General features: G+C 45.9%; 48 protein-coding genes (2 of these 48 cut by a window edge). 28 read left to right on the top strand and 20 right to left on the bottom strand.

The annotated features are described in order from the left end of the window. Positions 1-461: the 3' portion of a LysR family transcriptional regulator gene (locus tag BM099_RS10510; protein ID WP_090727750.1), read on the top strand. 448 nt of this gene lie to the left of the window's left edge; only the last 461 of its 909 coding nucleotides appear in the window; its start codon lies off the left edge, out of view; its stop codon occupies positions 459-461. Positions 462-564: 103 nt separating this feature from the next. Next, entirely contained in the window at positions 565-690 is a 126-nt protein-coding gene (locus BM099_RS20675; RefSeq protein ID WP_415860147.1) for a hypothetical protein, read from the top strand. A gap of 167 nt (positions 691-857) precedes the next feature. Here BM099_RS20675 and BM099_RS10505 read toward each other — a convergent pair whose 3' ends face one another. The 9 genes from BM099_RS10505 to BM099_RS10465 form a co-directional block, all read right to left on the bottom strand. Continuing rightward, on the bottom strand, positions 858-2,804 hold the full coding sequence (locus BM099_RS10505) for a putative bifunctional diguanylate cyclase/phosphodiesterase (RefSeq protein ID WP_090727747.1): 1,947 nt from the start codon (positions 2,802-2,804) through the stop codon (positions 858-860). Between the two features lie 397 nt (positions 2,805-3,201). Further along, on the bottom strand, positions 3,202-4,221 hold the full coding sequence (locus BM099_RS10500) for a formate dehydrogenase subunit gamma (protein WP_090727745.1): 1,020 nt from the start codon (positions 4,219-4,221) through the stop codon (positions 3,202-3,204). A 68-nt stretch (positions 4,222-4,289) separates the two neighbouring features. Next, positions 4,290-4,916, bottom strand: a complete 627-nt coding sequence (fdh3B, locus tag BM099_RS10495; RefSeq protein WP_090727742.1) for a formate dehydrogenase FDH3 subunit beta — start codon at positions 4,914-4,916, stop codon at positions 4,290-4,292. Between the two features lie 13 nt (positions 4,917-4,929). After that, positions 4,930-7,794, bottom strand: coding sequence for a formate dehydrogenase subunit alpha (locus BM099_RS10490; protein ID WP_090727740.1), 2,865 nt, complete (start codon positions 7,792-7,794; stop codon positions 4,930-4,932). Positions 7,795-7,821: 27 nt separating this feature from the next. After that, positions 7,822-8,025 (bottom strand): twin-arginine translocation signal domain-containing protein, encoded by a 204-nt coding sequence (locus BM099_RS10485; RefSeq protein WP_090727738.1) that lies wholly within the window; start codon positions 8,023-8,025, stop codon positions 7,822-7,824. A 71-nt stretch (positions 8,026-8,096) separates the two neighbouring features. Beyond that, on the bottom strand, positions 8,097-8,726 hold the full coding sequence (locus BM099_RS10480; RefSeq protein WP_090727737.1) for a TorD/DmsD family molecular chaperone: 630 nt from the start codon (positions 8,724-8,726) through the stop codon (positions 8,097-8,099). A gap of 19 nt (positions 8,727-8,745) precedes the next feature. Further along, the gene (locus BM099_RS10475; protein WP_090727734.1) at positions 8,746-10,425 is read right to left on the bottom strand and encodes a 4Fe-4S binding protein; all 1,680 of its coding nucleotides are present in this window, start codon (positions 10,423-10,425) and stop codon (positions 8,746-8,748) included. A gap of 281 nt (positions 10,426-10,706) precedes the next feature. Continuing rightward, positions 10,707-11,549 carry a DUF3306 domain-containing protein gene (locus BM099_RS10470; RefSeq protein ID WP_090727732.1) on the bottom strand — a complete coding sequence of 281 codons (843 nt, stop codon included), beginning with the start codon at positions 11,547-11,549 and terminating at the stop codon, positions 10,707-10,709. After that, positions 11,539-11,985, bottom strand: a complete 447-nt coding sequence (locus BM099_RS10465) for a DUF3305 domain-containing protein (RefSeq protein ID WP_177201147.1) — start codon at positions 11,983-11,985, stop codon at positions 11,539-11,541. The genes BM099_RS10470 and BM099_RS10465 overlap by 11 nt, the downstream gene beginning before the upstream one ends. Positions 11,986-12,368: 383 nt before the next feature. Here BM099_RS10465 and BM099_RS10460 point away from each other — a divergent pair, with 383 nt between their 5' ends. Continuing rightward, complete coding sequence (locus BM099_RS10460) at positions 12,369-13,262, top strand: formate dehydrogenase accessory sulfurtransferase FdhD (RefSeq protein WP_090728113.1); 894 nt, start codon at positions 12,369-12,371, stop codon at positions 13,260-13,262. Beyond that, a complete protein-coding gene (locus tag BM099_RS10455; protein WP_090727728.1) occupies positions 13,259-14,167 on the top strand; it encodes a helix-turn-helix transcriptional regulator in 909 nt (302 codons plus the stop codon). The genes BM099_RS10460 and BM099_RS10455 overlap by 4 nt, the downstream gene beginning before the upstream one ends. 31 nt (positions 14,168-14,198) lie before the next feature. Here BM099_RS10455 and BM099_RS10450 read toward each other — a convergent pair whose 3' ends face one another. Then, entirely contained in the window at positions 14,199-16,412 is a 2,214-nt protein-coding gene (locus tag BM099_RS10450) for a sensor histidine kinase (RefSeq protein ID WP_090727725.1), read from the bottom strand. Beyond that, the gene (locus BM099_RS10445; RefSeq protein ID WP_090727723.1) at positions 16,409-17,848 is read right to left on the bottom strand and encodes a sigma-54-dependent transcriptional regulator; all 1,440 of its coding nucleotides are present in this window, start codon (positions 17,846-17,848) and stop codon (positions 16,409-16,411) included. The genes BM099_RS10450 and BM099_RS10445 overlap by 4 nt, the downstream gene beginning before the upstream one ends. Positions 17,849-18,172: 324 nt before the next feature. Here BM099_RS10445 and BM099_RS10440 point away from each other — a divergent pair, with 324 nt between their 5' ends. The 6 genes from BM099_RS10440 (at position 18,173) to moaA (ending at position 23,898) form a co-directional block, all read left to right on the top strand. Further along, complete coding sequence (locus BM099_RS10440) at positions 18,173-18,979, top strand: ABC transporter substrate-binding protein (protein ID WP_232349088.1); 807 nt, start codon at positions 18,173-18,175, stop codon at positions 18,977-18,979. A gap of 49 nt (positions 18,980-19,028) precedes the next feature. Beyond that, complete coding sequence (locus tag BM099_RS10435) at positions 19,029-19,724, top strand: ABC transporter permease (protein WP_090728111.1); 696 nt, start codon at positions 19,029-19,031, stop codon at positions 19,722-19,724. A gap of 65 nt (positions 19,725-19,789) precedes the next feature. Then, positions 19,790-20,518, top strand: coding sequence for an energy-coupling factor ABC transporter ATP-binding protein (locus tag BM099_RS10430; RefSeq protein ID WP_090727718.1), 729 nt, complete (start codon positions 19,790-19,792; stop codon positions 20,516-20,518). Continuing rightward, positions 20,505-21,602, top strand: coding sequence for a molybdenum cofactor guanylyltransferase MobA (gene mobA / locus BM099_RS20920; RefSeq protein WP_198064202.1), 1,098 nt, complete (start codon positions 20,505-20,507; stop codon positions 21,600-21,602). The genes BM099_RS10430 and mobA overlap by 14 nt, the downstream gene beginning before the upstream one ends. Continuing rightward, positions 21,599-22,873, top strand: a complete 1,275-nt coding sequence (locus BM099_RS20560) for a bifunctional molybdopterin-guanine dinucleotide biosynthesis adaptor protein MobB/molybdopterin molybdotransferase MoeA (RefSeq protein ID WP_232349089.1) — start codon at positions 21,599-21,601, stop codon at positions 22,871-22,873. Before mobA ends, BM099_RS20560 begins: the two co-directional genes overlap by 4 nt. A gap of 29 nt (positions 22,874-22,902) precedes the next feature. Then, on the top strand, positions 22,903-23,898 hold the full coding sequence (gene moaA / locus BM099_RS10420; RefSeq protein WP_090727716.1) for a GTP 3',8-cyclase MoaA: 996 nt from the start codon (positions 22,903-22,905) through the stop codon (positions 23,896-23,898). 26 nt (positions 23,899-23,924) lie between these two features. On the opposite strand, the gene BM099_RS10415 is transcribed toward moaA, so the two are convergent. Further along, positions 23,925-24,815, bottom strand: coding sequence for a patatin-like phospholipase family protein (locus BM099_RS10415; RefSeq protein ID WP_198064203.1), 891 nt, complete (start codon positions 24,813-24,815; stop codon positions 23,925-23,927). Positions 24,816-25,026: 211 nt separating this feature from the next. Here BM099_RS10415 and BM099_RS10410 point away from each other — a divergent pair, with 211 nt between their 5' ends. From BM099_RS10410 to BM099_RS10400, 3 genes are all read left to right on the top strand, one after another. Next, positions 25,027-25,341 carry a hypothetical protein gene (locus BM099_RS10410; protein ID WP_143083760.1) on the top strand — a complete coding sequence of 105 codons (315 nt, stop codon included), beginning with the start codon at positions 25,027-25,029 and terminating at the stop codon, positions 25,339-25,341. A gap of 288 nt (positions 25,342-25,629) precedes the next feature. Continuing rightward, positions 25,630-26,925, top strand: coding sequence for an NAD(P)/FAD-dependent oxidoreductase (locus BM099_RS10405; protein WP_090727707.1), 1,296 nt, complete (start codon positions 25,630-25,632; stop codon positions 26,923-26,925). A 56-nt stretch (positions 26,926-26,981) separates the two neighbouring features. Further along, positions 26,982-28,838: an ABC transporter ATP-binding protein gene (locus tag BM099_RS10400; RefSeq protein ID WP_090727704.1), complete on the top strand. Its 1,857-nt coding sequence runs from the start codon at positions 26,982-26,984 to the stop codon at positions 28,836-28,838. A 9-nt stretch (positions 28,839-28,847) separates the two neighbouring features. Here BM099_RS10400 and BM099_RS10395 read toward each other — a convergent pair whose 3' ends face one another. From BM099_RS10395 to nosR, 4 genes are all read right to left on the bottom strand, one after another. Further along, a complete protein-coding gene (locus BM099_RS10395) occupies positions 28,848-29,405 on the bottom strand; it encodes a response regulator (RefSeq protein ID WP_090727702.1) in 558 nt (185 codons plus the stop codon). A 128-nt stretch (positions 29,406-29,533) separates the two neighbouring features. Continuing rightward, on the bottom strand, positions 29,534-30,508 hold the full coding sequence (locus BM099_RS10390; protein WP_090727700.1) for a sensor histidine kinase: 975 nt from the start codon (positions 30,506-30,508) through the stop codon (positions 29,534-29,536). Further along, positions 30,498-31,043 (bottom strand): heme NO-binding domain-containing protein, encoded by a 546-nt coding sequence (locus BM099_RS10385; protein ID WP_090727697.1) that lies wholly within the window; start codon positions 31,041-31,043, stop codon positions 30,498-30,500. The genes BM099_RS10390 and BM099_RS10385 overlap by 11 nt, the downstream gene beginning before the upstream one ends. 80 nt (positions 31,044-31,123) lie before the next feature. Then, entirely contained in the window at positions 31,124-32,482 is a 1,359-nt protein-coding gene (gene nosR, locus BM099_RS10380; RefSeq protein ID WP_090727694.1) for a response regulator c-di-GMP phosphodiesterase, NosR family, read from the bottom strand. Between the two features lie 235 nt (positions 32,483-32,717). Between nosR and BM099_RS10375 the strand changes: the two genes are divergently transcribed. From BM099_RS10375 to BM099_RS10355, 5 genes are all read left to right on the top strand, one after another. After that, positions 32,718-34,418, top strand: a complete 1,701-nt coding sequence (locus tag BM099_RS10375; RefSeq protein WP_090727691.1) for an EAL domain-containing response regulator — start codon at positions 32,718-32,720, stop codon at positions 34,416-34,418. Between the two features lie 120 nt (positions 34,419-34,538). Beyond that, positions 34,539-35,360, top strand: a complete 822-nt coding sequence (locus BM099_RS10370; RefSeq protein ID WP_090727688.1) for a phosphate/phosphite/phosphonate ABC transporter substrate-binding protein — start codon at positions 34,539-34,541, stop codon at positions 35,358-35,360. Between the two features lie 20 nt (positions 35,361-35,380). Beyond that, positions 35,381-37,012 (top strand): sensor histidine kinase, encoded by a 1,632-nt coding sequence (locus BM099_RS10365; RefSeq protein WP_090727686.1) that lies wholly within the window; start codon positions 35,381-35,383, stop codon positions 37,010-37,012. 316 nt (positions 37,013-37,328) lie between these two features. Next, positions 37,329-37,745: a hypothetical protein gene (locus tag BM099_RS10360; RefSeq protein ID WP_090727683.1), complete on the top strand. Its 417-nt coding sequence runs from the start codon at positions 37,329-37,331 to the stop codon at positions 37,743-37,745. A gap of 274 nt (positions 37,746-38,019) precedes the next feature. Then, positions 38,020-38,457 carry a c-type cytochrome gene (locus BM099_RS10355; RefSeq protein ID WP_177201146.1) on the top strand — a complete coding sequence of 146 codons (438 nt, stop codon included), beginning with the start codon at positions 38,020-38,022 and terminating at the stop codon, positions 38,455-38,457. Positions 38,458-38,607: 150 nt separating this feature from the next. Here BM099_RS10355 and BM099_RS10350 read toward each other — a convergent pair whose 3' ends face one another. After that, the gene (locus BM099_RS10350; protein WP_090727677.1) at positions 38,608-39,138 is read right to left on the bottom strand and encodes a hypothetical protein; all 531 of its coding nucleotides are present in this window, start codon (positions 39,136-39,138) and stop codon (positions 38,608-38,610) included. 275 nt (positions 39,139-39,413) lie between these two features. On the opposite strand from BM099_RS10350, the gene BM099_RS10345 reads away from it, so the two are divergent. Both BM099_RS10345 and BM099_RS10340 read left to right on the top strand, forming a co-directional pair. Further along, complete coding sequence (locus BM099_RS10345) at positions 39,414-40,811, top strand: SLC5/6 family protein (RefSeq protein ID WP_090727674.1); 1,398 nt, start codon at positions 39,414-39,416, stop codon at positions 40,809-40,811. After that, a complete protein-coding gene (locus BM099_RS10340; RefSeq protein WP_090727671.1) occupies positions 40,808-41,683 on the top strand; it encodes a metallophosphoesterase family protein in 876 nt (291 codons plus the stop codon). Before BM099_RS10345 ends, BM099_RS10340 begins: the two co-directional genes overlap by 4 nt. 65 nt (positions 41,684-41,748) lie before the next feature. On the opposite strand, the gene BM099_RS10335 is transcribed toward BM099_RS10340, so the two are convergent. Next, positions 41,749-42,825, bottom strand: coding sequence for a substrate-binding domain-containing protein (locus BM099_RS10335; RefSeq protein WP_090727669.1), 1,077 nt, complete (start codon positions 42,823-42,825; stop codon positions 41,749-41,751). Between the two features lie 333 nt (positions 42,826-43,158). On the opposite strand from BM099_RS10335, the gene BM099_RS10330 reads away from it, so the two are divergent. From BM099_RS10330 to BM099_RS10310, 5 genes are all read left to right on the top strand, one after another. Then, entirely contained in the window at positions 43,159-43,653 is a 495-nt protein-coding gene (locus BM099_RS10330) for a formate dehydrogenase subunit gamma (RefSeq protein ID WP_090727666.1), read from the top strand. Continuing rightward, on the top strand, positions 43,650-45,221 hold the full coding sequence (locus BM099_RS10325; protein ID WP_090727664.1) for a formate dehydrogenase beta subunit: 1,572 nt from the start codon (positions 43,650-43,652) through the stop codon (positions 45,219-45,221). Before BM099_RS10330 ends, BM099_RS10325 begins: the two co-directional genes overlap by 4 nt. Before the next feature lies 1 nt (position 45,222). Beyond that, positions 45,223-48,138 carry a formate dehydrogenase subunit alpha gene (fdhF, locus tag BM099_RS10320; protein ID WP_090727662.1) on the top strand — a complete coding sequence of 972 codons (2,916 nt, stop codon included), beginning with the start codon at positions 45,223-45,225 and terminating at the stop codon, positions 48,136-48,138. Beyond that, complete coding sequence (gene fdhD, locus BM099_RS10315; RefSeq protein ID WP_232349090.1) at positions 48,138-49,013, top strand: formate dehydrogenase accessory sulfurtransferase FdhD; 876 nt, start codon at positions 48,138-48,140, stop codon at positions 49,011-49,013. Before fdhF ends, fdhD begins: the two co-directional genes overlap by 1 nt. Positions 49,014-49,091: 78 nt before the next feature. Beyond that, positions 49,092-49,331 (top strand): formate dehydrogenase subunit delta, encoded by a 240-nt coding sequence (locus BM099_RS10310; protein WP_090727659.1) that lies wholly within the window; start codon positions 49,092-49,094, stop codon positions 49,329-49,331. Between the two features lie 131 nt (positions 49,332-49,462). Here the strand turns inward: BM099_RS10310 and metH are convergent, their stop codons facing one another. Next, positions 49,463-53,167, bottom strand: a complete 3,705-nt coding sequence (gene metH / locus BM099_RS10305) for a methionine synthase (protein ID WP_090727657.1) — start codon at positions 53,165-53,167, stop codon at positions 49,463-49,465. Positions 53,168-53,374: 207 nt separating this feature from the next. Further along, a complete protein-coding gene (locus tag BM099_RS10300) occupies positions 53,375-53,845 on the bottom strand; it encodes a YHS domain-containing (seleno)protein (RefSeq protein ID WP_090727654.1) in 471 nt (156 codons plus the stop codon). 219 nt (positions 53,846-54,064) lie between these two features. On the opposite strand from BM099_RS10300, the gene BM099_RS10295 reads away from it, so the two are divergent. The 3 genes in view from BM099_RS10295 to BM099_RS10285 are tightly spaced (each overlapping or abutting the next) and all read left to right on the top strand, a layout consistent with a single transcriptional unit that may run on beyond the window. Continuing rightward, positions 54,065-55,528: a circularly permuted type 2 ATP-grasp protein gene (locus tag BM099_RS10295; RefSeq protein WP_090727652.1), complete on the top strand. Its 1,464-nt coding sequence runs from the start codon at positions 54,065-54,067 to the stop codon at positions 55,526-55,528. Further along, entirely contained in the window at positions 55,518-56,462 is a 945-nt protein-coding gene (locus BM099_RS10290; RefSeq protein ID WP_090727650.1) for an alpha-E domain-containing protein, read from the top strand. Before BM099_RS10295 ends, BM099_RS10290 begins: the two co-directional genes overlap by 11 nt. Then, positions 56,459-57,671 carry the start of a transglutaminase family protein gene (locus BM099_RS10285; RefSeq protein WP_090727648.1) on the top strand. Its footprint extends 2,120 nt past the window's final position, so only the first 1,213 of its 3,333 coding nucleotides appear in the window; it begins with the start codon at positions 56,459-56,461; its stop codon lies off the right edge, out of view. The genes BM099_RS10290 and BM099_RS10285 overlap by 4 nt, the downstream gene beginning before the upstream one ends.

The raw sequence follows: 57,671 nt of genomic DNA, 5'->3' as shown, positions 1-57,671 counted from the left end.
GAGAAGCAGAAAGTACAGATGAGATGTTGCTTTGGAGCGAACGCTTGATATGGTCAGCTCCGGCATTTGTTCGGCTGGAAGAACATGCGGAAATACCGGTCGCTATACATCAGGACAATTGTATCGTTCGTGATCTATGTCTTGAAGGGCTGAAAAAGGCCAATATTTCTTATAGGCAAGTATTTGCTAGCCCCGTCCTTGAAAATGTAGCGACAGCCGTTCATGCTGGTTTTGCTATATCGCTATTGCCTGAATCATTACTGATCCCTCATAAAACCAGAATGTTACCTGCAAATATTATTAACAGTAATTTAGTACTCAAGATGAATATGATCTACTCAGCATCTATTGACGAGCAGGTATTAAAACGAATTTCAGAATGTCTACTGATCGCCTCTGACACACAGAAAAAAGCGCATTTAATGGTTTCTCCAGTATCCCAGCCGGGGTATCCAGGGTAATCCCCCGGAAATTAATAATGCGCAAAAGTAGAATTTTCTTGTAATCTATACGCAGGAGGTTCTGCATGACATTAATCGATATACCTGTCTGACGGATGTATTATTGAAAATCAGTGAGCATCCGGCCAGTCGAGTGGAAGAGCTGACGCCCCGGGTATGGATAGAGAAATTTGCAAATCAACCATTACCTTCAGACCTGTATCGGGATATCAACCAGGCCGCAGAATGAACGGTTACGGTCATCATAGGTATCTCACCATACTTTGGAAGTGATGACCGCCAAGCGTTTCACAGAAAAGCAGGAGTCCATCATCAATACTACGCGTATAGGTATAAATTTAGGGTAAATGTCTTTGAAGTCCATAAGCTAAGCATTCTATCGATAACTTTATTCCTCTATTTCAGGTTCGTTTTTTCCGAATGAAACCTAAATTGTTTGAAAATATCGAATTCACTGGGTGGGACTGGCTTTTGGAATAAGGAGCCTTGGCCATATTGGCAATTCAGGTTCTTTAAAAATTCATAACACGACTGTGTTTCGATACCTTCTGCAATGATTTCCATATTCAGTTCGTGACCCATTGCAATAATTGTTGAGGCAATGGTGTTGTTTGCGGGCATAAAGCTTCTATCGATTTTTAATACATTAAAGGGTAAGTCTTTCAGGTAGCTCAAACAGGAGTAGCCCGTACCAAAATCATCCAGTAGCAGTCGGGTGCCAAGTTCAGCCAGTTCGTGCAAGGTAGCAACGCAGACCTGATCTTCGGTAATGGCAATGTTTTCTGTGATTTCGATATGAATGCATTCAGCTGGTAGTGACAAGGCGGTTAAAATATCTGATAGCCGTTTAGAAAATTTTGGGTCTTTCAATTGATAGGAGGAAACGTTAATGGCCATTGCATGATTAACTGCACCAGCTTCCCGCCATATTTTACACTGCTGGCAAGCCTGTTGTATGACCCAATTTCCAATATTAATAATCTGCCCAGAATGCTCCGCAATGGGAATAAACTCATCGGGACCAATGATTTCATTATTTTCGTTGGTCCAGCGTAAAAGTGCTTCGCTGCCTACGATTCTTCCGTCTGAAAGTTTGACGACAGGTTGGTAAACCAGGCTGATCTCATTATTATTAATGGCGTGATGAAGTTGTTTAACTAAGTCTAGCTTACGATTTTGTTTACTAGCAGATAGTTTATCGTAGGCTTGAAACTGATTTCTTCCAGCATTTTTGGCTTGATACATGGCCGTATCGGCGTGCTTTAGTAGTGAGGTACTATTCCCTCCATTTTTTGGGTAACAGGCAATGCCAATACTCGCCGTAATATATGTTTCGGAATCATCTAGTCTGATCGGTTTGCTGATGGCATCGATAATTCTGTGAGCAATTGAGTCGATAGTTTCAATGTATTCAAAACAATCAGTGACAGCAACAAACTCATCGCCACCAAAACGCACAACTAAATCGGGCTCTCGCACGGTATGCGCAATACGATTGGCCATCTCAACAAGCAGTTCATCACCGACAGTATGGCCCAGGGTATCGTTGACATCTTTAAATTGATCAAGGTCTATAAACATTACTGCAAACTGTGAATTGTTGCGAACTGATTTGGCTATCGCTGTATTAATGGTGTTCTCTAGTACATTTCTGTTGGGTAAGCCCGTTAAGGTGTCTTTGTAGGCCAGTTGTTTATTAAGCTCCTCGCTTTGTGCGAGGGCTTCCATTGCTGCTTCCCTGTTTGTTAGTACTGCTGATACAGCGCGGGATATAAACATTGTGATGAATAAAACGAGGGCCGAAGACAAAATGATCAACCAGATAGTCGTGGTTTCTATAAAATTGGTAATTTTTTCCACCGGCTCTTCAAATTCAGCTGAGTTGTTACTAAACTCAGACAGCGCTTTAACTAGCTGATTTTGAAGTACTTGTATACTGATTGTGTCATTTTCATAGCGGGTTAGTGCATCCAGGGTTTCGTCAGCGCTTTTGATGTCATTTTCGCACAGTGTAATTACTGCCTCGGTACCCATTAAGTTCATCAGTAGTTGATTAGAGTGACTGATAATGGATAGACACTCAATAGGTTGCTCTCGAATCTTGATAATAGCTTCACGGATTTGATTGATGTTGAGCGGATCTTCTGCTGAAACTACTTTTCTGGGTACAGAAATCAGTTCATTTAATTCATTAGTGTATTTGTAGTGACGTATATTTAGTTGGTGAAAATAATTACCGTTATTGAGCAGGTAAAAACTCCACAACATCATCATAGAAAACAATAAGAAAATAACTGTTAAGAAGGGAATTGCTTTTTTGATCCAGTTATTTTTCAAAGTCATTTATTATTAGGCTCGATGATATGTGCGTACTAAAGGAGAAAATGCTTGGAAACTTTGAAACGCTTAGAACGATATTTCTTATTATTTATATCATAGTGTTCGTTTTAAGCAAGGAGAGGGGCCCGTTACGCACTTACTCGTTAGCTTATGAGTCCTAAGAAAACGTCCGCCGCGGGTCGGCACTGTCTTGCGAGGTATATGCAGATGTATAAAAGTATTTGATTACGCAAAAGAGAATAGAAATGTACGGACAGTAGAGCGCCAGTTTATGCGCCCGGTCTTACGTTAATTAGCGAAACCAGACCTGTAACTGCTTATGTAAAGTCGATACAGGTCTGGTTTTTTCAGTGGAACATATAGCCAAGAGAGCCTTATAACTGCTGCTTGGCTGTTTCGTTTACTTTTTGTTCTTCACCTCGTTATACCAGAGGTCATGATGTTGTTTCGCCCATGCTTCATCGACGTGGCCGTTTGTCATGCCTTCGAGTGCGCCTTCTGTACCGGCGGTGCCGATATAGATATGACCAAACGATGCGGCTATCAGCAGTAGTGAAGCTGCGCCGTGAATCAGGTTAGCCTGCTGCATGGTTTCACGGTATTGGTCAAAGTTTGGAAAGTCCATCACTAAGCCGCTTATACAAACAACCAATCCGACGGTAGTCAGAACCCAAAACCAGGCTTTTTCGCCGCCGTTCATATAGCCAGCGCTAGGGTGAGCTTTACCCACCATGCCGCCGCCTTGCATAAACCATTTAACGTCTGTGCTGTTGAAGAAGTTATTTTTCATCCATTTGATGATCATGACTAGCAGACCCAGTACAAACAGAGGTCCTAAATAGTTATGCGCTAATTTGCAGGCTATTGCGTAGTTACCCCAGAGTGAATCACCGAGTGCTGCGCGCAGGAAAAACTTTCCGTAGAGCAGGGTTAAGCCTGAAATCGCTAAGATGATAAACAGGGTAGCGACGGTCCAGTGCAGGGCGCGATCAAAACGCTTCCAGCGCTCTACTGTATTGCCTGTGCGTGGGGAGTCGAGCTTATTTTGGCCCACTAAGATGTAAAAAATAAGCAGTACAGCAAGTGTGCCACCCATGGCATAAGCCCCTGCGGGCGTTACCCATTGGTTACGCCATATGCGCCACTCTTCACCTTGTACGTTGATGAGTTGGTTGGCTTCTCTGGCCTGTGATTGTGTACGTCCGGTTTCGCCCTGTTGTATGGCCTTCCAGTATTCTGGACCAGCAAAGCTAGCAACTTTTCTTTCAGCGGGTCTGGCTTGTGATGTTTTTTCTTCAGCAGAGTCCGCCGCCTGTGTAAGCCCAGAGAACGACAAGGAGAATGCTAACGTTAGTGCCAGCAAGGGCAGCAGTAAGGTATGAAATGGCAGTTTAAAACTGAGCCATTTAAGTGGAATCATAGATCCCCCTAAGAATAAGGCGCCGGAAGTTTCCGGCGCGTTAAGGATTAAGCCTTAAGCGTTAAGGCTTAGGCTTTAGACTGGGTTGCATCGTAAGCCAGGTCGGCTCCTGTCTTTTGCATCGTCGGTGCTTGTGCCCAGGCACCATCATTGTGACCACGGTAGATGACGCGCTCACGGAAGATGTCAGACACTTCCGCTGCATCACCCGCTAACAGCGCTTTGGTGGAGCACATTTCAGCACACATGGGCAGCTTACCTTCGGCAATACGGTTGGATCCGTATTTTGCTTTCTCTTCCGGGCTGTTGTCTTCTTCAGGACCACCTGCACAGAAGGTACACTTGTCCATTTTTCCACGCTCACCAAAAGCAGCATCGCTGGGGAACTGCGGTGCGCCAAATGGGCAGGCATACAAGCAATAACCACAGCCGATACAGCCGTCTTTGTTGTGTAGCACGATGCCATCTTCGGTTTGATAGAAAACATCAGTAGGGCAGACGGCCATACAAGGCGCATCTGAGCAATGCATACAGGCTACCGAGATGGAAGTTTCACCTGGCTCGCCATCATTGATGGTAACAACGCGGCGACGCTGAATACCCCATTCGACTTCGTTTTCGTTTTTACATGCGGTGACACAGCCATTGCACTCGATACAGCGCTTGGAGTCACAGAGGAATTTCATTCTAGCCATAATCTGTTACCCCTTATGCGGTAGCTTTGTTGATACGACACAAGGTAACTTTCGTTTCCTGCATCTGAGTGACTGGGTCATAACCATATGTGGTGGCTGTATTTGCTGCTTCGCCAGTGACATAAGGTGCGGCGCCTTGAGGGTATTTATCGGTGAGATCTTTACCCTGGAAGCGGCCTCCGAAATGGAACGGCATAAATACAACGCCTGTATCAACACGCCGGGTAACCAATGCTTTAACGCGCACCTTACCGCCTTCGGCACCTTCCACCCACACATCGTCGCCATCCTTGAAGCCGATGTTGTTGGCATCAACTGGGTTTACTTCTACAAACATTTCTTGTTGAAGCTCTGCCAGCCAAGGATTTGAGCGGGTCTCTTCTCCGCCTCCTTCATACTCAACTAAGCGGCCAGAAGTCAGGACAATCGGGTACTCTTTAGAGACATCTTTATCCTGAATTGACTTGTACAGGGTTGGTAAACGATAGATGGATTCAGCGTCATCCCATGTAGGATACTTGCTGACCAAGTCTCGGCGAGCGGTGTACAAGGGCTCACGATGCAGCGGTACTTTATCAGGGAAGGTCCAGACGACAGCACGGGCTTTGGCATTACCAAAAGGTGAGCAGCCATGTTTGATGGCGACACGCTGGATACCGCCTGACAGGTCAGTTTTCCAGTTTTTACCTTCGGCTTGAGCTTTTTCATCAGCGGTTAGATCGTCCCACCAGCCGAGTTTTTTCAGTAACTTACCGCTGAATTCAGGGTAGCCATCTTTGATATCTGAATTTTTCGAGAAAGAATTCTCAGCCAGTAGGTTGACGCCTTCACGTTCTACACCAAAGCGGGCGCGGAAGGTTAAACCACCGTCAGCAACGGACTTGCTGGTATCGTATAAGATTGGCGTGCCAGGGTGGCCTTGTTCCGCTGTTCCCCAACATGGCCACGGCATGCCGTAGTATTCGCCTGATATCGGACCGCCTTCACCTATCAGCGTATCGTAGTTGAAGGTGTGCCAGTTTTTCTGGTGCAACTTCATACGCTCAGGACTTTGGCCCGTGTAACCAATCGTCCACATTCCTTTATTGAACTCGCGGGTAATATCTTCAATGACCGGCTGGTCGTTTTTGATTTCGATATTTTTGAAAAGCTGTTCAGCAAAACCGAGTTTTTTCGCAAACAGGTTCATGATCTCGTGATCAGGCTTTGATTCAAAAAGCGGCTCAATGACTTGGTCACGCCATTGTAGCGAGCGGTTTGAAGCCGTGACAGACCCGTAAGTCTCAAACTGGGTACAGGCAGGCAGCAGATAAACACCATCTTTGCGGTCGGACATAACGGCCGCATGGGTTGGATAGGGGTCAACTATGACCAGCGTATCGAGTTTTTCGATCGCTTTTTTCATCTCAACACCACGCGTCTGGGAGTTAACAGCGTGACCCCAACAGACCATGACACGCAGATTGTCTTTCTGGTCGATATTCTCTTTATTTTCAAGTACACCATCAATCCAGCGGGAAACCGGAATACCCTGGTCGTTGATGGGTTTTAGTTTGCGGTAGACGTTTTGATCAAAACGGTTTTGAATCCACTCCAGATCTACATTCCAGACCTTAGCCCAATGTGCCCAGGCGCCGTCGGATAAACCGTAGTAGCCAGGCAAGGTGTGTGACAGTACCCCCAGGTCAGTCGCGCCTTGTACATTGTCGTGACCTCGAAAGATGTTCGTTCCGCCGCCAGATTTACCCATATTACCCAGCGCCAGCATCAGGATGCAGTATGCACGCGTGTTGTTGTTACCGGTGGTGTGCTGGGTTCCCCCCATACACCAGATAACCGTACCAGGACGGTTTTCAGCCAGTTCTTTAGCAGCGCGTCGCATCTGTTCGCCGGTTACGCCGGTTACATTCTCAACTTCGTCAGGTGTCCACTTGCTGACTTCTTCGCGTACTTCATTCATGCCGTAAACGCGTTGCTGGATGAACTGTTTGTCTTCCCAGCCGTTTTCAAAGATATGCCATAACATTCCCCAGACAAATGCGACATCAGAGCCCGGTCGAATGCGGATATACTCATTGGCGTGAGCAGCCGTACGGGTGAAGCGAGGATCAACGCAGATGATATGTGCTTTGTTACGCTCTTTTGCACGCAGAATATGCTGCATGGAAACCGGGTGCGCTTCAGCAGGGTTGGCGCCGATCAGGATAATAGACTTGGAGAAATGGATATCATTGAACGAGTTAGTCATTGCTCCATAGCCCCAGGTGTTTGCTACACCTGCTACTGTCGTAGAGTGACAAATTCGGGCCTGGTGGTCGACGTTATTGGTTCCCCAAAGCGAAGCATATTTACGGAAAAGGTAGGCTTGTTCATTGCTGAACTTAGCGGAACCTAACCAGTAAACAGAATCCGGGCCGGATTCTTCACGAACTTGCAGCATTTTATCGCCGACTTCGTCAATAGCCTGTTCCCAGGAGATCTTTTTCCATTGGCCATCAACCAGCTTCATTGGGTACTTTAAACGACGATCACCATGGCCGTGTTCACGCAGTGCAGCCCCTTTAGCGCAGTGAGCACCTAAATTGAAAGGATGATCAAAAGCAGGCTCCTGGCCAGTCCAGATACCGTTCTGGACTTCGGCGTAAACGCCGCAGCCAACCGAGCAGTGTGAACAGATCGTACGTTTGATCTCAATCGCTGCACCTGTGGGTGCGGTGGCGGCCTCTGCTGGTTGCATCATGCCAGGTGCCATCATGCCTGCCGTTGCTACACCACCGGCAGCAATACCGGAATTTTGCAAGAAGCGCCGGCGGCTAAGGCCCAGTCCCGACGTCGAAGACGTAGCGGCGGACTGATCAGATTTTTTTGTTAGTCTCATGTTCTCAGATCCTCACCTGTACGGGTGTTAATTACGTAATGTTTCGTAGTAACTACGAACATGTTCGGTTTCCTGGTAACCAGCACTTTGTTTTTTTGCTTCTGGTTCTTCTGCTGTAACTTGCGCTTTAACGCTGCCGACAACGCTAGCAGCGCCAACTGCTGTTCCTGCCAGCCCCAGTGTTTTCAGAAACCCGCGGCGCCCTGTATCAGGCTTTTCTTGTTGGCTCATAATTTATCTCCGCTCTTTTAATCGTTCTTATAATCGTTCTGTAAGTCGCTTAGCTGTTAAGCAATCTGTTTTTATTCTTGTGCGCCTTCGCGTGCCGTTGGTGTCAGCTGCATAAACCAGTTATCTTCCTGTTGCATAAAAGCGTGTCCCAATAGGCCTGCCGCGGTGTAAAAAACGGCATTATCTGCACCTTGTAAGTCGATATAAAATCGATTTGCCCAGCTCTGTAAGTGCTGCTGCCAAAATTGATGTTGTGTGGCATAGCCGTGGCCCTTGGTAATTAACAGGCTCATCACTTCGCAGAGTGCGGCGATGTGATCTTCGGGTTCTTTAACATTGGTTTGGCGCTCAAAGCCGAGTCGGTTTAAATCCTCGCGTAACAGAACCAACGGTTTTTCCATCAGGGAGCCTGTCAGATACCAACAGGCGAAAGGCATCAACTCACCCCGGCCGACTCCAATGAAGAGGTGGTGGTATTCATCATCTAATTGTCGTGGCTTGCTGTGTTTGGCGGCCAGTGCCAGCGTGCTCCAGGCTCTTGCCATGGGCGTGTCCTCGTCCTGATCGGGTTCGAGGCTGGCCAGCCACTCTAATAGATCTTTTTCCGGTGTGCGGCGTAGTAATGTCGCCAGTAATGCGTAGATATCGGCTCTTAACTGGTCGGTTTCCTGCAGAGCAGGAGTCGTGTTGATCATGTTCATTGTGTATGACTCCTCGTTCTTACAGTTCAAGTTGTTTTTCAGGATTCTGAGTCAGGTCGACAAAAATATCTTTCACCCGGCAGTCTTCGCACATTTTTAAACGATTAAGCGCCTCTCCCTGAAACATGCGGTGTTCGCTGAGCTTGTCGAGCATTTTCTCGACAGTGCGGCGCGGTGCAAAAGGCTTGCTGCAGGTGATGCATTCGAAGGCCACGTCTGCATGAATTTCGATGGGTTGTTTACGCGTGTCTGATAGCAGTAGGCGCGATTCGAGTTGAATGGCGTTTTCCGGACAGGCTCGTTCGCACAGGTTGCACTGCACGCAGTTCTGCTCGGTAAAATTAAGCGCCGGCTTTTCTCCTCCACTGGTCAGGGCTTGCGTCGGGCAAACCGCCACACAGGACAAGCATAATGTGCAGCTTGAGGCATTGATGCTCACTTGACCAAAAGGAGAGCCCGCCGGCAGGGTGAGGTGTTCAGGTAAGGGTTGTGGTGCATGTTTAATAAGATGGTCTAATGCAACAAACAGCACGTCACGTTTATTTTCAGCTACTGACGTTAAAGGATCAGGGATGACGGTAAAGAGGCTGGTTAGCGGCGCCGCTATATCTGTCGTTAATTCCTCAGCCCCAATGAATTGCAGTTGGGATTCGTTATAGCCCAACCCACTTAGCATTGTTTGCGTGAGTTTAACTTCGCGTTTCAGCAATGTGCGCATCGATTCAGGGACAGCCGGTGTATCCAATAGCAGTATTTGAGTAGCACCTGCTGCCAGCGCTGCCAGCCATAGTTCCTGTCCAGCGGCGGAAATCTCTTCCAGCTCAATGGGAATCAGGTTGTCTGGCAGTTGGGGTAACAGTTGAGTAAGCAGCTGTTGCCCTTGTTCGTGGTCATGAAATAACAGGGCAGGTTGAGTACCATCGGCTTCTTTATAGGCATGCAGTAGTTTCTGCATGTAATCCAGAAGACGAACTGGCTTAGGTAGCGTGTAGCTGATGGCACCGGTTGGGCAGGCCGTAGAGCAGCCTCCTGCACCATGGCAAAGATAGGGGTCGATATTGATCAGATCTTTAATGGAGCTAATGGCATCGGCAGGGCATACATCCAGGCATCGGGTGCAGCCGGTCTGGCCACGGTTGGAATGCGCGCAGATATCGTTATTTACCTGAAAGTATCGCGGTTTTTCAAATTCACCGATGTAGTCGGGAAGCTGGCTGATGACATCACTAAAATTGTCGGCGTCAGGTGCCAGGTGGAAATATCCGGCAGGTGCCAGTTCTGTGCTGAACAGTGAGTTTTCACCCAGGTTGAGAATTAAATCAAATGAGGCGCGCTTCTGAGTGAGTTTTGCCAACTCGATCGATTGCTCTTCGTGTTGAACGGTGACTTGAAACTGCCCTAAAAAGCCCTTGATAGCCTCTATTTTTGTTTGATACACAGGAAGCTCAGCTGCCGCTTGCAGTGCTTGTTCAATATGAGCGCTGTCGGTATTACGAATGGCTTCGGTGCTGAGTAGGGTGATGCTGGCCATCTCGTTGAGCTGCCCGGCAGCCAGACGAATCATATCTTCAGAGCCGGTAATCAGCAGATGCCCCTGGGTACTAAAAGTCACCGTGGCAGGTGCTAAATTGTGCGGCGGCGTGACCTTAGCTTGTGCCGCTTGTCGTGCCAGATTGTTCAGGGATTGCTCGTTTGTCATTTAATACCTCACCTGACCACTCACAACATGTGCAACCTTTAGTGGTTACGGACATTCTGTCTTTGGTATCGACAGCTGTTTATTATTCATGTTGTTAGCGGTACAACCTGTTCTCACCCGGACAGGTTGTTGTCACTGTTATATATAAAGCAAAAGCGAAACCAGAAAAATCTGAAAAAAGCGACTTGAAGTGGGTATAGATCAGGGCGCTTTGTTTCGAATTGCTTAAGAGCGGGACATATTGTCTGCCTGCCCCATGGCCTGTGTATCAATTCGGCGCGCTAGCCTTGTAAGTCAGCGTCACCCAGGTCGTCATCGATCTCAGTAAAGTCTTGGTTTTTGATCTCAGCGAGCCGGTTTGCTTTGTGATTATTGTGCGGTTTGCCGGCGTTTTCCTGGCTGGTATCTGTTTGTGTATCACTCTGTAGCTGTTCAGTTGCATCGGATGCGTCAGTTGAATCTATGGAGGGTTTTTGTGTTAGCGCTTCGTTTAGCTCTTCGTTTAGTTCTGATGTCAGTTGTTCTTGCTTCTCATGCAGCCAGCCACGCATTTTGGCGGCTACTTCTTGGGCCAGCACAGGGATTTTGCTCAAATCATCGTCATAGTCATTGAGTCCATCCCTGACATTGAATTGCGGCATATTAAACAGTTTGCGCAAGGCTAAGTTGCGAAGTTCATCGCTGACGCCGGAAGATAAAAACTGACTGAAGTCTGATTTTTCGCCCAGACTCTCGATGGGAGGCATATCTGCATCGGTGAGTAGGGGTTTGTCCGCTGGCTCTTGTTCGTGTGCCTGGTTGTGTTGGAGGCTCTGGTCGTTGTCGTTGTCGTTGTCGTTGTCGTCGTTGAGGCTGTGTGACTTAAAAGGTTGCTCGTCAGACTGTGCTTCCGGGAAAGCTGTCGAGGGCTCAGCGAGATCCGAAGAAAATGCCCCAGATGCAGATGGGTCAGAGACAGATAGGTTAGAAGCAGACAGGCCAGAGGCAGACGGATCAGAAGTGATGTTGTCCGCTGATGATACGCGGCTGTCCGTTTTGCCGGGTGCATCTTCAAGTGTTTGTGCTTCAGCGGCCCGCTCAGATTTCAGACGAGACCAGCGAGAAATAAATGATTTATCGCTCACTGCTGCGCCCCTTACCTTTTTTCTTCTTTTTCTTACCTTCGTCTATCAATTCTCCGTTAATTCCAAGGTAGCTATCTATCCAGCACTGCACAGCGGCAGGCATCGGTGTTTCCAGTATTGTGTGTTCACCATCCATAAACGAAGCGGCTTTGTCCTGGCTGGCGGTAATATGTATTGCAGTTAATGCGTTGTTGGTTTCGTCTTCGTTACACAGTACGAAAAGGTGTGGGAAGGCCGAGTTTAAATTGAAGCGATAGGCGCTACGTTCATCTTTATGCAGCTCCAGTTCAACACTGTCATACCCTTCGCGTTTGGCTTCGTCAGGCATTAATTCCTTAATGCTCCAGCGCTCGGTTTCCCATCCGCGCGTCTGTATGGATTCATGCTTAAGAGCAACTTGCATGGGCCAACGATCAGTGCTTTTGCCAGCTGACATCATTCGACTCCCGTTATCAGTGTAAATAAGAGTGTAAGTAAACGTTTATCTAAAGCCCTAGCAAGGGGCGGGCCAGCACTGTCTTTAGAAAGCCGCAGAGCTGAATGGGTGTTGTTTTAAAAGGCATCGGGGAGATATTGGGGGGCGTCAGGGAAAGGGGTTTTGAAGCCGAGTCGTATTTAGTCTGGGTAATATTGGCAAAAAAGGGACAGTCAGATCAGTATGTGGGACATTTTGACCTATTGTATTGGCGCAGAGTTATCCATTGACGTCTGAATTGATCTGGATATTCTGCCACTTGCGGCCAATCTACCGGCTTTTGTTGGGAAGGAACAGAAATTGCTTTGTTACTATCAATGAATAAAAAATTAGCGAGCATTCTCATGACAAGTCCCTCTGTATTGAATATTAAGAGCCTCCATCAAGAGAAAAATACGGCGTTGGTACTGAGTAAAGCGGCGACTCATTTAACGGAGTCAGTGCAAGCATTTGATGAAAAGGGAGAGCGTCGTGATATCGAGGTGGCGTGTGAGCGCCCGCTGACAATTTATCTTAATAAGCGTGAAATTGTCACCCTGATGACATTGGGCGGAGACCCTGAAGCATTAGTGCTCGGCTATTTACGTAATCAGGGGTTTATTCTTGCGCTGCAAGAAGTGCTCGCTGTCCAGGTAGACTGGGATGTTGAAGCAGCGGTGGTCGTCACAGAGGGGGAGCCGCCAGGGCTGGAGGAGAAGTTACAGCAGCGTACGGTAACCAGCGGTTGTGGGCAGGGCACCATGTTTGGCAGTTTGATGGATAAATTAGCGGAAGTGTCTTTGCCTAAAGCTAACATCAAACAAAGCACTGTTTATGCGTTGCTAAATAACCTTAATTTGTACAATGAAACCTACAAAAATGCGGGTGCTGTGCATGGTTGTGCTATTTGTGAAGGTGACAAGGTGGTTGCCTTTGTCGAGGATGTTGGCCGGCACAATGCGGTAGATACCTTGGCTGGAAGGATGTGGCTGGATGGCATCAGCGAAGAGAATAAAATTTTTTACACCACGGGGCGCTTAACGTCTGAGATGGTGATTAAAGTAGCTCAGATGGGAATTCCGGTGTTGTTATCCCGTTCGGGTGTAACACAGATGGGGTTAGCACTGGCCATAGAGCTGGGTATCACCATGTTGGCGCGTGCTAAAGGAAAGCACTTTTTATTATTTAGTGGTAAAGATTCGCTGATACTGGATGCGCCGCCGTCGCGTAAAATTGACGTTGCGGATGTTGTCTCGTGAGTGAATTACCTCCTGCCTTTTTAAATGTGCGCCAGTTGACGGAATATCTGCACCTGAATGAGAAAAAAATCTATGTCATGGCGGCAGAAGGTAAAATCCCTGCGACTAAACTGACCGGTAAATGGTTGTTTCCAAAAGTACTGGTCGATCGTTGGTTGTTGGACAGTTGCCACGGTGGTTTACTCACAGACCGTCTTATATTAGCCGGCAGCGATGACCCGTTACTGCAAGCGGTTGCTATTCGTCTTACTCAGCAACTCAGGGCGCAGGCACTCTTTAGTTATACTGTAACGGGAACAACCGTGGGGCTGGAGCTGTTAGCGCAAGGTCATGCGGATGCGTGCGTCATCCATTGGGGCAGAGCTGAAGAAAGTGAAGTGCGTCATCCCGCACTAATACAACAATACAATCCGTCCAAAAACTGGATTCTTGTGCATCTGTTTTGCCGTAGTCAGGGCTTGATTGTGCGGGCACAGGATCAGTCACGTTTTGAAGATCCCGACGTAGCGATGCATCAGAGTACTCGCTGGGTTATTCGTCAGCAGGGCGCCGGTTCGCAGCGCTTCCTTAAAGAATGGCTGATGTCATATTCCTGTCCCATTGAGCGTTTGACGGTTAGTCAAACGGCTTACTCTGAACGAGAGATGGTCTCCATGATCGCGACAGGTGAGGCTGATATCGGTCCGGGTACGCTCAGTGCGGCAAAAGAGTTTGGTTTAGGGTTTATTCCTGTCTGCGAGGAAAGCTTTGATCTGGTGGTGCCCAGAGGAGTTTATTTTCGGCGTTTGTTGCAGCAGTTGTTTGAGTTTCTGCAGGGCCCGGAAGGAATGATGCTGGCAAATCGACTGCAAGGGTATAACCTCAACCGTAGCGGGCGACTATTGTGGAATGCGGATGGCGAATAAAAAATGCCTACAGGTGATAGCATCTGTGTGTTTAGCTGGGCTGAGCGGCATGAGCTTGTGAGCGGGGTATGCGGCGATTGATACGCTGGGCTGAGGTTAAGCCGTCGAGTATTGCTTCGACCTCACTGTCTTCAGACAGGTTCGCTTGTCGGAGCAGGTACACTGAAAACACAGTACCTTCGCCTGGTATGGAGGATACTTTGATGTCACCACCATGACGGCGAATAATGCCGTAACTGACCGAGAGTCCGAGGCCGGTGCCCCCCTTTTTGGTTGTAAAGAACGGATCAAAAATATGCTGTAAGTCTTCCTCTTTTATACCCTGTCCTTTGTCTTTTATCTGAATGACAACACCTTTTACCTCACCTTTTACCTCACCTTTTACATCACCTCTTACTTCACCTTTTGATTCATCGTGTTCTTTCTCTTTATCAACCCAGTCCGCGGTGTGTAATTGGATTTTCCCTGGCTCAGTCAGTGCATGAGAAGCGTTAATGATCAGATTAACTAACACTTGTTGTACCTGCTGATAATTGACTTGTACCGGGCAACTGGCAGTGTAATATTTTTCAATACCTACCTGCTGTTTGTCGAGTGCGTGGGAAACTAAAAGCAGAGTGTCATCTATAACCTGATTAATCTGGTAGCTCTGATAGTTGTCGACGTAATGGTTGGGGCGGCTGTATTGTAATAAGTTATTGATCAGTGAACGGATGCGGTATACCTGCCGGATCACCATGTCGATTTCTTCCTGAGCGGGTTCAACGGCATCACCCAGTTCGGCCACCAGCAAATCGATATTGCCGAGTATGACAGCAGCGGGGTTATTTATTTCATGTGCAATACCTGCTGTTAGTTCGCCTAAGACCGCCAGCTTTTCATTGGCTAAAAGCTTTTTACGGGTGGTTTTCAGTAAGCGTATATGTTGTTTAAGTGCTTCTGTTCTGTTGCGTAGTGAGCGGGTGCGTTTTTCTACTGTGACTTCCAACTGGTCGTGGGCTTGTAGAATTAGTTGTTCACGGTTTTCCAGCAGGTCCAGCATGGCATCAAATTGCCGCGCAAGATCAACCAGTTCATCAGAGGTATTTAACTTACCGATGCGCAGATGAATAGAGCCATCGTCGCGTACCGCGGTGACGACGGAGTGGATGCGTGCTAAAGGCCGGAGTAGCAAACGCGTATGGCGTAGTATGACAAATCCAGAGATCAGCATAATAAGGCCAATCAGGCTGCCTGACTCGAACAGTGTTTTATAATAAATTGTGTTGAACGGCGCTTCGTTAAAACCGGTATAGATCATACCAATACGTTGATTATTCAAGTCAACCAGTGGTTTGTAAGCCGAGATATACCAATCATTGACCACAAATGCCCGATCGATCCATGTGAGTCCTTGCGTCATGACATGCTGATGGACTTCAGCAGATACACGTGTACCAATAGCGCGTTCCTGTAAAGACATCTGCTTGTTATCGCTGATGTCGGGGTTCTGAGGGACATTGGTACTGATGCGCACATCATCCAGAAATAAGGTTACCGTACCGATTCCGCCTTCGGGAAGCGTGCCCGGTCCGTAGACCAAATCCCGGATGGTATCGACTGCCTGAGTGGTGTTGTTAAGGATTCTGCCAGCATCTAAAATCCCGATCAGTAAACCTGACTCATCGTTAACCGGTAATAAGGTTCTGATCAGCATCGCGTTGTCTTCAATCAGGCGATTGCTCGGGAGGGCTCTGGGCGTTTTAGTGAGTGATATTTGCGCCTGTTGTTCGAGGTCTACATTGATGAGGTCGAGCATTTTCTTATCGAGTACGGTCAGGCCTTTTAAAGGCTCTCCCTGATACAGGCGAGGCAGCAACGGGGCTAGTGCAGGGTCTTTAATGTCAGTAATCAGCTTTGTCGGTAGAAAACGCAAAAAATCCAGTTGCCGTCCTTTGCGTGTTTGCATGAGCTGTACTTGAATATCGCGTTGGTTACCAAGCTGCAGGTTGGTACGGAACTCGAAGCTAGTTGCCAACTGAGTGAGTGTGTTGAGCTGCACTTGTTGCATGATGTCCAGCGTACCCTGAGCTACTGAAAGATCAGCACGAACCTTCATATACAACTGCCGGTCCGTGTAGCTACTGGTCCAATAGGCCGAGAGCATCGCAAAACCTATGGCGGTAAGGATCAGTGGGGCCAAGGTCAACAATAAAAGCTTGTTGCGCAGTGAACTATTAATTTTATGCCACAAGGCAGTGATCATGTAACTGGCTCAGCTTCAGCTTCGATTTCAACTTCGACTTCAGTTTCAACCTCAGCATGAGCAAGCGAGTGTTCTGCTGCTGCCCAACTGGTCAGCTTTCGGTCCAGTGTTTTTCTTGAAACGCCAAGATTGCGAGCAGCAGAAGACTTATTACCGTCATGTTGCGCGAGTGTTTGCAGGATATGATGCTTTTCGACGGCTTCCATCGACCAGCCAGCAAAGTTACCTACAGATTTAGAGTCGTCTGCGTTTTGCTCGCGGAAATATTCGGCGGGTAGTTTTCCTAATAAAATACAGCGCTCAATCAGGTTTTTCAGCTCTCGAATATTGCCAGGCCAATGATAATGTTGCATCTCGTTGAGGTCGTCATGACTGAAAGGAATGGCTGCCAATCCGAGTTCACGTGACAGCGTATTAGAAAAATGATGAATCAGCTCAGGAATATCTTCGCGACGATCTCTCAGGGGAGGTAGGGTAATACTTAGTACGTTGAGGCGATAATAAAGATCTTCACGGAAGCGGCCCGCCGCGACCTCTTCCTTTAAATGACGATTCGTTGCCGCAATAATTCGCACATCAATGCTGATCTCCTGCTCACTGCCAACGGGACGCACGGCTTTTTGTTCCAAGGCACGTAGTAGTTTAGCCTGCATCAGAACCGGCATCTCACCCACTTCATCGAGAAACAGAGTGCCGCCGTTGGCAAAACTGAATAGGCCATCACGTGCTTTTACCGCGCCTGTGAACGAGCCCTTGGTGTGTCCGAACAGTTCTGCTTCTAATAAATCGGGTGATATTGCCCCGCAGTTAATAGGTACAAAAGCGCCACTGCGATTACTGAATTGGTGCAGCATACGCGCAGCGAGTTCTTTACCGGTACCCGATTCACCTTCGATCATGACGGCAGAAGGTGTCGGAGCGACACGATGAATGACTTCCTGTACCTGGCGGATTGACAGGCTGTTTCCCATCATATCGGTAATCGGAAATGCTTTTTCCACCTCGCGTTGTAATACGAAGTTGGCTCTGGCCATGGCGCGGCGTTCAAGACAGCGTTCAACCGCATTCATCATCTGTTCCAACCGAAAGGGCTTGAGGATAAAGTCGCTGGCACCCGCCCGTAACGCTTTGATGACAATTTCAAGGTCAGCAAAGGCCGTCATGAAAATAATGTCACTATTGTGTTGTGTTTGCTCCAGCGCTTCGTGCCACTCCATACCGGAGCGGCCGGGTAAATTGATATCGACAATAAGGAGGTCAAAATGGCAGCGTTTGCGTAACTCTTCCGCTTCTTCAACACTTCCTGCCGTCTCTACTAACGCAAATTTTTTCTTGAGTGCTTTGTTCAGAAAACTGCACATCCCGGGTTCGTCATCGACGACTAAGACTGAAACGGCTTTAGGCTTTGCGCTGAATTTATCTGAATCCGGATTCATTTAAGTCTCTCTGCGTGACCCTTACGGGTAAGCGGTTGATCAAATGCCTATGCACAAGGGTCAAATTGACCCGATAGGCCTTCAGGTTGGTCATTATGACCCATGTGCATTTGTTTTGTAGCTAGAACTATTGTCTTGGTCAGTGTTTGTTAAGAGAATAAATTAAGATCTGTTTATATTTAATATCAATAAAATCAGTTAGTTGAAGTGATTGTCTGCGTCGAATTTTCACTACCATGAGGTTGGCACTTTAATTGCTTTTGAGGCTATAGCGACACTAATATTATTTACGAGCACAAAACGATGAAAAAATGGATCTCATGTTTGTCTTCAATTACTTTGCTATTTTGTCTGTCACTAACGGTTAGTGCTGCAGAAAATATTATTCGACTGGCAACCACTACCAGCACTTATAACTCCGGTTTACTCGATGAATTATTACCGGTATTCGAGCAAAAATATGGCGCTAAAATTCATGTCCTCTCTGTCGGCACAGGCAAAGCGTTGCGTATGGGGCGCGATGGTGATGTGGATTTACTGATGACGCACGCTCCTGCAGCAGAAAGAACGTTTATTGAGCAGGGGCACGGTATCGAGGCAAAAAGCGTTATGTATAACGACTTTGTTGTGGTCGGCCCAAGCAATGACCCTGCTGGCATAGAAGGCGGTTCTGATGCTGTCAGTGCATTGCGCGCCATTGCTGAAAGCCAATCAGTGTTTATTTCCCGCGGTGATGATTCGGGTACTCACAAAAAAGAATTGGCTCTATGGAAGTCTGCGGGTGTTGCGGCGGGGTTTGATGGTTATAAAGAGATTGGCCAGGGAATGGGTAAAGTGCTGCAGGTCTCTGATGAACTTCAGGGGTATACCTTGACTGACCGTGGAACCTGGTTGGCTTATCAGCATCGTCTGCAACTCAAAATGATGGTTGCAGGTGACGAACGCTTATTTAATCCTTATCAGGTGATTCTGGTGAATCCTGCGAGCTATGAAGGTCTTAATACCGAAGGTGCCCGAGCATTGGCGCAGTGGCTGGTTTCAGCAGAAGGGCAAACATTGATCAATAATTTTCGTATCAATGGCGAAGTGCTGTTTCATGGATCGGCTCAACAAGTGGTAACGAATCAATAACCATGCAGAGTATATCAGTTGTAACTAGTCGTATGGACTATTGATGGACATGAGTCTGTTGAGTACCTGTAAAGAAGCTCTGGCGTTGTTATTCAACCTGGATGCTGAGTTATGGAGCATTATTGGTGTCTCTTTCAGGGTATCTATTATGGCCATTTTATTATCGGCGATACCGGCCATACTTGTTGGTTTTTTGTTAGCGATAATCGATTTTCCGGGGCGCTGGGTGCTGATCGCGGTGTTTAATGCGCTAATGTCAGTGCCGACCGTTGTTATAGGGCTAACGCTGTATTTGCTGTTATCGCGTAACGGGCCTTTTGGTGAGTTGCACCTGTTATTCAGTCAGCCGGCGATGGTGATCGGGCAAATCCTTCTGTGCTTTCCGATCTTGGTTTGTATGAGCCATGCCGCCTTTCAGGGTATTGACCGGCGCGCATGGGAAACGGCACGCACACTTGGCGCGCATTGCGGCAGGGCAGCGATTACGTTGGCGTGTGAAGCGCGATTCGCTTTATTGGCCGCGATGCTGGCTGGCTTTAGCCGGATTATATCTGAAGTGGGTTGTTCAATGATGGTGGGCGGAAATATTCTCGGCTATAGCCGTAATATTCCGACAGCCATCGCACTGGAAACCAGTAAAGGGGAGTTCGCTCAGGGCATTGCATTAGGCTTGGTGTTGCTGCTTTTAGCGCTGGTATTGAACTTTGCGTTGGCCTCAGTGCGTGGTAAAGGGCAGCTTGTCTGAACAACTAGGTTTGAAGGTGTCGGTCTGAAGATAGAAGTCATCAATTACTTTATGAGGGAACGCGCGTGGGCCTTGAATTAAACATAGATAATCTTGTGAAGCGCTTCGGAACCCGTGAGTTGTTCACTATTGAGAAGCTGCGGATCACGGAAGGTGAAAGCTTGCACTTAAAGGGTGAAAATGGTGCGGGTAAAACCACCTTGATGAAAATTATGGCGGGGCTGGAAAAGCCCTGCAGCGGTAAGGTAATGGTAACGCCAAAACAGCGTCGTTGGTGGTCAAACCGGATTCATCCAGATGTGATTTATTTACACCAGACCCCGTATGTTTTTATGAGCACAGTTATTGATAACGTTGCTTATGGTCTGAAGCTTCGCGGGGGGAGCAGGCAAGAGGTTAAAACCAAAGTGCAGCAGGCTTTGGTATGGGCTCGGTTAGGGCATCTTGCAGAGCATCCCGCTTGTTCGCTTTCCGGTGGTGAAAGACAACGGCTGGCGCTAGCGCGTGCCTGGATCTTAGCGCCGCGTATACTGTTACTCGACGAGCCTACCGCTAATCTGGATCGTCATTCAGTCAGCACGGTAGCAGAACTGGTCAGGCAGCTGTTGGAGCAGGGAACCACCGTTATGGTTTCAAGTCATCAGAGTAATCGGGTGACAGAACTCTGTACGCGTCACCTCCTATTGGAAAGTGGTGCTCTTCACGAAAGCTCTTCTCTCGAAAGTTCTTCTCTCGAAAGTGTGCTTTACGAAGTTGATACCAAGATGGAGCCGCAACACTATGTCCAGCACTGAGCAGATAACCGCGGTGGTGCTGGCCGGAGGTAAGGCCAGCCGAATGGGAGGTGTCGATAAAGGGTGGATGGATCTAAACGGAAAACCGTTGATTCATCATGTACTGGATAGAATATTGCCACAGGTTTCTCGTTGCCTGATCAATGCTAATCGTAGCTTAGATGCATATGGCACATTGAGTTTGCCGGTAATAACCGACCTTGAAGCTGGTTTTGAAGGTCCTCTGATGGGGATTGCTACCGGTTTGCATCATGCGACCACTGATTGGGTATTATTTGTTCCTTGTGACGGGCCTTTCTTACCAGAAACGTTGGCCAGACGAATGCTGGATAGAGCCATGCAGCAGGGTGCAGACATAGCCGTGGCTCATGATGGCAAGCGTCTGCAGCCGGTGGTGGCTTTAATAAAAAGAAACTTGCTGGAAAGCGTACAGGCTATATTGGCAGACGGTGAGCGAAAGATAGATCGTTGGTATGCGCAGCAACGTATGGTTGATGTTGATTTTTCAGATTACCCGGATGCTTTTGTTAATGTAAACCGTAAAAGTGATATTGACGAATTACAACAGATGCCCAAGTTACTAGGACTGGCTGCCTGGAGTGGTACCGGTAAAACGACCTTGCTCAAACAATTATTACCAGTACTCAAAGCACAGGGTGTCCGGGTTGGCGTGATAAAGCATGCCCATCATCAGTTTGATGTAGACCAACCAGGTAAAGACAGTTACGAGTTACGTCATGCCGGGGCTGATCAGGTGCTGATCTGTTCTTCTAAACGCTGGGCGCTAATGGTTGAAGAACATCAGGAGGGTATGCCATCGCTGTCAAAAATGCTGCACCAGTTAGATCATTCCAAATTGGATCTGGTATTAGTCGAAGGTTTTAAAAAAGTCAGTTTTCCGAAGATTGAGCTTTATCGTCAAGAGGTTAATAAACCGCAACTTTATCAGAACGATGAAAATATTATCGCGGTTGCCTGCGATGAGGTGATCCCACTGGACGGTGATATTCCGTTATTAGATCTGAATAATATTCAGCAAATTGCCGCGTTTATTCAGCACTATTTAAAAGGAGAGAGATCATGAGCGACGCCATTAATTGCTTTGATCCGCTAGCGAATCCTGGGGGGATGTTAACGGTTGCAGAGAGTGTTGCACGTATTCTGGCTCAAATAGCCACGCCAGCCCACGTTGAAATGATACCCCTTTCGCAGGCCATCAATCGGGTTCTGGCTGAAGATCAGGTGTCTGCTTTTGATGTTCCGCAACAGACTAATTCAGCGATGGATGGCTATGCTATTTGCGCAAAAGAGCTTTCCTCTGAAAAAAACGCCTCTCAAAAGCAGCACACGCTCACACTTGTTGGTCAGGTTTTAGCAGGCGGAGCATACGCTGGCACTTTGGCTGCAGGTGAAGCCGTTGAGATCATGACCGGTGCTGCTTTGCCTGCAGGTGCAGACTCGATCGTTATTCGTGAAGCGGTGACACGAGAGAGCGAGAAAATTTTGTTCTCCGATAGCGTGAAAATAGGCCAGCATGTACGCCAGAAAGGTGAAGATATTAAATCGGGTTCGGTCGCGTTGTCTGCCGGGAGCTTAATTCGACCCCAAGAACAAGGTTTACTGGCTTCATTAGGCATGCAGCACGTCGTCGTATTTAAGCCTTTACGTGTTGCCATTTTCTCGACAGGTGACGAAGTGGTCGCCCAAGGGCAAGCCTTACCGGAAAATTGCATTTATGATACTAATCGTTTTACGCTTACAGGGTTATTGCAGCGCATGGGATGCTCTGTTGTGGATTTGGGCATTATTGAAGACTCGCAAGTCACTATGCAGCGCGTATTAAGTGAAGCATCCCAACAAGCTGATATGATAATCTCATCGGGTGGTGTGTCGATGGGGCAAGCAGATTATATAAAACAAGCACTGGAAGCTGTCGGTGATATAGGTTTTTGGCGGGTTGCAATGCGACCTGGCCGGCCACTGGCTTTTGGTAGGGTGGGGCAGGCCCCGTTTTTTGGTTTGCCTGGGAATCCTGTTGCCGTGATGGTGACTTTTCTGCAATTTGTGCAGCCAGCCCTTAGAAAAATGATGGGGCAGCGAGGATGGCAGCCCATCAAAATGATGGCTGTAGCAGAAGAAAAGATTAAATCACGTGCAGGGCGTATCGATTATAGTCGGGGCGTCTATCGTATTAATGATCAGGGTGAGTTGGTGGTGCAAACCACCGGTGCACAAGGGTCTGGAATTTTAACCTCGATGGTGCAGGCCAATTGTCTGATCGAGATCGGGGAGCAATATAGCCAGGTTGAAGCGGGTGATCGAGTCTTGATTCAGCCTTTCAGCGATTTACTGTGAACCGACCGGCTATAAAATGAAGGTGGAAAATGGCTAGCGAGCAACTGGTAGACCAGTTTGGAAGACAGATTACTTATTTACGGATTTCAGTAACTGATCGTTGCGATTTTCGTTGTGTGTACTGTATGAGTGAGGACATGACCTTCCTTCCACGCGCCCAAGTGCTATCGCTGGAGGAGATTCATGCGATAGCGCGGGCATTTACTGAGCTGGGCGTTAATAAAATTCGTTTTACCGGGGGTGAGCCGCTGGTACGCAGAGATGTTGTTAAGCTGTTTAAAGGGGTCGGTGCATTACCAGGCTTAAAGGACTTCTGCTTAACCACGAATGGATCGCAATTGCCTCGTTATGCTCAACAGCTTAAAGATGCGGGGTTAACACGAATTAATATCAGTTTAGATAGCCTGCAGGAAGATCGTTTTAAAACGTTAACACGCACCGGTAATTTAGAGCAGGTCATCGCAGGAATTGATGCGGCCTGTGATGTCGGCTTTAAAGGCATCAAGCTGAACACCGTCGTATTGCATGGCCGCAATGATGATGAAGTTGTTGATCTGGTAAGATTCGCGCGCGAAAAAAAGATCGATCTTAGCTTTATTGAGGAGATGCCGTTAGGCGTGATAGCTGAGCATGATCGCGCAGAAACTTATTTTAGTAGTGACCAGGTAAAAGCCTTGATCACCGAGCAGTTTCCTCTGATGCCGACAACAGAGTCGAGTGGCGGCCCGGCAAAGTACTGGCGCATGCAAGACAGTCATAGCCGTATCGGTTTTATCTCCCCGCATAGCCATAATTTTTGTGGTGACTGTAATCGGGTTCGGGTCACGGCTGAAGGGATGCTGCTCTTATGTTTGGGTAACGAACACTCAGTCGATCTTAAAGCGGTACTGCGCCGCTATCCGGGTGAACTTGAGCGTTTAAAAGAGGTGATACGTAAAGCCATGCAGCATAAACCGGAAGAGCATCGTTTTACCGCTGATGGTGATGTTCAAATAGTTCGCTTTATGAATATGACAGGAGGCTAGTCGTAAAAATCGGCGGCGCTGCCTGATTAACGAGCAAATACCGGCAGGATTTTTGCTATCTTCATAGGGACAATGCGCCGTGTCGTTGCGTAACCGACCTGAAAAAGTGCGTTCTTTTGTTCGGCATTGAGGCGAAACTCGGTCGGCGAGATGCTACCGGCATGAATAACAACAGTGGAATGCCAGAAGTGTTCACTAATGTACTCCCTGGACATCGTTGTCATAAATGTCCGGATTAATAATGACAAATAGCCGATCAGCGGAAAATACCTGATTTTCTTTGTCTCCGCTCTTTCTTGAATACTACTTAATCGAAACACTACCACCGGTGATCCGTCTCCGGCCCAGTCTTGTTGTAAAGACTCCTCTGATAGAATGCTACCATCCACCATCAGGTGTCCTTCAAACTCTTTGAAACTGAAAATAATCGGAATTGACATTGAAAAACGCACTGCCAACGAAACTTTAAGATGGGGTGTTCTTTGTTTATCGAAAACGACGGGTAGTCCGGAACGAACATCGGTGGCTACCACATGAAAAGGATATTCAAGATCGGCGAAAGTAGCGCCGTTGAGTTTATTGTCCATCCATTCTTCGAAACGGTTTCCTGTCGACAGCCCTCCGGTACGCAACAATCGAAAAAGTGACTGGCCTAGAAATTGGCTAAAATCGGTTTCTTCAGCGATAACTCTGATCTGATTTAGAGAATAGCCTGCTGCAAATAAGGCGCCAACAATACTCCCTCCTGAAACCCCGACCAGTGATGGAAACCGCAGACCCATCTCCTGAAGCGCCGTTAATACACCAATATGCGCAGAAAGCCTGCTCCCGCCGCCCGCTAACACTGGCACAATGAATGCTGGTGTCATTTCATTAGGAATTGTAAAAGTTGTTTCTGATTCGGCTGTGATATCCATCTTTTAAATCCTGCTTTTGCAAGAAGAATGTTAAACGCACGTTACTCTTAGCTAGATGACAACAAAGGTTCATCCTTAGCTTTTAGTATAAATGAAGTATAGTCGAAGCTTTTTCAAACGCTTCTGGTTAGAAATCGGCATCAAAAAACATGATGATACGGGTTGGTCATACATATTATGGTTTCTGGTGCTATGAGATTTACTGCCGTAGATGGATAGTCGATTAATCGCACGGTTGATAAAGAATATGCTCAAGCTTGGCGTCAGTGACGTTAAGGCGGTGGTGAAAGTCGATGACACACTGAATGGCATTGAAGAAGGGCTTAATGCAGGAGGCTGGACCGTTGGCATCGCTGTGACTGGCAATGAGATCGGATTAGATCTTCATGACTGGCAGGCGTTAACACTCGATCAGCAACAGAATCTACGCCAGCAAGCTTATCAGCGTTTTTATCATGTAGGTGCGCATTTTGTGATCGATTCAGTGGCGGACCTGCCTACAATTATAGAAGAGATAGAACAGTAATTTATTGTTTTTATTAGCAATAAAGCGCAGTAATATAAATAATAAAACCATAATATGTTGGTAATATAACGTAAATTATTCATTCGTGTCGGTACTAACCAGTACTTTATTGAGCATTGATCTTATGTTTGGTATTGCTACTAAAGTATGGTAATTTTGGCAGCAATGGTCAGTGGTGAAGCATCGTTATTAAGCGCTAGTCTGATAAGGGCAATAACATTTTCATGAGATAGATCAGACAAATATTTTACTAAGAGTATTTGCCTGACACTATTTTAAGGACATAACATGCAAACTATCGTGATTGTGGGAGGCGGAGCGGGCGGTCTTGAACTGGCGACTCGATTAGGCCACCAGCTAGGTAAAGTTAAACGTAAACAAGCTGAAATTATTCTGGTTGATAAAAACCGCTCACATATCTGGAAGCCTTTATTACATGAGATTGCGACGGGGTCTTTAGATATTAATACAGATGGTGTGAATTATCGCGCCCATTCCAGCCTGCATCATTATCAGTTCCAGCAAGGGACGATGATGGGTATTGATCAGGTTAAAAAGGTGATCAATCTAGAGGCGCTGAATGATGAAGAAGGCAAAGAGGTACTACCTGAACGAGAAATTGCATATGACATATTAGTCATGGCAGTGGGTAGCGTGAGTAATGATTTTGGCACACCGGGGGTAGCGGAGAATTGCTATTATCTGGACTCTCATATGCAGGCTGAACGTTTTCACCGGTCAATGCTGAATCACTTCCTCAGGATTAATCAGCAGTCTGATAAAAGCGTTCTTCAGTTAGCAATTGTCGGTGGCGGGGCTACTGGCGTAGAACTGGCGGCGGAGCTTTATCATGTGGCAGATTTGCTCAAAGTTTACGGCATGCCGCAGATGTCGGCCAAGCGCTTGAAAATCTCGTTGATTGAAGCGGGCCCGCGTTTGCTGCCTGCTTTGCCTGAGCGTATAGCGAGTTCGGTACGCCATGAGTTGCAAAAACTCGGTGTGCAAATTCTGAAAAATACCCGGGTTGTTGGCGCTGATTCGAAAGGGTTTGAAACGGCTGGTGATGTGCGCATTAATGCAGATATAACGGTATGGGCAGCCGGCGTTAAAGCGCCCGATTTTGTTAAATCGTTGCCGCTGTTTGAGACTAACCGAATAGGTCAGATACTTGTTAAACCGACCTTGCAGAGTAGTGTAGATGATAGCGTCTATGTGATTGGTGACTGCTGTGCATGTCAACAGCCGGACGGGAGCTGGGTTCCCCCCAGAGCGCAGTCGGCTCATCAAATGGCTGATATAGTGCGTAAAAACATCAGTTTACAGATGCAAGGTAAAGCGCTTCAGCCTTACCTTTACAAAGATCACGGCTCACTTGTGAACCTGAGTAAATACAGCACTGTTGGCAGCCTGATGGGGAATTTGAATAAAGGCACAATGTTTGTCGAAGGACGTATCGCACGCTTTGTTTATATTTCGCTGTATCGCATGCACCAGATAGCCATTCACGGCTGGCTAAGAGCCTCCGGTGTCATGCTGGCGCAGAAAATTGGCAGTAGCGTAAAACCGAAAATGAAACTGCATTAGTGGTATTATTTGTCGCCTTGAAAACTTCATAGTCGACAACATAATAAGGACACCCCATGTTTGCATTTTTTGAGCGATTGGTCGCACCGTTCCCACCGGAGGAACCGCAGCAACCGCCCAAAGGCGTGTATGAATTTTGCCGCCACTACACCAAAGGCAGTGAGATCTATCTGTTAATGATGGCTGTGCTGACTGCCTTAATTGCTATCGCTGAAGTTACTCTGTTTGGTTTTATGGGTGAATTGGTTGACTGGCTCGTGACCAAAACCCCCGAAACGCTCTTTCAGGATGAGGGTGGGCGCCTGCTGACCATGAGCCTGATGGTGTTGGTTGTTCTGCCCTTATTAGTCTTGCTGCATGGACTGATTGTTCACCAGACATTATTAGGCAACTATCCAATGGCGATACGCTGGATGGCGCATCGTTATCTGCTTAAACAAAGTATCTCTTTTTACAGTAACGACTTTGCCGGGCGTATTGCCACCAAGGTGATGCAAACCTCGTTGGCGATCCGTGAAACCGTCATGAAGCTGCTCGATGTCATGATGTTTGTATTGGTGTACTTCATCTCGATTGTTGTATTGGTAGCGCAAGCTGATATTCGCCTGATTATTCCGATGCTGTTGTGGATGGGTTGTTATATTGGAATTCAAGCTTACTTTGTACCTAAACTAAAGCGTGTCTCTACCGAGCAAGCCGATGCGCGCAGCATGATGACCGGGCGTATCGTCGACAGCTATACCAATATCCAAACCGTTAAACTCTTCTCTCATACTGACCGGGAATCGGCGTATGCCGAGGAGGGGATGAGTGGTTTTCTGGACACTGTTTACCGGCAGATGCGCTTAGTCACCGGTCTTAATTTTTGTGTGCAGTTTATCAATTATTTTCTGGCATTTTGTGTGGCGGCATTTTCAATCTGGCTATGGAAAGATAACGCGATTACTGTCGGTGCCATTGCGGTAGCTGTCAGTCTCGCGCTGCGTATTAATGGTATGGCCCAATGGATTATGTGGGAGATCAGCGCACTGTTTGAAAATATCGGTACAGTAACCGATGGTATGAAAACTTTATCCAGTCCTCAGGAAGTACCGGATATACCCAATGCGAAAGCACTCGTGGTGACACAAGGTTCAGTGATATTTGAGCGTGTTGGATTCCATTATGGAAAAACCTCGGGTGTGATTGATCACTTGAATCTGGATATTAAACCCGGTGAAAAGATTGGTATCGTCGGACGCTCCGGTGCAGGAAAATCCACGCTGGTCAATTTGCTGATGCGTTTTTATGATGTCGGAACAGGCCGTATTCTGATAGATGGTCAGGATATCAGCCAGGTTTCGCAGGAATCTCTTCGCCAGCATATCGGCATGGTGACCCAGGATACCTCGCTGCTACACCGCTCTGTGCGTGATAATATTCTATATGGTCGTCCAGATGCCACTGAAGCAGAGTTGCAGGCGGCAACAGAAAAAGCAGAAGCCAGCGACTTTATCAAAAAACTCACTGATCCGGGTGGGCGAGTAGGCTTAGATGCCCAGGTCGGTGAGCGCGGCGTGAAACTATCGGGTGGCCAGCGGCAGCGCATAGCCATCGCACGCGTATTATTAAAAAATGCACCCATCCTGATTCTGGATGAAGCAACCTCTGCATTGGATTCAGAAGTAGAAGCCGCGATTCAGCACAGTTTAAATAAACTGATGGAAGGAAAAACGGTTATCGCCATTGCTCACCGGCTGTCTACGATTGCGGCGATGGATCGCTTAATTGTCATGGATCAGGGCCAGATAGTCGAGCAGGGGACGCATCAGGAGTTGGTTGCATTAGGTGGCATCTATGCGCAATTATGGGCGCATCAGACCGGCGGTTTTCTGGGGCTGGATACTGAAGATGAAGCGGTTCTTCAGTTGTAATAGCTCAGTCTAATCAATAAGTTGTTCGACTGCTTTGAGCAGGTCGCTGTTGGCAAAAGGTTTCTGTAAAAAAGCATCCGCACCTTTTTGAATGGCGGCCTGTAAATGGTCTTCGTCTAATGCTGAAATGATTAAGATTTTAATCTTGTTGAATTCGTCAGACGCTCGGACAAATTCTAAAACGCCATAACCGTCCATCCCTGGCATACTCAGGTCAAGTGTCATCAGTGCGGGCTTTTCACTATTAAGCTTGGCGCCTGCTGAAAAACCATCTGTGGCAATGATTGTTTCGTAACCTGCACCTTTGAGAACTCGTTGAATAGATTTCGCAATGTGTGACTCATCATCGACAATCAAAATACGATTGGGATGATCAGTTCTGAATTCTTCTGGTATTGGCATCCCATGCTCATTAAGAAAATCAACAAAGTCTTCAGGGCGGACACGGTTATTACCCCGACCAGGTAACTTGAAGCCTTTTAGATCCCCGCGTTCAATCCAACGAATAACTGTTCTGAGGTGGACATCGCACATTTTAGCAATCTCTCCTGTCGTGAGAGTTTTCATTTTTTAACAATCCTAATGTGTATGCATAAATAGGCTGACAATATCTCATTGAAAAAGACATTCATGACTAATGTGACAAACTTTATTATCTCAGTAACACTTTAAACCGTCTATAGAAGCCGAATAGGTTATGTATTTTTTACTTCTCTTGGCTGACTGTTAACCATTGTTGGTAGTTTTATTGTAAATGTTGTGCCTTGCCCTTGCTTGCTTGTGACATCAATCTCACCACCATGACCTCCGATAATACTATGGGCAATCGATAGCCCCATCCCTGTTCCTTTGTCGACATCTTTTGTCGTAAAGAAAGGCGAAAAAATATCATCGATCTTATCTTGAGGAATTCCACATCCCGTATCAGAGAGAATAATTTCTACCTGCTCAGCGTTACCTCGGCTTGATATAGTGAGTTTTTTTGTTGGGGATTCTTCCATTGCCTGTGTTGCATTGACTATTAAGCTCAATAAAACCTGATTAATCTCACCAGAGTTACACATTACACTCGATATTGGCTGTAAATCTAACCTGATACTTACTCGAGCATCAATAATTTGGCTATTCAGTATTTTAAGTGTGTTCTGGATGCCCTGGTTAATATCTGCTTCTATGTAATCAGTGGGCTGTGAGCGTGCAAAGCTACGTAGATTTTGTACAATTTCCTTGACCCGAACGAGGCCATCTACGGTGTCAGCGAGGAGTTCAGGTGTGTCTTCATGAATGAAGACCATGTCATAACGCTCGATTAAGGTGTTCAAGTGTAAGATGATATCATCTGAAAAAGCCCCTGATTGTATTAACCTCTGTAGTTCAGAAAAAAGGTCTGTACAGGACGCCCAATAGGTATTGAGCATTTCAAGATTACTGGAGATGAAAGCCAGAGGATTGTTAATTTCATGGGCTATTCCTGCTGACAGCGTACCAATAGTGGCGAGTTTCTCATTGCGTAGCATAATGGCTTGATGCTTTTTAAGCTCCTTATTGCTATCAATAAGCTCCTGATTAGTGATGTATAGTGAACGAGCCTTGTCTTCCAGTAGTTGCTCTGCTTCCAGTCTGGCTTTTTTTTCTCGTTGATATGCAATCTTGTAAGGGTTAACAGTCATGATGAAAAGTAATCTCTAAGTCGCAATATGGATCATTTTTGTGCATGCAGGTCGTGTGTGAAAGTGATATCTTTTGAGCATAATGGCTAGACGCACCACGAATGAGCCCTTCAGCAAGGATGCAGAGTTTTCGAGGCGAATGGTAACGCATAATCATGTTGCCATCCGCAGTATCGAAATATTCAAAATCAGGAAGATTTGGATCTTGATAAAGCTTTCTTACCTCTACATGAATGACTGACTCTACACTTTTTAGAAAAGATCTGAGAGTAGGCTCCTTCTCAATGAAGTTGGGGTAGCGTTGATGCAAACCATGGAACATGTATTCACCAAACGATCCTATAACCATTTCAGATGACATATTTAATTTTTTGCAGGTAATGCCTACTAATTCGAATAAATGTTCATCAGGATAACTTTGTCCAGCGGTGTACACACCCTCAGTTTCCGCAGTATCTAGTATGTCATTCCATACTTGCATGCCAAAGTGTTCAGCTACCATCTCTTCAAGAATATTAAACACAACGCCTTTCATATATAAATCCTTATCTATTATGTTTTAGTATTGGATAAAATCACATTTTTGCCAGTTTATACTCCACCTAGTCTCATTCTTCAGGCTTCTGACACCGCGGGCTGAAAGATGTATACCGTTAGCGGCTGTTTGTCTGTTTTTTCAAAACCGACTAAGCGTTTGATGCTGTCGGTCGTTAAAATGTGTCCATCCGCTAATAACAGGATATCTTTACAGCTCAATACATCTCTTGAGAGGACCATGTTGGGCTTTAACTGTGAGCTAGAGATTATTATTTCATCCTGTTCGAGAATGTCGCACTCAAGCTCATAAAGCAGTTCTGGGAGGTGTTCTAATATTTCAGCGTCATAGGTGCTGCCCGCTCTTTGAGTCAAATATTCAAGAGCTCCTTGTTTGCTTAGTCGGGATTGAAAGAGTTTTCCTTGTGTTGCGGCTATAAAGTCGCGGGCCACGGCTAAAATGCGAGATTCTTCAGGGATAAGTTCGCCTTCTAAATGTTGAGGGAGCCCATCTCCATCAATGCGTTCGTATTGATGGAGAATGATGGAAGCGGTTAATGACAAATGTGCTACGGGTGCCATGGCTGTATAAGCTTGCTGAGGATGGCTTTGGTATAAAATTTGTTGTGTATCTGACAGATCTGAGTAGGGGCATTTTAGTAAAGCCTGATCCATGCAAAGTAACCCTAGCTCGTTTAACAGCCCTGCCAATTTTAGTGGGTATAATTGAGCTGTATCGTAGCCTAAGTGTTTGCCAATCAATACACATAGTTGACTGACCATGAGCGCTTGCTTGCCGTCCAAGTGATCATTCATACTGATCAGGTTATAAAATACTTTCAATGTTGATTTGTTATTTTCTTTGGTGAGTCTGTTTTTTTCTTCCAGCTTTAGGAGTGTTTGACGAATTTGAAAAGTTCTTTTTTGTATACGGCTTTCGAGCTCTATATTGAGATTAATAAGTTCGTCATTTTGTGCTTTTACCTGTGCGCTAAGTGCTTTGTTCTCCTCAGCTAACTGTTTGCGTTCAAGTTCTTGTTCAATAGTTAGCAAAATTTCATCATTGTTCCAGGGTTTTTGAATGAACTGATCGATCTTGCCGTGGTTCACAGCAGCGATAGTTGATTCTATGTCAGAGTAACCCGTTAAAAGAAGGCGCACCGTTTCAGGATAATGTTGTGCGACTTGAGTGAGTAGGTCAGCACCACTCATTTCGGGCATGCGCATATCTGAAATTATCATATCAATGCGATGAATTCGCATCAGGTCCAAAGCTGTCTCCCCTCCATTTGCAGTGAATACTTCATAAGCCGCTTTACGTAGCAGCCTCTTTAGGGAACTCAATACGCTCGGCTCATCATCGACACAGAGTATTTTCAACTTTTTATCAGCGGTTTCTGGGATCGGGTAGCCGATATTTTCAGTTGTTTCGTTTTCCATAGCGGGTACCTGTGTTTCAAATTCGTGTCTTAAACATGGCACAAAAGTCACATATGTCAAAAAAACATATTAAATATGATGTTTTTGCATGTCTTTAATGGCATATTGGCCATCTTGCTCTATATTTAGCTATATCAAAATATGATTACTAATTTGAATTAAGAATGATTGAAGAGATGCTATCCAGGATATACAGCTAAATTCCAGGAAGCTTTTCGTTAAGGGTGAGGACAATATGCAACACACACTGTTACTGGTTGATGATGAGACGGCTATCTTGAATGCTTTGAAACGCGTTTTACGTCGCTCGGGTTATCAGATATTAACAGCAGAAAGCGGTGTGGAAGCCCTTCAGGTACTTGAGGACAACCCTGAAATACAGGTCGTATTGACAGATTATAGAATGCCAGGAATGACTGGAGGGGAGATGTTAGCTGAAGTACAGCAACGATTCCCACATGTTATTGGTCTGATATTAAGCGGGTATGCGGATCTGGATGCTGTCATTAAGGCGTTAAACAGTGGTGCGGTATATAAGTTTCTGACGAAGCCCTGGGATGAAAAAGAGGTGCTAGGTGCATTGAGTTCGGCCTTTTCACACTCTGCTCTCAAGCTACAACCGGCAGTAACACCCTCCGCAGTTGATCAACTTTTATCCCGCAGCGTACTGATCAGGCAGCTGAACCAGTGGATGGAAAATGGGATTGAGACAACGGCTTTATATTTGGATGTTAAAAACTTCAATAGCTATAACGATAGTCTTGGATACGAAGTAGCGGATAAGTTATTAGCTCTCATTTCTGAAAAGTTGATGCTGAGTAAGCCCAAGGACAGTTTTCTGGGGCAAATGAGTGGTGATGAATTCGCACTTATTATACCGTTTTCAGCCTCAGAAGAAGAAAATCAAGGATTAATAAAGGCTTTATTACAGCCGTTTGATGATTTAATTACGCTTGATGGGCGGGAATTACATATTGCTTTTAATGTGGGCTATGGCACTAGTGATGTAGATGGGAACACCTCCGAAATGTTACTTAGAAATACACAAGTAGCGGTTAGTTATTCTAAACGTCTGGGGGGCGTCAACTTCCATCGATATCAGCCCGCTATGAATCAAATAACCGAAAAGCAAATGACATTACAGAGTGACTTGTACCGTGCTCTTGAACGAAATCAGTTCTCAGTCGTGTATCAACCAAAGGTATGTATGTCGACAGGATATATCGTTGGCGCTGAATGTCTGTTGCGCTGGAAGCACGACTCTCTTGGAATGATTTCACCCGCTATATTTATACCTTTGGCTGAATCTAGCGGATTAATAGAACCTATAGGGGAGTGGGTGCTTTCTATGGCTTGTCATCAAAGCCAGTTTTGGAGAAAAGAAGGATTACCACCGTTTTTGATGTCAGTTAACCTCTCTGGCCGTCAGTTACAACGTAATACATTAGCTACAAAAGTTAAAAATATTATAGAGATTGCGGGAATCTGTCCCGATCAACTTGAACTGGAAATAACCGAAACTTTTTTGATGCAGGATATTGATAGCAGTTTGCAGTTATTTAACGAAATTAAAGCGCTCGGTGTTCGTTTAGCAATTGATGACTTTGGAACAGGGTACTCATCGCTGAGTTATTTAAATCGATTACCGGTGAATACTCTTAAGATTGACCGATCATTTATTAAAGACCTACCTGAATCTAAAGAAAAAGTAGGCTTGGTAAAAAATATGATCCAGATGTCGCATGATTTAGACATGTCGGTGGTAGCAGAGGGTGTAGAAACACGGGAACAACTGGATACCTTAAAACATCTTCACTGTGATGAAATTCAGGGATATTTTTACAGCCCGCCCGTTTCTGCGGAACAATTTCGGACTCTACTCGTTAATCAGCCATTACCCGGTAAAAATTATTCATACAGTGGCATGTCGATTTAATGGAAGCGGGGACTTAGCGACTGATTACTTCAGGGTCAAGGTCTGCTGTATTAAAGGATTTTATGGATAACTCATGTCGAAGGATAATTGATAAGAATAATTAATAAAAAAGGATAAATGATGAAGACTGTTTTACGTTGTTTGATATCTATCTCGTTGCTGTTTGCTGTAACTACTGTCAAGGCTGAGCATCTTACTTTTGGTATTGTACCGCAACAATCTGCACATACACTGGCAAAACGATGGACACCTGTCTTCCAGTATTTAAGTGAAAAAACCGGCGAAGATATTCGTTTTAGTACCGCTAAAGACATACCAACATTTGAAAAACGGTTAGTGGCCGGTGAGTATGATATTGCTTATATGAACCCTTACCACTATACCGTATTCAATAAAGTCCCGGGTTATCAGGCCATGGCAAAACAAACTGACAAGCTGATAAAAGGCATCGTAGTTGTACGCAAAGATAGCCCATATGAAAAACTAGCTGACTTGAATAATAAACAGCTGGCATTTCCGGCACCGGCTGCTTTTGCTGCCAGTGTGGTTCCACGTTCTATCATGGAGCAGCAGGGGATATATATAACGCCTCAGTATGTCTCATCCCATGAGTCAGTTTATCTGGGTGTGGCCCGTGGTTTCTTTGTGGCAGGTGGCGGTGTTATGCGTACGTTTAATAATATGGCACCTGAAGTGAAAGAGCAGTTGCGAGTATTATGGACAACTCCAGATTATACCCCACATGCTATTGCAGCACACCCGCGAGTAAGCTCAGAAAAAATAGCGAAACTAAAGCAAGCTCTACTGGGCATGAGTGATGATCCAGAAGGTATCGCTTTGCTTAAAACCATTAACTTTACCGGCTTTTCTCTGGCTGAGAATGCCGACTGGGATGATGTCAGAGCACTCAATATAAAACTGTTGGATGCGCTTATTAAGTAGCTCAATAAAAAGGAAGTCCTGTGTCGCTTAGATTAAAAACTATCCTGGGTATCGCTGCGATTGAGGCTTTACTACTGGTATTGCTGGTCACTATGACCCTGAACTATTTACGCAGCACAAACTATGAGACTCTCACTAAGCGCGCCTCTACGACAGCCACTCTGTTTGCAACAACAACTAAGAACGCAGTTCTTTCCTATGACCTGGCGTCTCTGGATGCGTTTGTAAAAGATGTTCTGGTTAACCCTGATTTGGTGTATGCAAGAGTCATTGGGCCAGACAATCAATTGTTCGCAGAAGCCGATGTTAAAGACTACTTAAATGTCTCCTTTACTCCCGATATACGGGTAGAGGATGTTACTGATGGTGTGTTTGATACGTTTGCTAATATTTCAGAAGGCGGTGTAGTTTATGGCCGAGTCGAAATTGGCTTAGATATTAGAAGCATCAATACAGCCATCAAGGAAGCTGAAAATCGAAGTATCATAATCGTCATTATAGAAATGGGGCTTGTTGCATTATTCTCCTTTTTACTGGGCGGGTATCTCACCGGCCAGCTTAAAGTTTTGAGTACAGCGGCTAAGTCAATATCAATCGGTAATCTGGATATTAAAATTCCCATAAAAGGGCGGGATGAGATAGCCGATGTGGCCAGCGCGTTTAATGTTATGGCTTTTAATCTTAAGGACGCCAGTGCTCATCGAGATCAATTTGAAGTAGAGCTTAGGGAGCTAAACCGTTCATTGGAAGATCGCGTTAAGAGGCGCACCAAGCAGCTTGAAATCAAAAATATAGAATTAGAAAAAGCAAATTCAGACATTAAAAAAACACAAACTAAATTATTACAAGCTGAAAAAATGGCATCCCTTGGTGTGCTTGCCGCGGGTGTTGCGCATGAAATCAATAATCCTATCGGTTTCGTTATGAGCAATTTACACTCGCTAGGGGAATACGGACAAAATTATCGGCGTTTGATTTCGGAATATTCGCTCTTATTGACCCTCACTGATTGTGAGGCCAAAAAAATACAACAAGATAAAATTCATCATCTGTCTAGTCAGTATGATCTGCAGTTTATGAATGAAGATATGGAGATACTTTTACAGGAGTCTATTGAGGGGACGGAGAGAATTCGGGATATAGTGCAAGGGCTAAAAGATTATGCTTATACATCCCCTCATACTGACTACGCGATGGACGACGTGAATGACTGTATTCAAACGACGCTCGCTACTGTCAGCTCTGAACTTCCAGAGCAGATCAAAATTCAGACTGATCTTGCCATGCTGCCGCCACTATTTTGCTGTAAGGAGAAAATAAGTGAGTCATTACTCAACCTGATAATGAATGCCCGGCAGGCGATCGAAGGAGAAGGTGTTATCGCTATTCAGTCACGACAAAAAGGAGAATGGCTGGAAATAAGTGTGTCTGATAATGGTAAAGGCATGCCGATTGAACAGTTGGGTAAGATCTTTGATCCTTTCTTTACCACCAGGCCTGTAGGTGAAGGGATTGGTTTGGGGTTGACGATGGCTTATGGAATAATTAGGGAACATGGCGGTGAGATAAGCGTTGAAAGTGAGCTAAATAAAGGAAGTTGCTTTACGTTAAGGTTGCCTGTTAATGATGCATCAGGCATAGCCCTAGTATAAAAAAGCTCATATTTAAACGGGATTTCTGTTTTTAGATACACGATAATACTACATACGCTTTCATGTCTATTTTATAGGGTCATTTTTTACTATTGCCTTAAAATTAAGATTGAATCGCCTATTCCACGTTAGTGTCACCTTAAAAAACCAAGGGGAACTCATTTCAATTGACAAAAGTTATATATGAGAGTACTAATATATATAAGTAATATTTGTTTTGTAGAAATATTAAATGTACAAATGATCGATTAATATTCGATTAATAATAGGTAATAGGTTGATTTTTAATCGAAATTAGCGCATTCAGGGGGATATTATGTTTAACACCTTTTCATTTAGAAAGTCTGTTAAAAAATCCAGTGTGCCTCTTATTTTTAGTATGTCTTTTTTTATCAGTCATTTAGTTGCAGCGGTAGAGATAATCGCTACCGATGTACCCGTCATGTTAACTTATAAGCATGATATAACGCCTACTACTCATGTTAGAGCGCTTGCGTTTGATAGCGCTTTTCAGATAATTGACCGACAATCGTTAGCGTCCAGTGATGCGTTCAGTGATGCTTCCCTTGATGATAGTGGAGATATGCCCGTTTGGAAAAAGGGCTATAATAAGGCGGCGGCAAAAGAAAAAATCGACCTTGCCGAATCTGAAAAGAAATCTGAAAAAGTTAAAAACGCCAGTGTTCTTGAATTAATATATTTTATTCAGATGATTCAGAAAGGTAATCAGTGAAGTCTGGCCATAATTAAATTCATTACATGAAAGCCTGCTGATTTAACCCGGCGGGCTAAAAAATCTTGTCTTAACCTCATCGTTGATCGTGATATTTAAGTAATAATTTATTCAGATCTTTGATGGCTATCATTAAAACACCTCAAAATACCAATTAACTTTTATGATTTAAGATTGAGTTCTTTCGGGCTTATTTTTAAGAGTCATAGATGAAATATTCATGTACTTTCAATTTAGCATGACTGTGCATATAAAAATAAATAGAGGTGATAACATGAAATTTATTATTCCTAACGCAACTGATGTTTTTTATAGTGTGATATTGCTCACTCTCTCTACTACTATTTCTGCTCAGGATAACAAGTCTACCGAGCTTATAGGAAAGGCTGCATTTGTAAAAAACTGCGCTGTCTGTCATGGCGCTGATGGTAAAGGTGAGGGGGTTATATTGGACTTCTTGAGTAAGAAACCCGCAGACCTTACATTAATCAGTAAAAAAAATGGCGGGGTTTTCCCTCAGGCTCTGGTATATGAACAGATTAGAGATCCGCAAAGAACCCGGGCGCATGGGTCGGAAGAAATGCCAATTTGGGGGGACCTGTTTAGTGAAGAGGTAATGAACTCATATGGTCCTCTTGATACCGCGAGGGGTAACGCTGTACAGGGGCGTATACTTGAGCTGGTCTTTTATATAGGGAATATTCAAGAATAAAGATAGCCAAGGGGCTGAGTATCTAAGCCGCTGGCTAAGTAAGTAGCTAAGTAAGTATCTATATCAAGTTTTTCAAAAGGGTTCACATAGAGACTACTCAGAAAAGTCGTCATCTATGTGAACTAATGCAACCACTATTTTAGTGTTAATCTAGTGTCTGTAGTTAATGTAGTCATTGCGGTTATTACCAGACCCTTTCATGTCTCTTTTGTGGTCCCTGTCTCTTTTGTGATCACGGTCTCTCTTTGATCTATCGCTGTGGTCATGTCTGGTCTGTTTTGAGTATTGGCGTTCATTCTTCTGTTGATGCCTGGCATGATTATCTTTTCTTGGATGATCTATAAATACCGGATGGTGTTTATGAGGCTGCTGTATAACGACATAGTGTTTAGGCGCTTTTTTGTAATAGCTTTTATTTTGCTGGTAATGGTTATGCTGGTAATTGTGATGACCTTTTCTGTACTCAGGAGCGTAGCGACGCTTTTCATAGAGGTAGTCGGTGTTGACATAGTGTCGATGCCGCGGCTCTCCAATGGCCAGCGACACAGAGCCATGAGGAAGGAAAAAGTTCAGTGTCCCATGAGCTCGGATATCAGTATCAGCCCTGGCCGTTGCCGAAAGGGTCAGCAGTACCAGTAATGCTGAAGCCAGTCCGTATTGTATTCTTATTAATGCACGCATGATGTGTACTCCTCAACGAGTCAGTTAAGTTTTATGCTATTCTGCTTAGCTTTGAATAAATAGATGAGAAAGTGCTAAGAAATGTAAAGTTATGTGAAGCTGGAATTATTGACATTCTGTCTTAAAGATAATTTTCATAGAGGTAGGACGTGTTTTATCTGTTTCGATTATAAAAAAATTACTCTTTATTGCTTGGCGGAACTAATGGATGCTCATGTAATCAGACTCATGACGCAGACTATCTGATACCTATTTTGATTCCATGAGGATGTTTTATGGAGCAATCGCTGGCGATTGTTGTTGGTTTTGTTGCAGTATTATCACTGCTGTTATCCCCTAAAGCTCAAAGTGATGCAGCCTTTTTCAAAGGGCTTTCTCCTACAGGCGAGCAGCCTGGTTTACTGATACTCGTTTTCTCGCAAGTGACTACCTGGATATTTGCCCGTTCATTACTGAATGCGGCAATACTCGGCTTCTACTATGGACTGTGGGGCACACTGGCCTATGCCGCCTATTATCTGTCGTTCCTGACGGGCGCTAAAATTATTGATTCTGTGCGGTTCAGACATGGTTTTAACAGCATTCAGGCTTTCCTTGATCACCGCTTTGGCGCCTGGGGTACGCGCTGCTATAACTTCGTCATTGGTATCAGATTAGTGAGTGAAATTTTTGCCAATATTCTGGTTATTGGCATTCTGTTTGGTGTAGCGGGCAGTAGCGCCTATATGTTCGCTGTTATAGCTTTTGCTGTGGTTACTTTGGTTTATTCCATGCTGGGCGGTTTGCATGCTTCTTTACGCACTGACTTGATGCAGATGGTCTTGTTTTTAGTAGTGCTGGTGATTCTGACGGTATGGGTGATCAGTAGCGGCAACGCCACTGTCGGGCATCTGTTGTTTAAACCCTTTAATATTTCCGATCCTGGTCCCATTCTGCTTGTAGTCGCTTTGCTGCAGGTATGGAGTTATCCGATGCATGATCCTGTGATGATGGACCGCGGTTTTCTTGCCGATAGAGAAACAACACGTAAAAGCTTTTTACATGCTGCCTGGATCAGCGTTTTATGCATCATTCTGTTTGGTTCCTCTGGTGTGATTGCCGGATCACAAGCGCTCTCTGGCGAGGCGATGAACGCGGTCTTACTGCGTATTCTGGGTGACGTTCCCATGTTGCTGTTTAACATTACTCTGGTGGTTTCAGCAATGTCGACACTGGATAGTACCTTGTCCAGCTCTGCTAAATTAGTTGTCGTGGATATGAAGTGGGCTAATCCCAGCGTTAACAATGGTCGTATCAGCATGGCGCTGTTTATGCTCATGGGCTTGCTGGGTGTCTTCTTAGGTAACAAAGATCTGTTTAGCGCGGTTGCCCTGAGTGGTACCGCGTCACTGTATCTTGCACCAGTTATCTTTTTCTCGCTATGGGGTGGAAAAACTAATATTCCTGTGTGGAGTTATCTGGCTACTTTTATGCTGGCTTTAGCCGGTGCGCTACTCTATTTTGTCGAATCAGCCGGGCATACACAGCTATTGGGCGAATACCACAAATATACAAAACTGTTGGCGATATCAGTAGTTATCCTCATGCTGGGTTGTTTGTTTTTTTGGATAGGTCTGATGAAGGATAGGTCAAAAGAGCCTGAAAAAAATTTGATGGAGGCGACCTGGTCATGACATTGTTTAATCCAGTTCAGAACAAACCACTGCTTGTTTTTGGTGGTCCCTATAGTAACGCTGAAGCCACCAAAGCTATGCTTGCTGAAGCGACTCGATTAGCCATTCCTGCCACTAATGTTCTGTGTAGCGGAGACTTGGTTGCCTACTGCGCTTCGCCGCAAGAAACGATTAATCTCATTCGTCAATGGGATATTGCCGTGGTGATGGGGAACTGTGAAGAGTCTTTCGGTAATGACGCAGATGATTGTGGCTGTGGGTTTGAAGAAGGTACCTCTTGCGATCTGTTATCAGCCGGTTGGTTTAATTTTTCTAAACCACGCATCAGTCAAGAGAGCAAGCAGTGGATGAAACAATTGCCACGCAGTATCAGTTTTCATTATGGGGGTGTTGAGTTTGAAGCGGTTCACGGCGGCACAGAACAGATAAACCAGTTTATCTATGCGTCAGATGTTGAACAGATCAGCGCACAATTGGCTGATACACAAGCCCGAATTATCATTGGTGGGCATGGTGGCATTCCCTTTGGTAAGGAAGTCTTTGGCAAGAGCGTTTTTGCTAAAACAGCCGTAAACAAAGCGTGGCTTAATGCGGGTGTTATCGGCATGCCCGCTAACGATGGGACACAGGATGGTTGGTATATGCTGATATCAACTCTGGCCGATGCTATAGAAATAAGCTGGCATCGCTTAACATATGATGCTCAAAACACGGCAGATACGATGAGTCAATCAGGCTTGAATACAGCCTATAAGACGGCGTTATTAACTGGTATCTGGCCAAGTTCAGATGTCTTGCCTGACACAGAAAAGGCACGCTCAGGCATCCCGTTGGCGCTGGCACCTTTGGTCATCCCTTTAACATCAATTTGACATCACTTTGATCTGGTACCGGGGTTGGCGAGTTTTACTTTTATCTTCTCATTAAGTAAAGCGGCTTACAGGGTCATAAAGCCGCTTAATTCTTCTATTGTCTCAATTGTTCCGCTCAGTTCGCTTTTATAGCCTGCCAGGGTTTGTACTTTCTGCTTGAATGCTTCGCTTTTTATTATATCGATAAATTGGTTGACGGCTGCTTTCTTAAGATTTTTCTGATGACATACAAAAACATAGTCTTCGCTGCAGATGGGTATAAAACCCAGACCAAACTGATGAGCGGCTTGCTCTACGCCAAAGCCAGCGTCCGCCATGTCAGAAGCGACATAAGCGGCGACAGCCGAGTGTGTGAATTCCCGGTTACTGTATCCGTCGATGTTTGCAGCAGCAATCCCCTCGTTGCAAATGAGTTGATCGAAGAGGGCGCGGGTGCCTGAGTCTTCCTGTCGATTGATAAAGCGCACACCGCTGCGGGTTAAGTCGCTTAATGTTTCAATCTGCAGAGGGTTGTTTTTAGCAACCATCAGTCCTTGCTGGCGAGAGATAAAACGAATGACTTTGTGGGAGCGGGGTTTTAGCAGTTGTTGATACCGCTCAAGAAGCTGAGGAATAACAATGCCGGTTGGCATATGGAATCCTGCGATGTCACATGCATCACGATTAAGCGCAGCGAGTGCTTCCAAGGGACTGCTGTATTGCAGATCAAGCTGCAGGTTAATGCACACTTGCGGCAGTAGCGCGACGGCATAACCATGACTTGCCTGGATACGTAACAGTGGCGTTAAATTAACCAGTGCTTTTTGGATTTCCACATTCAATTCAGATGCAAGGTTAGCCATCTGTGGTTGACAACGGGCCATCACACGTTGTTCTGCCCAGAGCAGTTTTTCACCTAAGGGCGTCAATGTGGCACCACGTCCTTTCTCCAGTCTGACTAATTCAGTACCAAAAAAATCGGCCCATTTATTGAGCAGGTTCCAGCCATGACGATAAGAGATTCCTGCTGCCTTGGCTGCGGATGTTAATTTTTTGAACTGATGTATTTCTGCTAATAGCCGGAATAACTGCGGATCAAGTGTATTTCCCGCTTCATCGCGGAAGACCCAGGCAGGGTCAATCTGGATTCGTTTAGTGGTCATGATATTGATTTCTCTGTGCCCGGAAGCTATTCAAAAATCTTAATTTAAATAGGCATACAATTACATATATATGCTTATTATTGAAAAAATATAACCTATTTTATCTGTTTTTACTCTGTTTAATATAATAGGCATAAAAATGCATATTTGTACAATCGCCTGATAATGGTAACTTTAGATTAGAAGATAATAAAACTATCCTTGCTGATGCGAATTTATGCAGAGCGACTGCCGAGTAGTAGAGAATGTCTCGTTAGTAGTTGATGATTTTTAGCAGGAAGACTTTTCAGTAAGCAGCCTCTACACAGAGCCAGTAAAACAGGTGCAACAACAATGAATGATTTAGTGCAATGGGACCTTCAAGAAGTGCAAGAGGTGATTACATCACTAAAGCACAAGCCCGGAGCTTTGTTTCCGATTTTGCATGGTATTCAGAATTTAGCCGGTTATATTCCCGCAGAATCGTTACCGCTGATTGCCGATGCGTTGCATCAGACCCGCGCAGAAATTCATGGCGTTGTTACCTTCTACCATCTTTTTCGAATGACGCCACCGGGCCGGCATTCATTGGAGGTGTGTCGGGCTGAAGCATGCCAGGCGCGTGGCTCTCGTGCATTAGAAGCACATGTTAAAGCAAAACTGGGTATCGATTATCACCAAACAACGACGGACAGGGAGTTTAGTCTGGAAGATGTTTATTGTTTAGGTAACTGCGCCTGTGGTCCATCCATACGTATAGGTGACGATATTATTGGTCGTGTAACCCCCGAAAAATTCGATCAGCTGGTTGATGAGTTAACAACGGTAGCGCTGGAGATCAGATCATGAGCATCAAGATTTATGTTCCGCGTGATACCACCACGCTGGCCTTGGGCGGCGAGAAAGTCGTTAGTATGATTTTGGCCCAAGCTGAGTCTCGTGGGATTGATATTGAGTTAGTGCGAAATGGTTCACGTGGTTTGTTCTGGCTTGAGCCCATGATAGAAGTACAAACTGGCAATGGCCGTGTGGCTTATGGCCCAGTCGAAGCAAGGGATGTTGCCGCTCTGTTTGATGCGGGTTTGCCTGAAGGCAAGAGTACACACCGCCTGGCACTGGGTGATCCTGAAGAGATCCCCTATCTGAAAAAACAGCAGCGTCTGACGTTTGCCCGTGCGGGTATTACAGACCCTGTTTCAATAGCTGACTATAAACTACATGATGGCTTTAAAGGCCTGGAAAACAGTCTGGCGCTTAGCGGTCAGATGATTGTTGATGAAGTGAAAGCGTCGGGTTTACGTGGCCGCGGTGGCGCAGCATTTCCAACAGGTATCAAATGGCAAACCGTGCATGACTGTGCTGCTGATCAAAAATATATTGTGTGTAATGCGGATGAGGGTGATTCGGGTACATTTGCCGACAGGTTAGTTATGGAGGCAGATCCTTTGATGCTGGTCGAAGGAATGATCATTGCCGGTTTAGCGGTCGGGTCAACTCAGGGTTATATCTACCTGCGTTCAGAGTATCCGGTCGCTCATCAGATTATGAAAGAGGCAATTGCTAACGCTTACCAAGCGGGTTATCTCGGTGAAAACATCCAGGGCAGCGGTAAGAAATTCGACCTTGAGGTGCGCTTAGGTGCGGCGGCGTATATCTGTGGTGAAGAAACATCATTACTTGAAAGTCTGGAAGGTAAGCGAGGCGTGGTGCGTTTTAAACCGCCATTGCCTGCTATAAAAGGATTGTTTGGTCAGCCTACTGTCGTTAACAATGTACTATCACTGGCAGCCGTGCCTTTCATCATGGCGCACGGTAGTAAAGCGTATGCTGATTGCGGTATGGGGCGCTCACGCGGAACTCTGCCATTTCAGTTAGCCGGTAACATCAAACAGGGTGGCTTAGTCGAACTGGCATTTGGTCCGACTCTGCGCGAATTACTCGACGATTTTGCCGGTGGTACCGAAACAGGTTTGCCCATGCGAGCTATTCAGGTCGGTGGGCCATTAGGCGCGTATTTACCCCAAAGCCAATGGGATACACCACTGGACTATGAAGCCTTTGCAGCGATCGGTGCGGTTTTGGGGCATGGCGGCGTGGTTGTGTTTGACGAATCGGTTGATATGACAGAGCAGGCACGCTTTTCTATGGAGTTCTGTGTCGAGGAGTCATGCGGAAAATGTACGCCATGTCGCATTGGTTCCACCCGGGGTGTTGAAGTGATCGATAAGATCAGAGCGGGTGACAAAGTTGAAGCTAACCTTGCGCTGCTGGATGATCTTTGCGAAACCATGATCGATGGGTCTTTATGTGCCATGGGCAGCATGACGCCGATTCCGGTAAAGAGTGCGTTCAAGTATTTCCCTGAAGATATTGCGCTGGCCCATTCCAGAATGTCTATCCAGACGGAGGCTAAATAACATGTTGCAGCATTACGATCCAAAACAAAAAGGCGCTACGCAGCAGAATCCTGAGCACATGGATTTCAATAAAGATTATGGTACGCCGCAGAGCCTGTCAGAAAACCTGATTACGTTACAGGTAGATGGTGTTGAGATCACCGTGACGGAAGGGACATCGGTACTGCGAGCGGCAGCACTGGCCGATATTAATATTCCAAAGCTATGCGCCAGCGATAACCTCGAAGCGTTTGGCTCCTGCAGGCTTTGTGCTGTACAAATTGAAGGTCGTCGCGGCTTTCCGGCCTCCTGCACAACACCGGTTGAGGCCGGTATGAAAGTAACAACGCAGAATGAGAAAATTGGCAAACTGCGTCGCAATATTATGGAATTGTACATCTCTGATCATCCGCTGGACTGCTTAACTTGCCCTTCAAATGGCGATTGCGAATTACAGGATGTGGCGGGTGCTGTCGGCTTGCGTGAAGTGCGCTATGGCTTTGATGGCCATAACCATCTGGATGCTGAAAAGGACAAATCCAACCCTTATTTTACCTTTGATCCGAGTAAATGCATTGTCTGTTCGCGTTGTGTGCGTGCCTGTGAAGAGGTACAGGGTACATTTGCGCTGACCGTTGATGGACGAGGCTTTGCCTCGAAAATTGTAGCAGGACAGGATGACTCCTTTCTCGATTCGGACTGCGTATCCTGTGGTGCTTGTGTGCAGGCATGCCCAACATCGACGTTAATGGAGAATAACGTCATTGAGATGGGGCAGCCAGAACACAGTATCGTAACAACATGTGCATACTGCGGTGTTGGCTGTTCGTTTAAAGCGGAGATGAAAGGTGACCAGGTCGTGCGCATGGTGCCTTATAAAGGCGGTGAAGCAAATCAGGGGCACTCATGTGTTAAAGGGCGTTTTGCTTTTGGCTATGCAACCCATAAAGATCGTATAAAAACCCCGATGATCCGCGACAATATCGATGAGCAATGGCGTGAAGTAAGCTGGGAAGATGCGATTGGTTTTGCTGCAAAACGTTTGAAAGAAGTACAGGCGAAGTATGGGCGGGAAAGTGTTGGTGGTATCACTTCTTCCCGTTGTACGAATGAAGAAACCTATCTCGTGCAGAAATTGATTCGTGCGGCTTTTGGTAATAACAACACCGACACCTGCGCCCGCGTTTGTCACAGCCCAACGGGGTATGGTTTGAAAACTACGCTGGGTGAGTCTGCCGGAACGCAGACATTTGACTCAATCAGACACACCGATACGATGCTGGTGATCGGCGCTAATCCGACCGATGCACATCCGGTGTTTGCTTCTATGATGCGTCGTCGTTTGCGAGAAGGTGCGCAGCTCATTGTGGCTGATCCACGCAAAATTGATCTACTCAAAACCCCTCATCTCAAAGATGCTATCCATCTACCGTTGCGTCCGGGTACTAATGTCGCCTTAGTGAACTCACTGGCACACACCATTATGAGCGAAGGTCTTGAAGATAAAGCGTTTATAGCCTCGCGCTGTGACGATAAAGCATTTCTCAAATGGCAGGCATTTATCAGAGAAGAGCGTAACTCACCCGAAGCCATGCAAAGCATTACCGGTGTGGATGCCGGGGATGTACGAAGGGCGGCCCGGGTCTATGCCAATGCCGGTAACGGCGCGATCTTCTATGGACTGGGCGTGACTGAGCATAGTCAAGGTTCAACCATGGTTATGGGTATTGCCAACTTAGCATTGGCTACCGGCAATATTGGTCGCGAAGGTGTCGGAGTTAATCCACTACGCGGCCAGAATAACGTACAGGGTTCTTGTGATATGGGGTCTTTTCCTCATGAACTGCCTGGTTACCAGCATGTAGCAGACGATGAAGCGCGCGGCCGGTTTGAAGCAGCATGGGGCGTTAAACTTGATGATGAACCCGGTTTGCGTATTCCTAACATGTTTGATGCGGCACTGGCTGGAAGCTTTAAAGCCTTGTACGTGCAAGGTGAAGACATTGCGCAATCTGACCCGAATACTCAGCATGTAGAAGCTGCACTTAAAGCGCTGGACTGTGTGATTGTGCAGGATATCTTCCTTAATGAAACGGCAAAATTTGCTCATGTTTTGTTGCCTGGCTCTACATTCCTGGAGAAAAATGGCACGTTTACTAATGCAGAGCGACGTATTAACCGTGTTCGTAAGGTCATGCCGCCTTTGGCAGGAAAAGAAGATTGGGAAGTGACGGTAGCGCTTTCTAACGCGCTAGGTTATGAGATGAATTATAGCCACCCGTCGGAAATTATGGATGAAATTGCCAGTCTTACACCTAGCTTTAGCGGCGTAAGTTACGACCGCTTAGAAGAACTGGGAAGTATTCAGTGGCCATGCAACGAACAGCATCCTGAAGGGATGCCGATTATGCACGTGGAAGACTTTCCTATTGGCAAAGGTAACTTGGCAATTACTGAGTATGTCGCAACAGATGAGCGTGCGACCCGACGCTTCCCGCTATTGTTAACAACGGGGCGTATTCTTTCGCAATACAATGTTGGCGCACAAACGCGTCGTACAGAAAACCAAACATGGCACGATGAAGATGTGCTGGAAATTCATCCGCATGATGCAGAAGAGCGCGGTGTGAATCAAGGCGATTGGTTAGGGATCAGTAGTCGTGCAGGGCAAACGGTACTGCGTGCAGTTATTAGTCAACGTATGCAGCCAGGTGTTGTGTATACAACATTCCACCATCCTGGCAGTGGCGCCAATGTAATTACGACGGATAGCTCAGATTGGGCGACAAACTGCCCGGAGTATAAGGTCACGGCAGTTCAGGTTGAGAAGGTAACGCAACCGTCTGAATGGCAGAAGAATTTTGAAGACTTCAATAAAAAGCAACAAGATTACCTTAAAAAGGGTCGTCGCCATCGATCTGAAGAGGTCAGCCGGTAATGGCTGCGTGCCCGACAATGGTCATTCATAAGGACGTTGAACCTGGCGCAGAATCAGACTTGCAACAAGACTTGCAACTTGAGCTGCATGCGAGCGTTTCTGTTAATCGCTGGGAGCGGGGTGATCTGAGTCTTGCGCATGACAACGTCGCGGAAGAGGTGGCGGTCGCCTTAGTTTATAACGGCATTTCACATGTCGTGATGATGACCAGCCCAAATGACTTAAAGGATTTTGCATTAGGCTTCAGTATTACAGAAGGCATTCTCACCAGTGCAGATGAGCTTTATGGCATTGAACTGCAACAACACGATGCCGGTGTTGAGGTACAGATGAATATTGCTTCTCAGCGTATGATGCAGCTGAAACAACAACGACGCAATCTAACAGGTCGCACCGGATGCGGCCTGTGTGGGGCTGAATCACTTGAGCAAGCCGTAAGGCCGATTAAAGTACTGACAAGGCCTGGCCATGTCAGTGATCAGGCAATTCAAAATGCAGTTCTGAAACTAGATCAGAATCAGCCACAGCAAGCGCTTACAGGCGCTTGTCACGGCGCTGCCTGGTGCAATAAACAGGGTGATATATTAATGATTCGGGAAGATGTGGGGCGTCATAATGCGCTCGATAAGCTTATTGGAGCATTAGTGCGCGAAGGCATCGATATGCAGCAGGGGTTTGTGTTGATATCCAGCCGTGCAAGTTATGAAATGGTACAGAAGGTGACAGCCGTAGGTATTAATGCGCTTGTGGCTGTTTCTGCACCCACCGGTTTGGCTTTGCGCTTAGCCAGGGAAGCAGGGTTACAACTGATTGGCTTTGCACGCCCGCATCGGCATGTGAGTTACAGCCCTGAGCTAACAAATGATTCTGAATAAGTGGCATCTAATAATTAACGACACAGCAACATCACTTTATTTATTACTTAAGATTGGCAGTATTGGAGCAAACAGAATATGAGTCACTCGCAGTTAGATCAGCTAATTATCATGGCAAACCAAATTGCTGATAATAACCATCTGGATACCGATGCTGAGTCCGTTGAGTTTATCGCAACTCATATAAAAAAATTCTGGGCCCGCTCCATGAAAGAAGAGCTTATAGCCTATGCTAAAGAAGGTGGGGATAAGCTTAATGTATTGGCAACTCAAGCGGTTATGCTATTGTCTGAGCAATACTCGTCACCTGGCACTTAGTGCTTACAGTCATTCATACCTTATAAGAGTTATAAAAGTAATAAGAGTTATAAAAGCCGTAAGCGATATATGCACCGAGGCGAATAGCCACGGTGCATATTTTTATAATGAAAGCTGAAGAATTCTGATGATCACTCTTCCGGCTCATACCCCAGATTTGGCGATAACCAGCGCTCAGCAACATGCATTTCCATGCCGGTGCGTGTTGCATAATTATTAACCTGATCTTCACCAATCTTGGCAACACCAAAATACTGGGATTGAGGATGACTGAAATACCAGCCGCTCACTGCAGCTGTGGGTAGCATAGCGTAAGACTCAGTAATGGTAATACCTGTGCGGGCCTCTACATCCAATAGCTCCCACAGCAAACCTTTTTCAGTATGATCCGGGCAGGCTGGATAGCCAGGGGCAGGACGTATACCCTGATATTTTTCCTTGATCAGATCTGAATTCTGCAAATTTTCATCTGCCACATACCCCCAGGCTTCTTTACGCACAACCGCATGCAGGTATTCTGCAAAGGCCTCTGCTAAGCGGTCAGCCAGAGCTTTAACCATAATACTATGATAGTCATCATGGTCAGCTTCATACATCGCTGCCAATTCGTCTACGCCAAAGCCTGTTGTTACGGCAAAGGCTCCGTGATAGTCAGGTTTGCCGCTTGCTTTAGGTGCAATAAAGTCGGACAGGCACAAATGGGGTTTGCCGGCAATTTTCTCCGTTTGCTGGCGCAAGTGATGTAACGTCATCAATACTTCTGAGCGTGTCTCATCAGTATACAGTTCTATATCGTCATCATTGACGCTGTTAGCAGGAAACAGTCCGTATACTGCGCGTGCCTGTAGTTTTTTGTTATTGATCAGGTCATCTAATACGCGCTGTGCATCGGCGAACAGTTTAGTCGCTTCTTCGCCCACCACTTCGTCGCTGAGAATGCGCGGATAACGTCCGGCCAGTTCCCATGAATGGAAGAACGGGCTCCAGTCGATGTAGTCACGCAGGATATTCAGATCCAGATTGTCGATAATCTGGATGCCAAGCTGGTTTGGTACCGGCGGTGTGTAGTTATTCCAGTCTATGTTGAACTTGTTACTCCGCGCTACATTGATAGGTACGCGGCGTTTATCCGTTTGGCGGGCGGCATGACGTTCACGTGTTGCTTGATAATCTTCTTGTATCTCTTTGATATAAGATGATTTTCTGTCTTTCGATAACAGCGCGGATGCGACACCGACAGCACGTGAAGCATTAGTGACATGCACCACTTGATCACGTTTAAACGAAGGTTCGATTTTCACAGCGGTATGTGCTTTTGACGTTGTGGCACCACCAATCATTAACGGAATACTAAAACCCTGGCGCTGCATCTCTTTAGCAACATGTACCATTTCGTCCAGCGATGGCGTGATCAGACCCGAGAGGCCGATCAGGTCGGCGTTAGATTCGCGGGCGGTCGTCAGGATTTTTTCAGCGGACACCATGACGCCCAGATCGATAATTTCAAAATTGTTACACTGCAGTACGACACCGACAATGTTTTTGCCGATATCGTGTACATCGCCTTTTACCGTCGCCATCACGACTTTACCCGCTGAGCTGGATTCATTGTCAGCTTTACCGGCTTCAATAAAGGGCATCAAATACGCCACAGCTTTTTTCATCACGCGAGCAGATTTGACCACCTGCGGCAGAAACATTTTGCCGGAACCAAAAAGGTCACCAACAATACCCATGCCGTCCATTAACGGGCCTTCGATAACCTGAATAGGGCGTTCGTAGTTTTGACGGCATTCTTCTACATCGTCCTCGATAAAGTCGGTAATTCCTTTAACCAGGGCATGTGATAAGCGTTGGTTAACTTCCCAGGACCGCCATTCCTGAGTTTCGGGCGCTTTTTCTTCTGATCCATCACCACGATATTTATCAGCAACGGCGAGCAGGCGCTCCGTAGAGTCTGAGCGGCGGTTCTGAATAACATCTTCGACCAGCTCTTTCAGTTCTTCGGGAAGGTCGTCATAGATGGCCAGCTGTCCGGCGTTAACAATCCCCATGTCCATGCCTTGTTGAATGGCATGATAAAGAAATACGCAATGAATCGCTTCACGTACCGGATTGTTGCCGCGGAATGAGAAGGATACGTTAGAAACCCCCCCTGAAATTTTGGCGTAAGGCAGGTTCTGTTTGATCCAGCCCGTTGCTTGAATAAAATCAAGTGCATAGTTGTTGTGCTCGTCAATACCGGTGGCAACAGCAAAGATGTTAGGGTCAAAAATTATATCTTCTGGCGGGAAGTCCACTTCATCCACGAGAATCCGATAAGACTCAGCACAGATCTCAATTTTACGTTCGCGGGTGTCTGCCTGTCCTACTTCATCAAACGCCATGACGATAACAGCAGCACCGTAACGGCGAACTAATTTCGCCTGTTCTTTAAATTTTTCGACACCCTCTTTCATCGAAATGGAGTTAACGATCCCTTTACCCTGAATGCACTTCAGGCCGGTTTCGATCACCTCCCATTTGGAAGAGTCGATCATGATTGGGACGCGAGAGATATCAGGTTCGGAGGCAATCAGTTTCAGGAAACGCTCCATTGCCGCTTCTGAATCCAGCATGCCTTCGTCCATGTTGATATCGATGATCTGAGCACCGTTTTCAACTTGTTGGCGTGCGACCGCCAGAGCCGTCTCATAATCACCTTCTTTAATCAGGCGCTTGAAGGCAGCTGAGCCGGTAACGTTGGTTCGTTCTCCGACGTTGACAAATAAGGTGTTGGCACCCACATGCATGGGCTCTAATCCTGCTAAGCGCATTTCGACAGGCAGGTCGGGAATCTGGCGAGGAGGGTGCTTCTCTACCGATTCACGAATAACACGGATATGTTCTGGTGTTGTACCACAGCACCCCCCCACAATGTTTAAAAAGCCAGAAGCTGCCCATTCGCCAATCTCATCGGCCATCTCTTCCGGGGATTCATCATATTCGCCAAAGGCGTTGGGTAAACCGGCATTGGGATGCACAGAAACATGGCATTGAGCAATACGCGAAAGCTCTTCAATATACTGGCGAAGTTCTTTTGGACCGAGTGCGCAATTGAGCCCGATCGCAATAGGGTTAGCATGGCGAACTGAATTCCAGAAAGCTTCTGTTGTCTGTCCTGAAAGTGTACGGCCGGATGCATCGGTAATCGTACCCGAGATCATTACCGGTACACGTAAGTTGTGATCATCAAAGTATTGTTCAACGGCATAGATGGCGGCTTTGGCGTTGAGTGTATCAAACACGGTCTCAATCAGAATGATATCGGAACCACCTTCAAGCAAACCGTCAATCGATTCGGTGTAAGCTTCTACCAACTCATCAAAGCTGACATTGCGGTAACCAGGATCATTAACATCCGGCGAGATAGAGCAAGTACGGTTAGTCGGGCCAAGCACACCCGCTACATAGCGTGGACGATCTGGCGTTTCAGCGGTGGCTTCATCACAGGCGGCGCGAGCAAGCCGGGCGGCTTGCAGATTGATTTCATGGCTGAGTGATTCCATATTGTAATCAGCCATCGCAATCTGGGTTGCGTTAAAGGTATTGGTCTCGATGATATCTGCACCGGCGTCCAGATAGTCGCGGTGAATATCTTTGATGATCTTGGGTTGAGTCAGAACCAGCAGGTCATTGTTACCTTTGACATCAGAAGCCCAGTCGGCAAAACGTTCACCCCGGTAGTCAGCTTCCTCCAGTTGGTAGCCCTGAATCATAGTTCCCATGCCGCCATCAAGAATCATGATGCGTTGCTGGAGTGCTGCTTCGAGTTGTTGTGAAATCGTCTGAGCCATCGAATACTATCCAATACGAGAAATAAAGGTGCATATGATAAAGCAAATCACGAATGAATTTACTGAGTTCATTTCAATTAAACGTGAATGCTGCTCATATAAAGGCACTATTTTCTGGTATTTGATTAATGGATATCGAATAACGTCACAAAAATCTATTTTAAAACCCGCTATATTTCCAAAAAAGAGCGTCTAACGAATCATTGACTAGTATTCTGCATTATTGAGTTTCGCTGCCCATGCTGTGTCCGCTTGCTGTTTATAGGTTTTCCAATCCCCGTTTAACCAGCGCTGACGGCCTTGTTCGGCATAAAACAGATGCAGCTTATCGCCAAAAAATTCCCAAACGGTTCCATCGGTTGTGATCAGCCCTTCGCCAAGGCTTAAAGCATTTGAGCAAAAGCCATTATATTCAGGACGAAAACGTTTGGGATCCGCAGCAAATTTATCGGCAGAAGCCTGCGATGCAAAGTGCCAGGATGCATTATTCCACTCAACGGCAAAGCGTTTATCTCCGGCGACCTCCTTATGCTGAGTTCTGACCACAGGTGAGTGGTACTCAACCGTGTCGTGTCCGCCAATGGCTTTTGACCCCCAATAACTTTTGCTGACGGGCTCATTTGCCAGGCTTAACGTGCTGGCTAAAAGCAATAAAAATGCGGGTATATACTTAATCATGCTGCCTCTCTCAGTCGCGATTGTTATCTTTTAGAATACTTAAATAGAATTATTTGTTCACTGGTTTCTTTGGTGTGCTTATTGCTATATGTTACGCAAAGGGTGTTATATATATGGTTTTTGCCCTCTTAATTGTAATTTATGAACTTCGCTGCGCTTTTTTAGTGCATTTTACAGTCCATAGGTTGCCACTGGTATTTGATATAGGACGCATCTAATATGAGCATTGATTGGAATCAGTACGATCCTAATAATTTTTTTGATGAGCTGATTGGAGAGAATGGCGAAGCAAGAGTATCGGCCGAGAGGTTAGTAGAACACCTGGCTTCTTTGGACGAAGGTGAGCTTGAGGCGCGGCGGCAGATGGCTGAAGCGACCATCCATGAAATGGGTGTCAGTTTTACCGTGTATACCGAAGAGGGCAATATTGACCGAGCTTGGCCTTTTGATATTATTCCTCGCACTATTTCAAAGCAGCAGTGGGAAAAAACAGCCGCCGGCCTTAAGCAGCGCTTAAAAGCGTTGAATATGTTTATTGGTGATCTTTACGATAAACAGCAGATTATAAAAGATGGCATTATTCCCGAGCATATTATTCGTGATTCAAAAAACTTCAGGCCCGAATGCATCGGTATGAAACCCGCACATGGCGTATGGGCGCACATTTGTGGAACAGATCTGGTACGTGATTCTGATGGCGAATTTTATGTGCTTGAGGATAACCTGCGCGTGCCGTCGGGCGTTGCTTACATGCTGGAAAACAGGTCGATCACGAAAAGGGTATTACCCGAGCTATTCGAGAAAGAGGGTATTATGCCCATTGGTGATTACCCCTCCAGATTATTTGACACGCTGGTGTCTATCTCTCCACGCCGTATCAAACGCCCTGAAATTGTCGTTATGACTCCTGGTATCTTTAACTCTGCATATTTTGAGCATGCATATCTTGCTCAGCAAATGGGTACTGAGTTGGTGGAAGGAAGTGATCTGGTCGTTGGTGATGATGATTGCGTGTACATGCGTACCATCGCCGGGCTGGAGCGAGTTGATGTCATTTATCGTCGTATCGATGATATGTTTCTTGACCCGGAAGTTTTTGAAAAAGAATCAGTGTTGGGTGTTCCTGGTTTGATGCGTGCATGGCGGGCTGGCAACGTAGCTTTGGCTAATGCGCCGGGTGCAGGGGTTGCTGATGATAAGGTGGTATATGCCTATGTGCCGGATATTATTCGTTATTATCTGAAAGAAGAGCCTTTAATTAAAAACGTTAAAACCTATTTATGTGATGATCCTGAACATCGTCAATATGTGATTGATCATATCGCTGAACTGGTAGTCAAACCTGCCAATGAATCAGGCGGGTACGGTATGCTGATAGGCCCTCACTCTACTAAAAAAGAACAAGCCCACTTTATTAAATTAATTAAGGCTGATCCGCGTAACTATGTGGCGCAACCGACACTTGCTTTATCGACATCGCCTACACTGGTCGGTAAAGGTGTGGTTGAACCGCGGCACCTTGATTTGCGTCCATTTATACTGCAAGGCAAAAACAGCTATGTCACGACGGGTGGATTAACTCGCGTGGCCATGAAAAAAGGATCATTGGTTGTGAATTCATCGCAAGGCGGCGGTAGTAAAGATACCTGGATTGTTAACGGAGGTATTGCTGATGCTATCTAAAGTTGCAGAGAGACTTTATTGGATCGCTCGTCATCTTGAGCGTGTAGAAAACACAGCACGACTGGTCAGTGTGTATGACAGTTTGTTGTTTGATCTTCCCGGTGAGTTCGATATCAGCTGGTATAACCTGGTGACTCTGAATAGCGCAGAAAAGTTATTTGAGAGCCGTTATAAAAATCATGATGAGCGCAATGTTGTTAAATTTTTATTAGCTGATGATACCAATCCTTCGTCAATGCTCTCTGCACTTAAAATGGTTCGTGAAAATGTGCGAACTACGCGAGATGTATTGCCGCAGGAAAGTTGGGAAATGGTTAATGAGCTGTCTATCTATGCCACCAAAAATATACAGCAGGGCATTAATCGTAGTGCCCGTCATGAGTTTCTGACTAATATTATTAAAGGCTGTCAGCAGATTAATGGCCTTTTGACGGGAACGATGTGTCGGGATGCTTCCTGGCAGTTTCTGCGCTTAGGGCGCAATCTTGAAAGAGCGGATATGACAACCCGTTTGTTGGATGCGGGTGCCGCTGCTCAGCTTGAAGGTGAAGTCGAAACGGATATGCACATCAGCCAGGTAGTGTGGGGCAATGTGTTGCGTTCGAGTTCTGCAGAATTAAGTTATCGACGGACGATGCGTAGTGCGGTTCATGAAAAAGATGTGGCTGAGTTTTTATTAGAAGATCCTGACTTTCCGCGTAGTTTTCGATTTTGCATAGACAGTATGATTAATGGCATTAAAAATCTTCCTAATAACGCGGCTGCTAAAAAAGCGCTACATACAATGCTCGAAGTTGAATTTGAGCTGGATTCAGATAAGCGGTTAGGGTTCGAGTTTCGTGAATACCTCAATCAACAGCAGGTTAATCTTGGTAATTTGCATCAGGTTTTTAATCAAACTTGGTTCGCCATGCTTAAAAGAGGCACAGAATGACTATACGCACAGCTATACATCATATAACCGAATACAAATTTGATCGCTTGGTTTCGTTATCGCCTCATGTACTTCGATTGCGCCCTGCTGCGCATTCCCGGACGCCTATTCATGGCTACACATTAAAAATCAGCCCTGAAAACCACTTTATTAACTGGCAGCAGGATCCGTTTGGTAACTTTCTGGCACGTATCGTTTTTCCGGAAAAAACCAGACACCTGAGTATTGAAGTAGAAGTTATTGCTGACATGACGGTCATTAATCCGTTTGATTTCTTTGTCGAAGAGTCAGCTGAAAAATTTCCATTTACCTATGACAAAACGTTAAAAGAGGAGCTGCACCCTTACCTTGAGATTACCGATGATGGTCCGCTCATCAAGGAATGGCTAAAGACTGTTCCACAAGAGCCGATGCCGATTAACGATTTTCTGGTGGCTATCAACCAGCGACTGCAGGGCGATATCGGTTATAACATCCGTATGGAGCCTGGTGTTCAGACGTGTGAAGAAACACTGACGATCATGAAAGGCTCGTGTCGCGATACTGGCTGGCTGTTGGTGCAGATTTTCCGTCACTTAGGGCTGGCTGCGCGCTTTGTTTCCGGTTATCTGGTGCAGTTGACTTCAGACATTAAGTCGCTTGATGGGCCGTCTGGTCCGGAGAAAGATTTCACCGATCTGCATGCATGGTGTGAGGTTTATATTCCCGGTGCTGGTTGGATTGGTATGGATCCTACCTCGGGTTTATTTGCCAGTGAAGGACATATTCCACTGGCCTGTACGCCTTCGCCGGGTTCTGCTGCACCCATTAGCGGTGGTATGGATAAATGTGAAGTAGCGTTTGATTACAGTAATGAGGTTATTCGTATTCACGAGGACCCTCGTGTTACCAAGCCTTATAGCGATGAGCAATGGAAATGCATTGATGCCGTCGGTAAAGCGGTCGATAAACAGCTGCACGATTTAGATGTACGTCTGACACAAGGTGGCGAGCCTACCTTTGTTTCCATTGATGATATGGATTCAGATCAGTGGAATACGGGTGCATTGGGTGACGATAAACTGAGTCTCTCCAAAGATCTGCTTCTGCGTATGCGGGATAAGTTTGCTCCCGATGGCTTTCTTCATTATGGACAAGGTAAATGGTATCCCGGTGAGGAATTACCGCGTTGGGCGTTAGGTTGTTTCTGGCGGACTGATGGTCAACCTT

It is taken from the genome of Neptunomonas qingdaonensis, from assembly GCF_900113275.1.
Taxonomy (GTDB): Bacteria; Pseudomonadota; Gammaproteobacteria; order Pseudomonadales; family Balneatricaceae; genus Neptunomonas; species Neptunomonas qingdaonensis.
This window is presented reverse-complemented; position numbering and strand designations above follow the sequence as displayed.

Bases quoted from the DNA above. Each gene is read 5' to 3' on its own strand.
- BM099_RS10505 (WP_090727747.1), bottom strand. From the start codon at position 2,804: ATGACTTTGAAAAATAACTGGATCAAAAAAGCAATTCCCTTCTTAACA.
- BM099_RS10500 (WP_090727745.1), bottom strand. From the start codon at position 4,221: ATGATTCCACTTAAATGGCTCAGTTTTAAACTGCCATTTCATACCTTA.
- fdh3B (WP_090727742.1), bottom strand. From the start codon at position 4,916: ATGGCTAGAATGAAATTCCTCTGTGACTCCAAGCGCTGTATCGAGTGC.
- BM099_RS10490 (WP_090727740.1), bottom strand. From the start codon at position 7,794: ATGAGACTAACAAAAAAATCTGATCAGTCCGCCGCTACGTCTTCGACG.
- BM099_RS10485 (WP_090727738.1), bottom strand. From the start codon at position 8,025: ATGAGCCAACAAGAAAAGCCTGATACAGGGCGCCGCGGGTTTCTGAAA.
- BM099_RS10480 (WP_090727737.1), bottom strand. From the start codon at position 8,726: ATGAACATGATCAACACGACTCCTGCTCTGCAGGAAACCGACCAGTTA.
- BM099_RS10475 (WP_090727734.1), bottom strand. From the start codon at position 10,425: ATGACAAACGAGCAATCCCTGAACAATCTGGCACGACAAGCGGCACAA.
- BM099_RS10465 (WP_177201147.1), bottom strand. From the start codon at position 11,985: ATGTCAGCTGGCAAAAGCACTGATCGTTGGCCCATGCAAGTTGCTCTT.
- BM099_RS10460 (WP_090728113.1), top strand. From the start codon at position 12,369: ATGACAAGTCCCTCTGTATTGAATATTAAGAGCCTCCATCAAGAGAAA.
- BM099_RS10450 (WP_090727725.1), bottom strand. From the start codon at position 16,412: ATGATCACTGCCTTGTGGCATAAAATTAATAGTTCACTGCGCAACAAG.
- BM099_RS10445 (WP_090727723.1), bottom strand. From the start codon at position 17,848: ATGAATCCGGATTCAGATAAATTCAGCGCAAAGCCTAAAGCCGTTTCA.
- BM099_RS10435 (WP_090728111.1), top strand. From the start codon at position 19,029: ATGAGTCTGTTGAGTACCTGTAAAGAAGCTCTGGCGTTGTTATTCAAC.
- mobA (WP_198064202.1), top strand. From the start codon at position 20,505: ATGTCCAGCACTGAGCAGATAACCGCGGTGGTGCTGGCCGGAGGTAAG.
- BM099_RS20560 (WP_232349089.1), top strand. From the start codon at position 21,599: ATGAGCGACGCCATTAATTGCTTTGATCCGCTAGCGAATCCTGGGGGG.
- moaA (WP_090727716.1), top strand. From the start codon at position 22,903: ATGGCTAGCGAGCAACTGGTAGACCAGTTTGGAAGACAGATTACTTAT.
- BM099_RS10415 (WP_198064203.1), bottom strand. From the start codon at position 24,815: ATGGATATCACAGCCGAATCAGAAACAACTTTTACAATTCCTAATGAA.
- BM099_RS10410 (WP_143083760.1), top strand. From the start codon at position 25,027: ATGGATAGTCGATTAATCGCACGGTTGATAAAGAATATGCTCAAGCTT.
- BM099_RS10405 (WP_090727707.1), top strand. From the start codon at position 25,630: ATGCAAACTATCGTGATTGTGGGAGGCGGAGCGGGCGGTCTTGAACTG.
- BM099_RS10400 (WP_090727704.1), top strand. From the start codon at position 26,982: ATGTTTGCATTTTTTGAGCGATTGGTCGCACCGTTCCCACCGGAGGAA.
- BM099_RS10395 (WP_090727702.1), bottom strand. From the start codon at position 29,405: ATGAAAACTCTCACGACAGGAGAGATTGCTAAAATGTGCGATGTCCAC.
- BM099_RS10390 (WP_090727700.1), bottom strand. From the start codon at position 30,508: ATGACTGTTAACCCTTACAAGATTGCATATCAACGAGAAAAAAAAGCC.
- BM099_RS10385 (WP_090727697.1), bottom strand. From the start codon at position 31,043: ATGAAAGGCGTTGTGTTTAATATTCTTGAAGAGATGGTAGCTGAACAC.
- nosR (WP_090727694.1), bottom strand. From the start codon at position 32,482: ATGGAAAACGAAACAACTGAAAATATCGGCTACCCGATCCCAGAAACC.
- BM099_RS10375 (WP_090727691.1), top strand. From the start codon at position 32,718: ATGCAACACACACTGTTACTGGTTGATGATGAGACGGCTATCTTGAAT.
- BM099_RS10370 (WP_090727688.1), top strand. From the start codon at position 34,539: ATGAAGACTGTTTTACGTTGTTTGATATCTATCTCGTTGCTGTTTGCT.
- BM099_RS10360 (WP_090727683.1), top strand. From the start codon at position 37,329: ATGTTTAACACCTTTTCATTTAGAAAGTCTGTTAAAAAATCCAGTGTG.
- BM099_RS10355 (WP_177201146.1), top strand. From the start codon at position 38,020: ATGAAATTTATTATTCCTAACGCAACTGATGTTTTTTATAGTGTGATA.
- BM099_RS10350 (WP_090727677.1), bottom strand. From the start codon at position 39,138: ATGCGTGCATTAATAAGAATACAATACGGACTGGCTTCAGCATTACTG.
- BM099_RS10345 (WP_090727674.1), top strand. From the start codon at position 39,414: ATGGAGCAATCGCTGGCGATTGTTGTTGGTTTTGTTGCAGTATTATCA.
- BM099_RS10340 (WP_090727671.1), top strand. From the start codon at position 40,808: ATGACATTGTTTAATCCAGTTCAGAACAAACCACTGCTTGTTTTTGGT.
- BM099_RS10335 (WP_090727669.1), bottom strand. From the start codon at position 42,825: ATGACCACTAAACGAATCCAGATTGACCCTGCCTGGGTCTTCCGCGAT.
- BM099_RS10330 (WP_090727666.1), top strand. From the start codon at position 43,159: ATGAATGATTTAGTGCAATGGGACCTTCAAGAAGTGCAAGAGGTGATT.
- BM099_RS10325 (WP_090727664.1), top strand. From the start codon at position 43,650: ATGAGCATCAAGATTTATGTTCCGCGTGATACCACCACGCTGGCCTTG.
- fdhF (WP_090727662.1), top strand. From the start codon at position 45,223: ATGTTGCAGCATTACGATCCAAAACAAAAAGGCGCTACGCAGCAGAAT.
- fdhD (WP_232349090.1), top strand. From the start codon at position 48,138: ATGGCTGCGTGCCCGACAATGGTCATTCATAAGGACGTTGAACCTGGC.
- BM099_RS10310 (WP_090727659.1), top strand. From the start codon at position 49,092: ATGAGTCACTCGCAGTTAGATCAGCTAATTATCATGGCAAACCAAATT.
- metH (WP_090727657.1), bottom strand. From the start codon at position 53,167: ATGGCTCAGACGATTTCACAACAACTCGAAGCAGCACTCCAGCAACGC.
- BM099_RS10300 (WP_090727654.1), bottom strand. From the start codon at position 53,845: ATGATTAAGTATATACCCGCATTTTTATTGCTTTTAGCCAGCACGTTA.
- BM099_RS10295 (WP_090727652.1), top strand. From the start codon at position 54,065: ATGAGCATTGATTGGAATCAGTACGATCCTAATAATTTTTTTGATGAG.
- BM099_RS10290 (WP_090727650.1), top strand. From the start codon at position 55,518: ATGCTATCTAAAGTTGCAGAGAGACTTTATTGGATCGCTCGTCATCTT.